Annotated in this window: 55 protein-coding genes and 1 tRNA gene (1 of these 56 running past the window's edge); 27 read left to right on the forward strand and 29 right to left on the reverse strand. The window is 68.5% G+C overall.

Annotated elements, in window-relative coordinates; all coding sequences use genetic code 11:
- From ON29_RS27695 to ON29_RS27715, 5 genes are all read left to right on the forward strand, one after another.
- On the forward strand, positions 1-1,649 hold the 3' portion of the coding sequence (locus tag ON29_RS27695; RefSeq protein WP_040870773.1) for a LuxR C-terminal-related transcriptional regulator. 943 nt of this gene lie to the left of the window's left edge; the window shows 1,649 of its 2,592 coding nt (coding positions 944-2,592); the start codon falls outside the window, past its left edge; its stop codon occupies positions 1,647-1,649.
- Positions 1,650-1,694: 45 nt separating this feature from the next.
- Entirely contained in the window at positions 1,695-2,798 is a 1,104-nt protein-coding gene (locus ON29_RS27700; RefSeq protein ID WP_040870774.1) for a hypothetical protein, read from the forward strand.
- Positions 2,799-2,958: 160 nt separating this feature from the next.
- Complete coding sequence (locus tag ON29_RS27705; RefSeq protein WP_040870775.1) at positions 2,959-4,317, forward strand: S1 family peptidase; 1,359 nt, start codon at positions 2,959-2,961, stop codon at positions 4,315-4,317.
- Positions 4,318-4,493: 176 nt separating this feature from the next.
- Positions 4,494-5,756 carry a S1 family peptidase gene (locus ON29_RS27710; protein WP_245549130.1) on the forward strand — a complete coding sequence of 421 codons (1,263 nt, stop codon included), beginning with the start codon at positions 4,494-4,496 and terminating at the stop codon, positions 5,754-5,756.
- Between the two features lie 138 nt (positions 5,757-5,894).
- The gene (locus ON29_RS27715) at positions 5,895-6,782 is read left to right on the forward strand and encodes an NRDE family protein (RefSeq protein WP_040870777.1); all 888 of its coding nucleotides are present in this window, start codon (positions 5,895-5,897) and stop codon (positions 6,780-6,782) included.
- A 70-nt stretch (positions 6,783-6,852) separates the two neighbouring features.
- On the opposite strand, the gene ON29_RS27720 is transcribed toward ON29_RS27715, so the two are convergent.
- Positions 6,853-7,560, reverse strand: a complete 708-nt coding sequence (locus ON29_RS27720) for a DUF8020 domain-containing protein (protein WP_040870779.1) — start codon at positions 7,558-7,560, stop codon at positions 6,853-6,855.
- A 460-nt stretch (positions 7,561-8,020) separates the two neighbouring features.
- Between ON29_RS27720 and ON29_RS27725 the strand changes: the two genes are divergently transcribed.
- The 3 genes from ON29_RS27725 (at position 8,021) to ON29_RS27735 (ending at position 11,932) form a co-directional block, all read left to right on the forward strand.
- Positions 8,021-11,164, forward strand: a complete 3,144-nt coding sequence (locus ON29_RS27725; RefSeq protein ID WP_040870780.1) for a (Fe-S)-binding protein — start codon at positions 8,021-8,023, stop codon at positions 11,162-11,164.
- A 157-nt stretch (positions 11,165-11,321) separates the two neighbouring features.
- Positions 11,322-11,522, forward strand: a complete 201-nt coding sequence (locus tag ON29_RS36140) for a type II toxin-antitoxin system VapB family antitoxin (RefSeq protein WP_051175636.1) — start codon at positions 11,322-11,324, stop codon at positions 11,520-11,522.
- A complete protein-coding gene (locus ON29_RS27735; protein WP_174371865.1) occupies positions 11,513-11,932 on the forward strand; it encodes a PIN domain-containing protein in 420 nt (139 codons plus the stop codon). Before ON29_RS36140 ends, ON29_RS27735 begins: the two co-directional genes overlap by 10 nt.
- A 99-nt stretch (positions 11,933-12,031) precedes the next feature.
- Here ON29_RS27735 and ON29_RS27740 read toward each other — a convergent pair whose 3' ends face one another.
- From ON29_RS27740 to ON29_RS27755, 4 genes are all read right to left on the reverse strand, one after another.
- Entirely contained in the window at positions 12,032-13,180 is a 1,149-nt protein-coding gene (locus ON29_RS27740) for an acyl-CoA dehydrogenase family protein (protein WP_040870783.1), read from the reverse strand.
- On the reverse strand, positions 13,180-14,409 hold the full coding sequence (locus ON29_RS27745) for an acyl-CoA dehydrogenase family protein (protein ID WP_040870784.1): 1,230 nt from the start codon (positions 14,407-14,409) through the stop codon (positions 13,180-13,182). Before ON29_RS27745 ends, ON29_RS27740 begins: the two co-directional genes overlap by 1 nt.
- Before the next feature lie 195 nt (positions 14,410-14,604).
- Complete coding sequence (locus tag ON29_RS35460) at positions 14,605-14,811, reverse strand: hypothetical protein (protein WP_040870911.1); 207 nt, start codon at positions 14,809-14,811, stop codon at positions 14,605-14,607.
- Between the two features lie 330 nt (positions 14,812-15,141).
- Positions 15,142-15,678 carry a YdcF family protein gene (locus ON29_RS27755; RefSeq protein ID WP_040870913.1) on the reverse strand — a complete coding sequence of 179 codons (537 nt, stop codon included), beginning with the start codon at positions 15,676-15,678 and terminating at the stop codon, positions 15,142-15,144.
- A gap of 145 nt (positions 15,679-15,823) precedes the next feature.
- Between ON29_RS27755 and ON29_RS27760 the strand changes: the two genes are divergently transcribed.
- On the forward strand, positions 15,824-17,146 hold the full coding sequence (locus ON29_RS27760; protein WP_040870785.1) for a UDP-glucose dehydrogenase family protein: 1,323 nt from the start codon (positions 15,824-15,826) through the stop codon (positions 17,144-17,146).
- A gap of 150 nt (positions 17,147-17,296) precedes the next feature.
- On the forward strand, positions 17,297-18,604 hold the full coding sequence (locus ON29_RS27765) for a DUF7159 family protein (RefSeq protein WP_063825381.1): 1,308 nt from the start codon (positions 17,297-17,299) through the stop codon (positions 18,602-18,604).
- Between the two features lie 70 nt (positions 18,605-18,674).
- On the opposite strand, the gene ON29_RS27770 is transcribed toward ON29_RS27765, so the two are convergent.
- The 3 genes from ON29_RS27770 to ON29_RS27780 form a co-directional block, all read right to left on the reverse strand.
- Positions 18,675-19,955 (reverse strand): YibE/F family protein, encoded by a 1,281-nt coding sequence (locus ON29_RS27770; protein ID WP_040870788.1) that lies wholly within the window; start codon positions 19,953-19,955, stop codon positions 18,675-18,677.
- Between the two features lie 391 nt (positions 19,956-20,346).
- A complete protein-coding gene (locus tag ON29_RS27775; RefSeq protein ID WP_040870789.1) occupies positions 20,347-21,600 on the reverse strand; it encodes a pyridoxal phosphate-dependent aminotransferase in 1,254 nt (417 codons plus the stop codon).
- A gap of 100 nt (positions 21,601-21,700) precedes the next feature.
- On the reverse strand, positions 21,701-23,041 hold the full coding sequence (locus tag ON29_RS27780; RefSeq protein ID WP_083864097.1) for an NsdA family TPR-like regulatory protein: 1,341 nt from the start codon (positions 23,039-23,041) through the stop codon (positions 21,701-21,703).
- 230 nt (positions 23,042-23,271) lie between these two features.
- On the opposite strand from ON29_RS27780, the gene ON29_RS27785 reads away from it, so the two are divergent.
- Positions 23,272-23,721, forward strand: coding sequence for a hypothetical protein (locus ON29_RS27785; protein ID WP_040870793.1), 450 nt, complete (start codon positions 23,272-23,274; stop codon positions 23,719-23,721).
- Positions 23,722-23,798: 77 nt separating this feature from the next.
- Here ON29_RS27785 and dcd read toward each other — a convergent pair whose 3' ends face one another.
- On the reverse strand, positions 23,799-24,398 hold the full coding sequence (gene dcd, locus ON29_RS27790; protein WP_040870794.1) for a dCTP deaminase: 600 nt from the start codon (positions 24,396-24,398) through the stop codon (positions 23,799-23,801).
- 112 nt (positions 24,399-24,510) lie between these two features.
- Here dcd and ON29_RS27795 point away from each other — a divergent pair, with 112 nt between their 5' ends.
- The 4 genes from ON29_RS27795 (at position 24,511) to ON29_RS27810 (ending at position 26,906) form a co-directional block, all read left to right on the forward strand.
- The gene (locus tag ON29_RS27795) at positions 24,511-25,284 is read left to right on the forward strand and encodes an SDR family NAD(P)-dependent oxidoreductase (protein ID WP_040870795.1); all 774 of its coding nucleotides are present in this window, start codon (positions 24,511-24,513) and stop codon (positions 25,282-25,284) included.
- Between the two features lie 321 nt (positions 25,285-25,605).
- Positions 25,606-26,325, forward strand: a complete 720-nt coding sequence (locus ON29_RS27800) for a phosphatase PAP2 family protein (protein ID WP_157172918.1) — start codon at positions 25,606-25,608, stop codon at positions 26,323-26,325.
- Between the two features lie 66 nt (positions 26,326-26,391).
- Positions 26,392-26,465, forward strand: a tRNA-Gly gene (locus tag ON29_RS27805).
- A 165-nt stretch (positions 26,466-26,630) separates the two neighbouring features.
- The gene (locus tag ON29_RS27810; protein WP_157172919.1) at positions 26,631-26,906 is read left to right on the forward strand and encodes a hypothetical protein; all 276 of its coding nucleotides are present in this window, start codon (positions 26,631-26,633) and stop codon (positions 26,904-26,906) included.
- A gap of 335 nt (positions 26,907-27,241) precedes the next feature.
- Here the strand turns inward: ON29_RS27810 and ON29_RS27815 are convergent, their stop codons facing one another.
- Positions 27,242-28,351, reverse strand: a complete 1,110-nt coding sequence (locus ON29_RS27815) for a methyltransferase (RefSeq protein ID WP_040870798.1) — start codon at positions 28,349-28,351, stop codon at positions 27,242-27,244.
- Positions 28,352-28,691: 340 nt separating this feature from the next.
- Between ON29_RS27815 and ON29_RS35080 the strand changes: the two genes are divergently transcribed.
- Together ON29_RS35080 and ON29_RS27820 are read left to right on the forward strand one after the other, a co-directional pair.
- Positions 28,692-28,958, forward strand: coding sequence for a toxin HicA (locus ON29_RS35080; RefSeq protein ID WP_217999307.1), 267 nt, complete (start codon positions 28,692-28,694; stop codon positions 28,956-28,958).
- Entirely contained in the window at positions 28,958-29,308 is a 351-nt protein-coding gene (locus ON29_RS27820; RefSeq protein WP_051175638.1) for a type II toxin-antitoxin system HicB family antitoxin, read from the forward strand. The genes ON29_RS35080 and ON29_RS27820 overlap by 1 nt, the downstream gene beginning before the upstream one ends.
- A gap of 16 nt (positions 29,309-29,324) precedes the next feature.
- Here the strand turns inward: ON29_RS27820 and ON29_RS27825 are convergent, their stop codons facing one another.
- The 5 genes from ON29_RS27825 to ON29_RS27845 all read right to left on the reverse strand — a co-directional run bounded on the left by ON29_RS27825 (position 29,325) and on the right by ON29_RS27845 (position 34,212).
- Positions 29,325-29,840 (reverse strand): flavin reductase family protein, encoded by a 516-nt coding sequence (locus tag ON29_RS27825; RefSeq protein WP_040870800.1) that lies wholly within the window; start codon positions 29,838-29,840, stop codon positions 29,325-29,327.
- Positions 29,833-30,348 carry an NADPH-dependent FMN reductase gene (locus ON29_RS27830; RefSeq protein WP_040870802.1) on the reverse strand — a complete coding sequence of 172 codons (516 nt, stop codon included), beginning with the start codon at positions 30,346-30,348 and terminating at the stop codon, positions 29,833-29,835. Before ON29_RS27830 ends, ON29_RS27825 begins: the two co-directional genes overlap by 8 nt.
- Positions 30,349-30,359: 11 nt before the next feature.
- Complete coding sequence (locus ON29_RS27835; RefSeq protein ID WP_040870804.1) at positions 30,360-31,577, reverse strand: SfnB family sulfur acquisition oxidoreductase; 1,218 nt, start codon at positions 31,575-31,577, stop codon at positions 30,360-30,362.
- Complete coding sequence (gene sfnG, locus ON29_RS27840) at positions 31,577-32,692, reverse strand: dimethylsulfone monooxygenase SfnG (protein ID WP_040870805.1); 1,116 nt, start codon at positions 32,690-32,692, stop codon at positions 31,577-31,579. The genes ON29_RS27835 and sfnG overlap by 1 nt, the downstream gene beginning before the upstream one ends.
- Positions 32,693-32,820: 128 nt before the next feature.
- The gene (locus ON29_RS27845) at positions 32,821-34,212 is read right to left on the reverse strand and encodes a styrene monooxygenase/indole monooxygenase family protein (RefSeq protein ID WP_040870806.1); all 1,392 of its coding nucleotides are present in this window, start codon (positions 34,210-34,212) and stop codon (positions 32,821-32,823) included.
- A 98-nt stretch (positions 34,213-34,310) separates the two neighbouring features.
- Between ON29_RS27845 and msrC the strand changes: the two genes are divergently transcribed.
- Positions 34,311-34,793 carry a free L-methionine (R)-S-oxide reductase MsrC gene (msrC, locus tag ON29_RS27850; protein WP_040870807.1) on the forward strand — a complete coding sequence of 161 codons (483 nt, stop codon included), beginning with the start codon at positions 34,311-34,313 and terminating at the stop codon, positions 34,791-34,793.
- A gap of 53 nt (positions 34,794-34,846) precedes the next feature.
- Here the strand turns inward: msrC and ON29_RS27855 are convergent, their stop codons facing one another.
- The 5 genes from ON29_RS27855 to ON29_RS27875 form a co-directional block, all read right to left on the reverse strand.
- Positions 34,847-36,280 carry an LLM class flavin-dependent oxidoreductase gene (locus tag ON29_RS27855; RefSeq protein WP_040870917.1) on the reverse strand — a complete coding sequence of 478 codons (1,434 nt, stop codon included), beginning with the start codon at positions 36,278-36,280 and terminating at the stop codon, positions 34,847-34,849.
- A complete protein-coding gene (locus ON29_RS27860) occupies positions 36,277-37,494 on the reverse strand; it encodes an acyl-CoA dehydrogenase family protein (RefSeq protein WP_040870919.1) in 1,218 nt (405 codons plus the stop codon). The genes ON29_RS27855 and ON29_RS27860 overlap by 4 nt, the downstream gene beginning before the upstream one ends.
- 282 nt (positions 37,495-37,776) lie before the next feature.
- Entirely contained in the window at positions 37,777-38,538 is a 762-nt protein-coding gene (locus ON29_RS27865; protein ID WP_040870808.1) for an ABC transporter permease, read from the reverse strand.
- A gap of 9 nt (positions 38,539-38,547) precedes the next feature.
- Positions 38,548-39,357, reverse strand: a complete 810-nt coding sequence (locus ON29_RS27870; protein WP_040870809.1) for an ABC transporter ATP-binding protein — start codon at positions 39,355-39,357, stop codon at positions 38,548-38,550.
- 9 nt (positions 39,358-39,366) lie between these two features.
- On the reverse strand, positions 39,367-39,723 hold the full coding sequence (locus tag ON29_RS27875; protein WP_040870810.1) for a DUF1048 domain-containing protein: 357 nt from the start codon (positions 39,721-39,723) through the stop codon (positions 39,367-39,369).
- 177 nt (positions 39,724-39,900) lie between these two features.
- Between ON29_RS27875 and ON29_RS27880 the strand changes: the two genes are divergently transcribed.
- Entirely contained in the window at positions 39,901-40,203 is a 303-nt protein-coding gene (locus ON29_RS27880) for a DUF1905 domain-containing protein (RefSeq protein ID WP_040870811.1), read from the forward strand.
- Positions 40,204-40,234: 31 nt separating this feature from the next.
- On the opposite strand, the gene ON29_RS27885 is transcribed toward ON29_RS27880, so the two are convergent.
- The 4 genes from ON29_RS27885 to ON29_RS27900 form a co-directional block, all read right to left on the reverse strand.
- A complete protein-coding gene (locus ON29_RS27885; RefSeq protein WP_040870812.1) occupies positions 40,235-40,846 on the reverse strand; it encodes a hypothetical protein in 612 nt (203 codons plus the stop codon).
- Between the two features lie 121 nt (positions 40,847-40,967).
- Positions 40,968-41,297, reverse strand: coding sequence for a hypothetical protein (locus ON29_RS27890; RefSeq protein ID WP_245549138.1), 330 nt, complete (start codon positions 41,295-41,297; stop codon positions 40,968-40,970).
- Positions 41,298-41,437: 140 nt separating this feature from the next.
- Positions 41,438-41,734, reverse strand: a complete 297-nt coding sequence (locus ON29_RS27895; RefSeq protein WP_040870817.1) for a hypothetical protein — start codon at positions 41,732-41,734, stop codon at positions 41,438-41,440.
- Entirely contained in the window at positions 41,721-41,945 is a 225-nt protein-coding gene (locus ON29_RS27900; protein WP_040870818.1) for a hypothetical protein, read from the reverse strand. Before ON29_RS27900 ends, ON29_RS27895 begins: the two co-directional genes overlap by 14 nt.
- A 98-nt stretch (positions 41,946-42,043) precedes the next feature.
- On the opposite strand from ON29_RS27900, the gene ON29_RS27905 reads away from it, so the two are divergent.
- Positions 42,044-42,835 (forward strand): alpha/beta fold hydrolase, encoded by a 792-nt coding sequence (locus tag ON29_RS27905; protein ID WP_040870820.1) that lies wholly within the window; start codon positions 42,044-42,046, stop codon positions 42,833-42,835.
- On the opposite strand, the gene ON29_RS27910 is transcribed toward ON29_RS27905, so the two are convergent.
- From ON29_RS27910 to ON29_RS27920, 3 genes are read right to left on the reverse strand one after another with little or no spacing between them, the layout of a single operon-like run.
- Positions 42,819-43,508: a TetR/AcrR family transcriptional regulator gene (locus ON29_RS27910; protein ID WP_040870822.1), complete on the reverse strand. Its 690-nt coding sequence runs from the start codon at positions 43,506-43,508 to the stop codon at positions 42,819-42,821. The genes ON29_RS27905 and ON29_RS27910 overlap by 17 nt on opposite strands.
- Entirely contained in the window at positions 43,493-44,257 is a 765-nt protein-coding gene (locus ON29_RS27915; RefSeq protein ID WP_040870824.1) for a crotonase/enoyl-CoA hydratase family protein, read from the reverse strand. The genes ON29_RS27910 and ON29_RS27915 overlap by 16 nt, the downstream gene beginning before the upstream one ends.
- Positions 44,254-45,783, reverse strand: coding sequence for a TLP1 C-terminal extension domain-containing protein (locus tag ON29_RS27920; protein WP_040870825.1), 1,530 nt, complete (start codon positions 45,781-45,783; stop codon positions 44,254-44,256). The genes ON29_RS27915 and ON29_RS27920 overlap by 4 nt, the downstream gene beginning before the upstream one ends.
- Before the next feature lie 130 nt (positions 45,784-45,913).
- Between ON29_RS27920 and ON29_RS27925 the strand changes: the two genes are divergently transcribed.
- The 4 genes from ON29_RS27925 (at position 45,914) to ON29_RS27940 (ending at position 49,946) form a co-directional block, all read left to right on the forward strand.
- A complete protein-coding gene (locus ON29_RS27925) occupies positions 45,914-46,645 on the forward strand; it encodes a crotonase/enoyl-CoA hydratase family protein (protein WP_083864113.1) in 732 nt (243 codons plus the stop codon).
- Positions 46,646-46,811: 166 nt separating this feature from the next.
- Entirely contained in the window at positions 46,812-47,918 is a 1,107-nt protein-coding gene (locus ON29_RS27930) for a glycoside hydrolase family 183 protein (protein WP_040870921.1), read from the forward strand.
- Positions 47,919-48,013: 95 nt separating this feature from the next.
- A complete protein-coding gene (locus tag ON29_RS27935; protein WP_040870828.1) occupies positions 48,014-49,222 on the forward strand; it encodes an erythromycin esterase family protein in 1,209 nt (402 codons plus the stop codon).
- Positions 49,223-49,271: 49 nt separating this feature from the next.
- Positions 49,272-49,946, forward strand: coding sequence for a class I SAM-dependent methyltransferase (locus ON29_RS27940; protein ID WP_040870829.1), 675 nt, complete (start codon positions 49,272-49,274; stop codon positions 49,944-49,946).
- 4 nt (positions 49,947-49,950) lie between these two features.
- On the opposite strand, the gene ON29_RS27945 is transcribed toward ON29_RS27940, so the two are convergent.
- Positions 49,951-50,550 carry an alpha/beta hydrolase family protein gene (locus ON29_RS27945; protein WP_444543624.1) on the reverse strand — a complete coding sequence of 200 codons (600 nt, stop codon included), beginning with the start codon at positions 50,548-50,550 and terminating at the stop codon, positions 49,951-49,953.
- A gap of 493 nt (positions 50,551-51,043) precedes the next feature.
- Between ON29_RS27945 and ON29_RS27950 the strand changes: the two genes are divergently transcribed.
- The 3 genes from ON29_RS27950 to ON29_RS27960 all read left to right on the forward strand — a co-directional run bounded on the left by ON29_RS27950 (position 51,044) and on the right by ON29_RS27960 (position 54,943).
- Entirely contained in the window at positions 51,044-52,879 is a 1,836-nt protein-coding gene (locus ON29_RS27950; RefSeq protein WP_040870830.1) for an acyl-CoA dehydrogenase, read from the forward strand.
- A 188-nt stretch (positions 52,880-53,067) separates the two neighbouring features.
- Entirely contained in the window at positions 53,068-53,820 is a 753-nt protein-coding gene (locus ON29_RS27955; protein WP_040870924.1) for a helix-turn-helix domain-containing protein, read from the forward strand.
- Positions 53,821-53,857: 37 nt separating this feature from the next.
- Positions 53,858-54,943: a glycoside hydrolase family 183 protein gene (locus ON29_RS27960; protein ID WP_040870831.1), complete on the forward strand. Its 1,086-nt coding sequence runs from the start codon at positions 53,858-53,860 to the stop codon at positions 54,941-54,943.
- Positions 54,944-55,014: 71 nt separating this feature from the next.
- Here ON29_RS27960 and ON29_RS27965 read toward each other — a convergent pair whose 3' ends face one another.
- Positions 55,015-56,685 (reverse strand): VanW family protein, encoded by a 1,671-nt coding sequence (locus ON29_RS27965; RefSeq protein WP_245549140.1) that lies wholly within the window; start codon positions 56,683-56,685, stop codon positions 55,015-55,017.
- Positions 56,686-56,877: the final 192 nt, after the last annotated feature.

Genomic DNA, 56,877 nt, shown 5'->3' on the forward strand with positions numbered 1-56,877 from the left:
ACCGCACCGCGCTGCAACTGGCCGAGTCCGGCGTCCGGGACCCTCGTCTGGCCGACTTCCTCGTCGCCGCAGCGGAGCAGGCGGGCCGCGACGCGGTTCGCTACTACGCCGCCGCCGCGGCCGCCGGAGCCGAGCTCGATCTGATCGCGCTGCGCTGGGCCGAGGCCGCGGCACGGACCGGTGACGGCGACACGGCCATGCGGCTGGCCGAGCCGATGCTGGCGCGCTCGGGCAGCACCGGCACGGAACTGGCGACGGCGGTACGGATCTGCGCGGCGGTGCTCACCCGACGCGGCCTGGTCGGTCGCGCGGCGCAGCTGTACACCTGGCTCGGCGGGCACCGGGTCGGCCCGGACTGGGCGGTCGGCGCCACGGTGTTGTGCCTGGCGGGCGACGTGCCGGGCGCCAGGGAGATGTCCTCCTCGGCGACGGAGTGGCCGCCCACCGAGGCGGGCGTGCACGCGCGGCTGATCGCGACCGCGCTCGCGGACACCATCGAACCGGGCAACAACACCGCGGCGGCGGTATCGGCGCTGGTGCAAGCCGCGCACTCGGACGCGGGCGTGGACCGCTTCCTGCCGTGCACGGCGGCCTCCATCGCCACGCTGCTCTCGCTGGGCACCGGCGAGCCCCGCCGCGCCCAGGACGCCTTGCGGCGGGCCACCGCGAGCGGGTTGCGCTGCCATCAGCTCGACGTGCTCGCGGCTTGGACGGCGATGCTCGGCGGCGACGAGCGCGCCGCCGCGGCCACCGTGGCCGCGCTCGACCACGACCGGCTCGATCTGCGCGACCGGCTGCTGGCGCACGGCGTCGCGGTCGGCCTCGCCCGGCGCAGCGGCGATCACACCGCGCTGGCGCGCGCATGGCAGGAGGCGTATCCGCTGTTCGACGACGTGCAGGCCGACCTGCTCGCGCTGCTGCCGATCGGCGAACTGTGGCTGGCCGCCATCCGGATGCGCGACGAGCGCCGCATCACGCCCCTGGTGGACGCGGCGCTCGCGCTGCTGCACCGCTTGAACGATCCGCCCGCGTGGTCCAACGCCTTCCACTGGTACGGCGTGCAGGCCGCGATCGCGCACGAGAGCCCCGAGGCGCTGTTGCCGCACGCGCGAGCGCTGAAGGCCGCGGCCGAGGCGGGTGACCGGCACGCCGCCGTGCTCGCCGACGCGGGCCGCACCTGGGTGCTCGTGCTACGCGGCCAGGTCGCCACCGCACCGGTCCACGCGGCGGTCGCCGCACTCACCGAGATCGGCATGACCTGGGACGGCGCCCGGCTGGCCAGCGAGGCGGCGCTCGCGGCGCCCGACTCCGCGACGGCCACCGCGCTGCTGAAACTGGCCCGCACGGTCCGTGCCGACGCCCGTCCGCAGGAGCCGCAGCCCCGGCCGCAGGTCCCGGCCGCCGCCGACGGCGAGGCCACGCCGCCGCCCACGCCGCCGCAGGCCACGATCCTCAGCGAACGGGAACGCGAAGTGGCGGAACTGGTTCTGCTCGGACTCACCTATCGCGAGATCGGTGCGCGCCTGTACATTTCGGCGAAGACGGTCGAGCACCACGTAGCGCGCATCCGACGCCGGGTCGGTGCCCGTTCCCGTTCGGAGCTATTGTCGATGCTCCGCGCCATGGGACACGGTTCGCTTCTGGTGTGACCGGGCGCGGTTCATCAGCGGGAACGCCGAAGCAAGGTAGGTGAGATGGCCACTGGGGTGGGCCTGCGCGTCGCCGAGGACGAGTGCACGGCTGTCATCGTCACCGACGGTGACGAGGAGCCGCGGTACATCGTCCGCGAGTCGATCCTGCACATGTCCGAGGACGGTGACGCCGCGCTGGGCGGTCCCCCGCCTACCGGATCCCATTCGATCACAGGTTTCGTGTCCGCGATGGGCGACCCCGCGGGCATCCGGGTCGACGACGGCGAGGCCTATCGCGCCGAAGATCTCTTCGCCACCGCGATGTTCTGCCTGATCAACCTGGCCGCCGAGCATCTCAGCGGTCCGGCCGAGTTCTACGCGACCTATCCGCCGGACTGGCCCGCCGAATACGTGCGCTCCCTGCGCGACGCGCTGGACTACCTGGGTCTGCGCTCGGTGCTGCTGGTCAGCGAGGGTGAGCTGCCCAGTGCCGAGACCGGAGCAGGCGGTACGTCGTTCGCCTACGACGCGGCCAGAGGGGCGCTGGCGGCCGTGCTCGCCACCCCCGCGGGCGCCACTCCGCCGGACCCGTCCACCGCGGAGAACTCGACGGTGGACACCATCGTCATCCCCGCGGTGCCCGCCGCCGACGCGCAGCCGCAGGCGTACTCGGCGGCCATCCCGATCTCAGAGCCGGTCGCGACCGCCGAACCGGAACCGGCCGAGAAGCAGTCGCGGCCAACGGTTCCCGCTAAGAATCCGAGGCGTACGCCGCTGCTGATCGCGGGCGCCGCCGTGATCGGTCTCGTGCTCGGCGGCATCGTGATGGCCATGCTGTTCCGCGACGGGGAGGAGACACCGGTGCCGCCGCTGCCGGACGCCAAGTCCGAGCCGACGTCGGTGCGTCCGGCCCCGCCTCCGCCGCCGGTCGTCACCACCACGACGTCCACCACCGAGCCCGAGCCGCCGGTGGTGATCACCGAGACCACGACGCCGGAGCCCACGACCACGACGCCGCCGCCCACCACCGAGCCACCGAGCACGACGCCCACCACGACCACGCGGACCTCGACCACGCGGACCACGACGACCACGACCAACCCGTTCGGGCAGCAGCTGCCGCAGATCCCCACCATCCCCGGCATGGGAATACCGAGTAGTCGGTGATTAGTAGCGTCCTAGTCGGGTTTGTGGCTTAGAGTGTTGCGCTGACCGGGTTGTCGGATGAATTTCCGCATCGGTCGGTTGCTGGACGAAGACTGTGCGCCAATGGATTCTGCCGTGGCCACGGATTTAGCTGGCACGTGCGTGCCGACGAAGGGACTTCATGCGCAAGTTGGTGGCGCGTCGCGCCGCGGTCAAAGCTGTCGCCATCGCATCGACCGTTCTTTTGGCTCCCTTGTTCGGCACGACTACCGCCTCGGCGGTTCCAGAAGCCCCCGCGCAGCTCGCCGCGGACAACCTCCCCCCGGAATTGGTGCAGGCCATCGCCCGGGATCTGCAGATGACGCCGACGGAGTACCTGGACCGCGCCGCGCGCGCCCAGCAGCTGCGTGACTACGCGCGCGATTTCCGTTCGGAGCGGCCGGATTCCTTCGCGGGCGCCTGGATCGGCGCCGACGGCAAGCCCGTCATGGCGGTCACCTCGCTGGACGCCGCGAAGATCGTCGCGGCCGACGGCTATCAGACCCGGCTCGCCCCCGTCTCGGCGGACAGCCTGGAGGGCTCGCTGGTACAGCTCAACCAGTGGATCACCGGCCTACCGCGGGAGATCTCGCAGGCGATCAACTCCGTAGCGATCGACTTCTTGAACAGCCAGCTGGTGCTCAGCGTCGCCAACACCCCCGCGGGCCACATGCTCAACCTGCCCACCCTGCTGGCGAACATCAAGGTCATCCTGTCGCCGAACGGCGGAGGCCCGGTCGAGCGCAGGCCGATGGGCGGTGACACCTACATCAGCGCGCCCGGTTCGCTCGCCGACTCGTCGCTGCGCGCCGTCGACGTGTGCTCGTTCGGGTTCAACAGCATCGACGCGTCCGGCAACGCGCTGAACATCAGTGCGGGCCACTGTGATCCGAACTTGGGCAAGGGCAATCAGGAGGCGGGCGTCTACCTGCCGAACGTCCGGGACATCCCGGCCAGCCCCGAGCTGGGCACCTTCGTGCGCGCCTCGCTGGGCGGGCAGTCCGCGCTGGACTACTCGGTGATCAAGCTGAACGAGCGCGCGGTGCGGGCGGGCATGGACCAGCCCTCGGTGCGCGGCGCCAACGGCACCACGCTGGCGATCACCGGCACCGCCGACCCGATCACCGGCGCGCCGGTCTGCAAGTCCGGTCAGTCATCCACCTTCACCTGCGGTTTCGTCGTGGCCGATCGGGTGGAGACCCAGCTCTTCACCGCCGAGGGCGAGAGCAAGACCGTGCGCGGGTTCGCCAGCTCGGCCTGCACCCTCGGCGGCGACAGCGGCGGCGCGATCGTGTCCGGCACGCTGGCGCTGGGCATCACCAGCGGTTCCAACGCCGCCGACGCGCCGAACTGCAACGAGGCCAATGTCGCTCTGGCGCAGTACGGCGGCACCGCTTCGCTCGGCATCCCGATCCGGGCGATCCTGGCCGATGTCGACGCCTCCTCGGGCGGCGGTATCGGCAGCGGGATCGCGGTGCGCACACGGCCGAATGCGGGCTGAGCGCGCGCCCGAATTATGTGGCAATGCACATATCCCCGGTCGACGGGCTATGGGGGGAGTCGAGAACCTCGAGATGAGTAGGCATACCGCGCCAAACCCCATATAGTCTGCTCATGCTCCTGCCACGTATAGGACCTCCACGCTCGACTGCGCGACAGACCGTAATCCGAAAGACAGTGATCGCCGCCTCGGCGGCGATACTGCTGTTCGGACCCACTGCGGCGGTAGCGACGGCTCAGCCGGACCAGGCTCCCGGCCTCCCCGCCGAACTGATCGCCGCGGTGACTCGCGATCTGAAGATCTCGCCCGACGAGTACCTGCACCGCGCGGAGCTGGCGCAGCAGGTGGCCGCGTTCGCCACCACCGCCCAGCGGCAGTACCCGGCCGTGTTCGCCGGCTCCTGGCTGGACGACGCGGGCAAGGCGGTCGTGGCACTGGCCCAGGGTCCCGGCGCCGACGATGCGAAGAAGGCGGCCGAGTCGGCCGGTTTCGAGGTCCGCAACGTCGCCAAGAGCGAAGCGGCCCTGCGTGGCGAGAAGAGCGCGTTCGAGCGCTGGCTGGAGGGCCAGCCCGAGGCGGTGCGGTCGCTGGTGCGCGGCGCGGTGGTCGACACCGTGAACAACACGATCGCGGTGCGTGTCGACCAGGCGGGCCTGCCGATGCCGAACTTCATCGACCCGGCGCGCGTCATCGTGATGGCCCCGCCCGTGGCGGGCGAGCAGGGCACCCTGCAGGCCGGTGAGATCGCCGGAGACGCGCGCGGCGCACTCGCGGGCGGCGACGGCTTCGCCTCGGTCGCCGGACGCAGCTCGCTGCGCTGCTCGCTCGGCTTCAACGGCACCGACCGCAACGGCAACACGGTGAACATCACCGCGGGCCACTGCAACCCCGACATCCCGTCCGCGGGCAGCGGCAACGCCGCGGGCGTGTACGAGATGAACGGCGACCGCCTCGGCGGTCAGCTCGGCGTCTTCCAGAAGTCGGTGCTCGGCGAGCAGGACTACTCGATCATCCGGGTCAACGACCAGGCCAAGGACCGGTTCGCCAACAACGGCGTCCGTGCGCCCGGCGCGGCTCCGATCGCCGTCGACGGCGTGGCGACTCCGGTCGTCGGCGCCCCGGTGTGCAAGTCCGGTGCGCGCACCGGCTTCAGCTGCGGCGTCGTCAACGCCGTCGACCAGACCGTGCAGGTCGGCGACCGGGAGCTCACCCAGAGCTTCTCGGCCAACATCTGCGCGCTGCCCGGCGACAGCGGCGGCCCGATCGTCACCGGCCGCCTGGCGCTCGGCATCTCCAGCGCGTCGTCGGTGGCGGACTACCCGATCTGCGAGATCCCGAATCTGATCGGCGCTCTGACCGGCAACGTGCCGCAGCTGTTCGCACAGCCGGTGCACGTGGTGCTCTCGGACAACCCGGGGCTGCGCGTACGCACCAACTGACCGCAGGACCGCGAAAAGGCCGGCAGCTGTTGAGCTGTCGGCCTTTTCGCCGTCTCAGGGTCCTTCCACTGCCCTTGCGCGGCCTCCCGGGCGGGAAACGCCGCATGGAGTGCGGTGGTGGTCCGGCATTCTGGTCGCATGTGTTTGGTGTTGATCGGCTGGCGCGCGCATCCGGATTACCGGTTGATCGTGGCCGCCAACCGGGACGAGTTCTACACTCGGCCGACCGAGTCCATGCGCTGGTGGCCGGAGGCGCCCGGCCTGCTCGCCGGACGCGACACCGGAGCCCCCGGCCGCGCCGAGGGCGAACCTCCCGGCACCTGGCTCGGCTTGAGCACCCAGCCGCACGGCAACAACCGCTTCGCGACCGTCACGAACGTGCGCGATCCCGCCGATCAACGCCTCGATGCCCGCTCCCGCGGCGCGCTGCTGATGGATTTCCTGCGCGGCGCCGCCGACCGCGGTACGGCCGGGGAGTTCCCCGGGCCGGAGAAATACGTCCTCGACGTCGCCGCCGCTCCCGACGACTACAACGGCTACAACTTGGTCGTGTCCGACCTGCGCACGCTGTGGTGGCATTCCAATCGCAGCGCCGCGGAACCGAGCGAACTCGCTCCGGGCTTCCACGGGCTCTCCAACGGCACGTTCGTCACGTCCGGGGGTCCGAGTCCGGGGGAAGAGGATCTGAGCGCCCCACAGCCCATCTGGCCCAAAGTCCGGGCGGGCCTGACCGGGCTGCGCGAGATCGTGCGAACCGATCCCGGCGCGGTGGACCGCTACTTCGAGGTGCTGGCCGACCGGACCGAAGCCCCCGACGAGCGGTTGCCGCGGACCGGGGTCCCGCACGAGCTGGAGCGGGCGCTCTCGGCGAGATTCGTCGCGCACACCGTGCACGGCACCAGAGCGAGCACGGTGCTGGTGGTCGGCGAGGACGGGACGTTCGAAATGGTCGAGCGCTCGTTCGGCAGGATGGGCGAGGACCTGGGCGAGGTCGTCGTCCGCGGCCTGCTCGATCTCACCGGCTGAAACGAGCGGCGGCCCGCCCTCCGAGGAGAGCGGGCCGCCGTGATCCGACGATCGGGGTGGGACCGAAGGCTTAGTTCGGCTTGTCCGCCCACTTCGTGGTGCCCTCCGGCGCCTGCAGCGTGTTGATCAGGTCGATCCCCGCGACAGCCAGCATGGGGCCACCGACCGCCACGGTGCCGAGGATGCCGCCGATGCCCGCGCCCGCGATCGCGGCCGGGATGCAGCCGACGCCGAGGAACGGCAGGCCGAGGATGCAGCCGATCACCGCACCGCCGATGACACCGATCGCGGTGCCGAGGAAGCCGCCGACCGCGGTCGCGATGCCGAACTGGCTGGCGAACTCGTTCTGCGCGCGCTGGTTCTCGATCGGCGAGGCGATCGGCTGCGCGACGACGTTGACGGCGTTGGCCGGCTTGTCCTTGGGCACGGCGACACTCTGGTCAGGCGTCAGCTCCAAGACGGTGTTGTCGTCCTTCACCACCGGCTTCACCGGAACGACGGTGTCGGCGACCTTGAAGGCGATCGGCAGCGTGAGGACCGCGTTGCCCTGCGAGTCCTTGACCCGGTAGACGTCGTCTTCCTTGACGTCCTCGGAGGATTTCGCCAGCTCGAAAGTTCCCCCCTTGAGCGTCGTCACGACGGTCTTCTCCACAAGCTTGACCGAGTACCGGATGGGGTCGGCGGCGGCCGGGTCGGCATCGGCATGGGCGGTCCCCAACCCGATGGTCATCGCACCGATGACCATCGCGGCCGCCGCGGTGGTTCTGCGGAATTTCATTCAGTTTCCAATCCATCATCAGGTCGTACGTCACCACTGGTCTTCAACACGCGAGAGCTCTATCCAGCACATCCGGGTGTCGGCTCCGGATCCTCCCCGAGCGGTGCGAAGACGGTCGCAGTGATCAGAACGTCGTGAGCCTAATAGAAGGCCGCGTTTTAAGCGAGATCCCTTATCAGCCATGGGGACTAAGCCAATCCTTACCGACTGGCCGGGATGCTTCGACGTTTACGGTGGTGAACAACCGGCCAGCAGGCGGATCGGTGCGAATTACTGTGACATTGATCACAGGTAAATAATGGGTCAAGCCCCAGCATATGGGGCTATAGCCGAAAAGCCGATCGTACGATGGACATGGTTGTTACTGGCGGGTAACTTACTGCCAGTTAGGATACGAGCGAACCGAGGCGGTAGCGGAAACCAACCGCAACTCGGGGTGCCTCTAAAGAAAGGTCGCGACATGAATGCCCTGACAGTGACGCTGGGCACGATTGGGGCGGCGCTCAGCCTCCTGTGTTGGGCGTCGTTCATCGGCGGCGTCCGCAATATCGCGCGCGCCATCATGATCGGACAGCCCGCTCCGGATCGTTGGCGGCCCTTCTTCCCGCGCTTCAAGCAGATGATCGTGGAGTTCCTCGCGCATACGCGCATGAACAAATTCCGCACCGTCGGCTGGGCGCACTGGCTGGTGATGATCGGCTTCATCGGCGGCACCATGCTGTGGTTCGAGGCGTACGGGCAGACCTTCGACCCGGCGTTCCACTGGCCGATCATCGGCGATCTGGCGATCTACCACCTGTGGGACGAGATCCTCGGCATCGGCACCGTGGTCGGCATCCTGACGCTGATCACCCTGCGCCAGCTCAATCACCCCCGGCTGCCCGAGCGGCTCTCCCGCTTCAGCGGTTCCAAGTTCGCCCCGGCCTACGTCATCGAGGCGATCGTGCTGCTCGAGGGCCTTGGCATGATCTTCGTGAAGGCGGGCAAGATCGCCGCCTACGGCCACTCGGACCCGGCCACCGACTTCTTCACCATGCAGGTGGCGAAGCTGCTGCCCGCGAACACCACGATGGTGGCGCTGTTCGCCTTCGTGAAGCTGATGTCCGGCATGGCGTTCCTGTACTTCGTCGGCCGCAACGTCACCTGGGGCGTGGCCTGGCACCGCTTCTCGGCCTTCCCGAACATCTACTTCAAGCGGGAAGAGGACGGCGGCGTCGCGCTGGGCCCGGCCAAGCCGATGATGTCGAAGGGCAAGCCGGTCGACATGGAGACCGCGGACCCGGATACCGACACCTTCGGGGCGGGCCGGATCGAGGACTTCTCCTGGAAGGGCTGGCTGGACTTCACCACCTGCACCGAGTGCGGTCGCTGCCAGTCGCAGTGCCCCGCGTGGAACACCGGCAAGCCGCTGTCGCCGAAGCTGCTGATCATGTCGCTGCGCGACCACGGTTACGCGAAGGCCCCCTACCTGCTGGCCGGCGGCCGCAAGGACATGGGCGGCGACGAGGTCGGCCTGGTCGACGCCGAGGGCAACCCGGACGAGGCAAAGCTGGCCAAGATCTCCGAGGCCGCCAAGGCCGAGGCCGAGCGGCCGCTGGTCGGCGGCGCGGACGTGAACGGCATCATCGATCCCGAGGTGCTGTGGAGCTGCACCACCTGCGGCGCGTGCGTGGAGCAGTGCCCGGTGGACATCGAGCACGTCGACCACATCATCGACATGCGCCGCTACCAGGTGCTGATCGAGTCGGAGTTCCCGTCCGAGCTCGCCGGCCTGTTCAAGAACCTGGAGAACAAGGGCAACCCCTGGGGCCAGAACGCCAAGGACCGGCTCAACTGGATCAACGAGCTCGATTTCCAGATCCCGGTCTTCGGTCAGGACGCCGACAGCTTCGACGGCTACGACTACCTGTTCTGGGTCGGCTGCGCGGGCGCCTACGAGGACCGCGCCAAGAAGACCACCAAGGCGGTCGCCGAGTTGCTGGCCACCGCGGGCGTGAAGTTCATGGTGCTCGGCGCGGAGGAGACCTGCACCGGTGACTCCGCTCGTCGCGCGGGCAACGAGTTCCTGTTCCAGCAGCTGGCCCAGCAGAACATCGAGCTGCTGAACTCGGTGTTCGAGGGCGTCGAGGATCGCAAGAAGAAGATCGTCGTCACCTGTGCGCACTGCTTCAACGCGCTGAACAACGAGTACCCGCAGGTCGGCGGCAGCTACGAGGTCGTGCACCACACCCAGCTGCTCAACCGCCTGGTGCGGCAGAAGCAGCTGATCCCGGTGGCGTCGGTGTCGCAGAACGTCACCTACCACGACCCCTGCTACCTCGGCAGGCACAACAAGATCTACAACGCGCCGCGTGAGCTGATGGCCGCGGCCGGTTCGAACCTGGTCGAGATGCCCCGCCACGGCGAGCGGTCCATGTGCTGTGGCGCCGGTGGCGCGCGGATGTGGATGGAAGAGCAACTCGGCAAGCGCGTCAACATCGACCGGGTCGACGAGGCGCTGACCACCTCGCCCGCGAAGATCGCGACCGGCTGCCCGTTCTGCCGCGTGATGCTCACCGACGGCGTCACCGCGCGCCAGGAGAAGGGCGAAGGCGAAGGCGTCGAGGTGGTGGACGTCGCGCAGCTGATGCTGGACGCCATCGAGCGCGTCGAGCCCGCGGTGCTGACCGAGAACCTGACCGTCATCCAGGAACCCAAGGCGCCCGAAGCGGAACCCGAGCCGGAGCCCGAACCCGCCCCGGCCGCCGAAGCCCCCGCACCGGCCGAGGCCGCGCCCGCCGGCGGCGGTCTGGCGATGAAGGGCCCCGCGAAAGCACCCGGCGGCGGTGGTCTGGCCATGAAGGGCCCGGCCAAGGCACCCGGCGGCCTCGGAATGAAGGGCGCGGCGAAAGCGCCCGGCGCGAAGGCTGCGGCCGCGGAACCGGCGGAGACCGAGGCCACCTCGGCGCCCGCCGCTCCGGCCAAGGGTCTCGCCATGAAGGGTCCGGCGAAAGCGCCCGGTGGTCTGGGGATGAAGGGCGGAGCCAAGGCGCCCGGCGCCAAGGCTGCCGCGGCCCCCGCCGCCGAATCCGCGCCCGCGGCCGAGGCAGCCGAGACCGAGGCTCCCGCGGCCGAGCCGGTCAAGGGGCTGGGTATGAAGGGCGCCGCCAAGGCGCCCGGTGGTGGTCTCGCGATGAAGGGTGCGGCCAAGGCGCCGGGCGCCAAGGCGTCCGCTGCACCGGCGGCCGAGGCAGCGCCCGAAACCGCCGCCGAACCGGCTGAAGCCGAGTCGGCCGAAACCGGGCCCGCCGAGACCAAGCCCACGGTGCCCGCCAAGGGTCTGGCCATGAAGTCCGGCTTCAAGCGGCCCGGCGCCAAGGCCCCCGGTAAGCCTGCCGCGGCTTCCGCGGCGTCGGCCCCGGCGGACGCGGCTCCCGCCGAACCGGCTTCGACGGAGCAGGCTCCCGCCGCGGAGACTCCTGCGGCGCAGGACGAACCGGCTGCCGAGCCGGAGCAATCCAACGGCGTGAGCGGCAACGGCGCATCCGAAGCCGCGCCGCCCGCCGCCAAGCCCGGCGGTCTCGGTTTCAAGGCCGGTGCGAAGGCGCCGGGCCGGAAGAACTGAGCCTGAGAACAACTCGACAACGACTCGGCCGGGTCCAGAAATGGACCCGGCCGAGTCGTGTCGCCGACGACCGGTTGCGCCCCGGCATCCGGTCGGTATCTTGATCGGCCGATGTCAGATATCATGTTTAGTGAGATTTTGATATCAGGAGGTGACGATGTCACGCACACTGATCGACATCGATGACGAGGCTCTTTCGCTCGCTGCCGAAGAACTGGGGACGAAAACCAAGGTCGCCACTGTCAATGCCGCATTGCGTGAAGTCGCCAACCGACGTGCGGTCTGGAAGATGCTCCAGCAGCTTCGCGGCAGCGAGACGGATCTCTCAGCCGAGGCGATGAAAGGAGCTTGGCACTGAGAACGCTGTTCATGTTGGCGGATAAATCGGCTTTGGAGTGGGTCCTACGCGACGCGGTCGCGGCCACCGACTTCGCCGAAGTGACCAGCGCGCCTGGCGCACTTGTGGCGGGTTGTCATCTCACCGCTCTCGAGATCGGCTACGCGGCCCGATCTCATGCCGACTACATCGCCAAGATCGCCGGTCAGAAGGCGTTGGTCTGGCTTCCGGTCACAGAAGAAGCGATGGACCGGGCCTTGGAGGTCCAGGGTCTTCTCGCTGCCCGCGGCGCCCATCGCCTGCCGATCCCCGATCTGATCCTTTCGGCCACCGCCGAGGTGCACGGGGCAACTGTCCTGCATGTCGACAGTGATTATCAGACGATCGCGAACATCACCGGTCAGCCGCATCGGCGACTCGAGACGAGCTGACCTGGTCACCGGCCAGTGCGGCCGCAGCGGGAAGGCAGCTGAGTACGCGCCGAGGCCGGTGCCGGGCCGAGCGAAGTGGCGGCCCGGCCCGGCGACGAACTACGGCCGAGTGAGCGCGGCGTATCGGGCGAGATGTTCGTCGGTGGAGCCGAATTCGTGCTCGACCACGGTGAGCCGCTTGAAGTAGTGGCCGATGGCCAGCTCTTCGGTCATGCCCATCGCACCGTGCAGTTGCACCGCGTTCTGTCCGATGAAACGCGCCGCCCTGGCGACGGTGACCTTCGCCGCCGAGACGGCGCGTGCGCGGTCGTCGGCGGGCGCCCGCAGCGAGTGGACGGCCAGATGTACTGCCGCCACGGCTTGTTCGAGTTCGATGTACATATCGACCATGCGGTGCTGCAACGCCTGGAAACTGCCGATCGGCTGACCGAACTGCTCGCGCTGTTTGGCGTAGTCGATGGTGTCGGCGAGCACCTTGCGCATGCAGCCGACCGCCTCGGCGCAGATCGCCGCGGTGGCCTCCGCGATGGTCGGCTCGATGACGGTCCAGCCGTCCGACTCCGTGCCCAGCAACGCGTCGGCGGGCAGGCGCAGGCCGGTGAACACGAGATCGGACGCGGTCCGGTCGTCGATGGTGCGGTAGGAATGCACCTCCACTCCGGCCGGTGGATCGGACGCGTCGAATTCGAGCCGGAACAGCGAGATGCCCGCCTTGTCGCGCCGTTCACCGGAGGTGCGCGCGGTGATCAGCAGATCGGTGGCCAGCGGGGCGCCGGTCACCACGGTCTTCGCGCCGTCGAGCATCCAGGCGTCGCCGTCGCGGCGGGCTGTGGTCGATACGTCGTGCAGCGCGTGCCCCGACGTCGGTTCCAGCGCGGCGAACGCGATGAGCGCGTCACCGGACACGATCCGGCGCAGCACGGCGTCGGCCTGCTCCCCGCCGGACCGCTCGAGCAGTCCGGCGCCGATCACGACGGTGTCCACGAACGGCTCGACCACCAGTGCCCGGCCGAGCTCCTCGGCGATCACCATGAGTTCGACGGGGCCGCCGCCGGTGCCGTCCACCCGCTCGGGCAGCGTCGCGCCGAGAATGCCCAGTTCGTCGGCGAATCCGCGCCAGACGGCGGGCTGCCAGCCCGACTCCGATTTCGCCGCGGCGCGGCTCTTCTCCAAGTCGTAGCGGGCGCCGAGGTATCCGGCGATCGCGGAGCGGAGCATTTCCTGCTCGTCGGTAAGCGTGAAGTCCATCAGAGCCCCAATGCTGCTTTGGCGAGGATGTTTCGCTGAATCTCGTTGCTGCCCGCGTAGATCGAGCCCGCTCGGTCGTTGAAGTACTTCAGCGGCGCGACGGCCTGCCAGTCCGCGCCGCTGTGGTAGCCGTCGGCAGGCGGCGTGAACTGGGCGATCGGCCCGCCCGGCTGGGTGGCGTGCGGCTGGTAGACGCGACCGCGCGGTCCCGCGGCTTCCAGCGCCAGCTCGGTGAGCTTCTGGCTGAGTTCGGTGCCGAGGATCTTGAGTATGGAGGACGCGGGCCCCGGATTCTTGCCTTGCGCCATCGCGGAGAGCGTGCGGTATTCGAGGACTTCGAGCACCTCGGTGCGGATTCGCAGGTCCGCCAGCTTCGCCGCGAACGCGCGGTCGTCGATCAGCGGGTTGCCGTCCGGGCCGGGCTGCTGCGCGGCATTGACGGCGATGTCCTGGGCCATGACCTGGAGCCACGGCGCCGCCGCTCCGCCGCGCTCGTGCACCAGCAGATACTTCGCGACGGTCCACCCGTCATCGATCCGGCCGAGCACATTGGTCTTGGGCACCCGCACGTTGTCGAAGAAGACCTGGTTCTGCACCTGCTCACCCGAGGTCATCACCAACGGCCGGATCTCGATGCCCGGCGCGGTCATGTCGATCAGCAGGAATGTGATGCCCTGCTGCTTCTTACCCGTGCGTGAGGTGCGCACCAGGCAGAAGATCCAATTCGCCTCTGTAGCGTGGGTGGTCCAGATCTTGCTGCCGGTGCACACGAAATCCTCGCCGTCGTCGACGGCGGCCATGGACAGCGCGGCCAGGTCGGATCCGGCCTCGGGCTCGGAGTAGCCCTGGCAGAAGAAGACCTCGCCGGTGAGGATGCGCGGCAGGTAGAACGCCTTCTGCTCCTCGGTGCCGAACGCGATGATCGCGGGCGCCACCATCCTGATGCCCATCGGCGACAGCGCGGGCGCGCCGGCCAGCGCCGATTCCCGCTGGAAGATGTAGTGCTGGGTCAGGCTCCAGTCGCATCCGCCGTGTTCCACCGGCCAGGCGGGCGCCGCCCAGCCGCGCTCATGGAGGATGTGCTGCCATTCCATGCTCGCCTCGTGGTCGGGATACACGCTCGTCGCCAAGCGCCCGGCCCGCCGCAATTCCGGCGTCAGCTTCGCGGCGAGGAATTCCCGCACCTCGTCCCGAAACGCCAGATCCCCCGCTGACCAGTCGTAATCCATCTGCCCTCCCAGAGGGTGTGCACCGTTGCTTCCGTGGCGAATATCCCGCCACCACGAGACAGAATGTACGGCCGCTTCTCTCAGCGAGTCAAACTGACGTCACACGCCCGCAGATTCCCGGCGCAGGCGTGCCGACCGCCGCCGGCAGCCGGGCCCGCATCACGGACCCGGCTACCGATGGGCACACCTGGAGCATCAGCCGCAGGAACTCGGTTCACCGATCTTGACCACCGACAACACCGCCTCGCCTTCGCCGATCAACGATCCCGGCGCGGGCGCCTGCGCCACCACGATCCAGTTCCGGTCCATTACCTGCATGCGCCCCTTCCCGGTCGCGTCCTTGGATCGGGAGAAGAAGACACCGGCCGCCTGGATCGTGTCCTGCGCATCCTGCAAGTTCATGCACACGACGTTCGGCATAGGGGCACGGGAAACAGCCGGTTGCGAGGCCTGCGCAGGAGGAGGCATCGATGCCGCGGGAGCGGCAGGCGCCGCCGGGGCAGGCACCGTTGCAGTGGATGTCGACGAGGCGATCACAGCGCTTCGACCGGCCGGAGTCGCGGAGGTTCGTTGCGACGTCGAGTGGTCCTTGCCGTTATCTCCGACAGCACTGCCGATCGCGCCCAGGGCCAGCAGGCCGCCTAGGACGGCCGCCACCCATACCCACAGCGGCGTCCGCTTCTTCCATGGCTGCTGCCCGGTAGATCGGCGGTGGCGGGCAGGGTCAAGCGGTCAACAGTCCTCGAAGAAGGCTTTCGCGAAGCCCACGGATTGGTAGGCGTAGTCGTAAGCCCAACGGGGGAGGGAGAGGTCGGGTTCGGGGTCGGCGAAGAGGAGTTCTCCGTCCCAGCACCTCCGCAGGATGTAGCGGGCGCGGGAGATGTGCGGAGTAAAGGTGACGACGATGACTCGGCGCCAGTTGTTGGCGCGGGCGAGGCGGGCCAATTCACGGCCCTCGCCGCGAGTGGTGCGCGGCGACGGGTCGAAGCACAGGACCTCGAAGCTGTAGCCGCCGTGGCAGATCCGGTTCAGCACGGCGCTGTTCTCGTAGGGATCGGAGAACAGCACGCGCGGCGCGTACCCCTCGCGCGCCAGGCGCAGGCCCAACTGTTCACGGCCGTCGTGCGCCCCGCCCAAGACGAGAACGGCATCCGCCGGAGCGGGCGGGTCGGTGCGCGGACGCACGTACACCGGCCACAGCGCGACCGTCGCGACGACCACCGCCAGACCGGCGCCGAGCACGGTCCAGGCCCATCGATGACGTCGCACCACGCCGATGCTAGCGAAGCCACGACGACCGTTGCGCCAGGTCAGGGCACCCGCTCCGGCGCCGTCGCCGCATGTACATCTGCTGTTGCCCCGACCCTTGCCTCGCTGACGTGGCGTGGCCACCGGCGGGGCTTACCAATCGATCATGCGATGCACAGTCTTCGGAACCGGGTATCTCGGGGCCACGCACGCGGCGTGCATGGCCGAACTCGGGCACGACGTCATCGGAGTGGACGTGGACCCGGGCAAGGTCGCGAAGCTGTCCGACGGAGTGGTGCCGTTCTACGAACCGGGCCTGGAGGGTGTGCTGCGCCGCAACCTCGATGCGGGCCGCCTGCGGTTCACCACCTCCTACGCCGAGGCGGCGGCGCACGCGGAGGTGCACTTCCTCGGCGTGGGCACCCCGCAGAAGAAGGGTGAGTACGCTGCCGACCTGAAGTACGTGCACGCGGTGGTGGACACGCTCGCCCCGCTGCTGGAGCGCCCCTCGGTGATCATCGGCAAGTCCACGGTCCCGGTCGGCACGGCGGCCGCGCTCGGATCACGCGCCCGGGCACTGAGTTCCGCCGACATCGAGGTGGCGTGGAATCCGGAGTTCCTCCGGGAAGGCTTCGCGGTCAAGGACACCTTGCGGCCGGACCGGCTGGTTCTCGGCGTCGACCGGGAACGCGCCGCCGCCGGATGGGTGGAGGACCTGGTACGCGAGATATACGCCGACCTGATCACCGCCGAGGTGCCGTTCTTGCTGACCGACCTGGCCACAGCGGAATTGGTGAAGGTTTCGGCGAACGCCTTCCTGGCGACGAAGATTTCGTTCATCAACGCGGTGTCGGAGGTGTGCGAAGCGACCGGCGCCGACGTGACGATGCTGGCCGACGCGCTCGGCTACGACGCGCGCATCGGCCGCCGATTCCTCAACGCGGGCCTCGGCTTCGGCGGCGGGTGTCTGCCGAAGGACATCCGCGCGTTCATGGCCCGCTCCGGTGAGCTCGGCGCCGATCACGCCGTCGCCTTCCTGCGCGAGGTGGACAACATCAATATGCGCCGCCGTACCAAGGTGGTCGACATGGCCGCCCGTGCCTGCGGCGGCTCGCTGCTCGGGGCCAACGTCGCGGTGCTCGGCGCGGCTTTCAAACCGGAATCCGACGACGTGCGCGACTCCCCCGCGCTGAATGTGGCCGGCATGATCCAGCTGCACGGGGCGGTGGTGACCGTCTACGACCCCAAGGCGCTGGAGAATTCGCGGCGCGTGTTCCCCACCCTGAACTACGCGACCTCGGTCGCCGAGGCGTGCGAACGCGCCGACGTGGTGCTCGTGCTCACCGAGTGGGACGAATTCACCGCCCTGCGCCCGCGGGATCTGGAGGGCGTGGTGCGCGCCCGCTCGATCATCGACGGCCGGAACTGTCTCAATCGTGCCACCTGGAGAGCAGCCGGATGGGTGTACGCGGGACTCGGCACACCGTAGAGTTGCGGGGCGAGGCGGGCTACTGCCAGACAGATGACCAGTCCGCCCTAAGCACAGCTGATCGCCGGCGGTAGGGTCCGTCCAGCGGGCCTCCGCCGACGGACGGCGCAGGCTCGCATGTCGTGCAGTGTGAAACGAGATGGGCAGCTGATGAGTTCGGTACTGGGAGTTTCGGTGGGGGCCGGCGCTGTCCGTATGGCGCGACCACACGCCGACAACCCACACGGACATGTCTCCCCACATTCCTTCGATCTGCAGACCATTGCGGTTGTCGACCAGAGCGTGGAAGAGCTGGCTGCCGAAGCCATCGGCGTCACCCTGGAAGCCACGCCGGGGATCGGCGCCACCGCGATCGCCTACCGCAGTGAGCAGCACGCCCGCGCCATTCGCGCGGCCATGGCGCGTCAGCAGCTGACCAATTACGAACTCGTGCCGGAGATCGCGGCGGCACTCGAGTTCGCGCAGGCCACCGGCGATATCCGGGGCATCTCCTCGCTGGTCGTCTACGACCTGGGCAGCTCGGGCCTGACGGTGAGCGTGGTCGACACCCACTCCCGCGAGGTGCGCCACAGCGAGCGCACCAGCGACATCAGCGGTGACTATCTCGACTCGTTGATTCGGGAGCAGCAGATCGCCTCCGGGCGGATCGCGCATCCGCCGAACGCCGCGGGCCTGGCCGCCCTGGACGCGCTGTGCCGGGAGGCGAAGGAGCAGCTGACCAGCAACACCGCGGTGGCGCTGCCGAGCGAGCAGGGGCTGGTCCTGCTCGCGCAGGAGAACTTCGAATCGTTGATCATGCTGGCGATCGAGTCATCGGCGCGGATGGCACGCGACGTGATCGTGCGCTCGGACCGCCCCGTGCACGGTGTGCTGGCCATCGGCGGTTGCGCCCGGATCCCGTTGGTGGCCAAGGTGCTCGAACGCTGGATGGGCGTGCCCGTCATCGTGCCGGACAGCCCGGAGACCGTGATGGCCCGCGGCGCCGCGCTGCTGGCCAGACCGGTGCGCAAGGAGACTCCCGCCGCGAGCGCCGCGCTGGACGACGAGCTGTCGCCCGCCTGGTTGGCCGCCCCCGCCCAGCGGGGCAGACGCGAGATCAGCGGGGCCGTACTGACGGTCAGCGCGCTGGCCGTGGTCGCCGCGATCGGCCTCGGCCTCGGCTACGGACCGCAGGTGCTGGAACGGGATTCGCACACCAGCGAGGGCTCGCCGTCGTTATCGCCGACCACCGCACCGCGCACGACCAGCTTGGATCCACAGATCGCCGTCGCGCCGGGTACCACGGAGTCGCCCGCCCACGAGTCGGTCGCCGCGCCGCCGCCGAACCGGCGCCAGACCACCAGCGAGGCGCCGCCGACGCCCGGCCCGAACACCATCGTGGTGCCCGGCCTTCCGCCGATCGTGGTCCCCACGATCCCGCCGGAGGTCTTCCCCTTCCCTCCCCCACCGCCACGCTGAGCGAGCGATCGCGCGACCGAGGGCACCGTGAAATCAGACACTGACGTGCCGGACGCGGGGGCGGTGACGTTCAGGCCCTGGCGTGCCGGGCTCGGCGCGGACGCGGGGGCGGTGTGGGCTCTTTGGCCTTGAACGGCCGGGCCAGCAGCACCGCGATGCCCGTGGTCAACGGCACCGACAACGCCAGCGCGATACCGCCGACCGCCGAGCGCGCGATCTCGATGGCCACCGCGTCACCGGTCAGCACGTCGCGGATCGACCGTCCCGCCACGCTGAACAGCAGCAGCAGCGGCAGCGCCCCACCGGCGTAGGCCAGCACCAGCGTGTAGACGGTGCTGGCGATGTGGTCGCGCCCCACGCGCATGGCGGCGGCGAAAACCTCGCGCCGGGAGGCCGATTCGTCGAGGGCGGCCAGCTCGAACGCGGCCGACGCCTGCGTGATCGTCACGTCGTTGAGCACACCGAGCGAACCGATGATGAACCCGGCCAGCAGCAGGCCGGTGATGCTGACGTGCTCGATGTAGGTCGCGACGTTCGTGTTCTGTTCCTCGGAAAGCCCGGTCAGATGGGTGATCTCGATGGTGAGCCAGGACAGCGCGGCGGCGAGCAGCATCGAGGTCAGCGTGCCCAGCAGCGCCGAACTGGTGCGCAGGTTCACCCCGTGGGCCAGATACAGCACCGCGTAGAGGATCAGGGAGCCCGCGACCAACGCGACGGGGATCGCGGGTTTGCCGTCGAGCAAGGCGGGCAGCAGGAACATCACCAGCACCGCGAAGGCGAACACCAGGCCCAAGAGCGCACGGACGCCGCGCCAGCGCGCTACCGCGATGATCACCACCACGAAAACCACGACGATCAGCGTGAGCGGCATCCCGCGTGAGTAGTCCTCGAACGAGTACAGCGGCGTGCCGCTCGGATCGGTCTGGCGGACCAATCGCAGTTCGTCGCCCGCGTGCAGGTCGGGTTGCCCTGGGCCCGGGGCGATCTCCAGCAACGTGCGGTTGCCCTTGTGCGGCCCGGACTCGATCGAGATCAGGCTGCGCTGGCAGGTGTAGGCGGTGCTGCGCGGTGGCTCGGGCTTCTCGACGAACACCTTGCCCAGCGACGGGCTGCCGCACGGACCGACATCTTGCAGCACCACGGTGCCCGCCTCGGTCTGCACCGCGCCGCCGCCCGCGTTCTGCATCGGCAGCGGGATGTCGATGTGCTGCTTGCTCGGCCACAGCACGATCGCGGCGATGACGACGACGACCCCGATCACGGTCAGTAACCCGACGACCACGCGCGCCGCGGTCGCGCCGATCGCGATCGGCCCCGAATGATCGTGGTGATGGTGGTGGTGGTCGCTCACCGCGCTCCTACCTGTCAGATGTGGTTCTGCCCGGAGCGAGCCTAAAGGATTTCATTTTCAAGACCGTCGCGGCGTCGCCGAACACAGTGGATACACGGCCAGAGCGATCCGATCGAAAAAGAAAGGGATTTTAGAGGGGGCGGCGGAGAGCAGGGGGATGTCTCCGCCGCCCGCAGGGCAGGCGGCCCAGGGGGGTAGGCGGCCTAACCCGAGGCCGGATGTGCCCAGGGGGGGTAGGCAATCCGACCAGGCACTCAGAGTGCCGAGAACCACTGTACACAAAAGTACTTCTTTTGCGCTAGTTAGTCGCCAAACCCGACATGTATCCGTACATCGAGTTTGTTTACCGGCTGGAAGCCGGGCGATTATATGGTTCGCAGCCAACTTCTCACTACTGGCGATAGCTGGCGAGGAAGTTGCCGAAGCGTTCGATCGCGACCGCGAGATCCCGGGCCCATGGCAGCGTGACGATCCGCAAATGGTCGTGATCGGGCCAGTTGAAGCCGGTGCCCTGAACCATCAGGATCTTCTCCTGCAGTAGCAGATCCAGGATCAGCTTGGAGTCGTCGTAGATCTCGTAGACGTTCGGATCCAGCTTCGGGAACGCGTAGAGCGCGCCCTTCGGCTTCACACACGACACGCCGGGGATCATGTTCAACCGCTCCCAGGCGACGTCGCGCTGTTCGAGCAGCCTGCCGCCGGGCAGGATCAGATCCTCGATGCTCTGATGACCGCCGAGCGCGACCTGAATCGCATGCTGCGCGGGCACATTCGGGCACAACCGCGAAGAGGCGAGCAGGTCGATGCCCTCCAGGAAACCGGCCGCGTGCTCCTTCGGGCCGGTGATCGCCAGCCAGCCCGAGCGGTAGCCCGCGACCCGGTAGGCCTTGGACAGCCCGTTGAAGGTCAGGCACAGCAGGTCCGGCGCCATGGTGGCCAGCGAGATGTGCTTGGCGTCGTCGTAGAGGATCTTGTCGTAGATCTCGTCGGCGAGCAGCAACAGCTGATGCTTGCGCGCGAGGTCGGCGAGCTGCTGGAGCACCTCGGCGGAGTACACCGCGCCGGTGGGGTTGTTCGGGTTGATCACCAGCAGCGCCTTGGTGCGGTCGGTGATCTTCGATTCGATGTCCGCGATATCGGGCTGCCAGCCGTTGGCCTCGTCACACAGGTAGTGCACGGGCGTGCCGCCGGCCAGGCTGGTCATGGCGGTCCACAGCGGGTAGTCCGGGGCCGGGATCAGCACCTCGTCGCCGTTGTCCAGCAGGGCCTGCATGGTGATGGTGATCAGCTCGGAGACGCCGTTGCCGAGGTAGACGCCGTCCACGTCGAGTTCGGGGAAGCCGGGCACGAGTTCGTAGCGGGTCACGATCGCGCGCCGCGCCGACAGGATGCCCTTGGACTCGGAGTAACCCTGGGCGTACGGGAGCGCCGCGATGATGTCGCGCATGATCACGTCCGGCGCCTCGAACCCGAACGGGGCGGGGTTGCCGATATTGAGCTTGAGGATGCGATGGCCCTCCGCCTCCAGCCGTGCCGCGTGCGCGTGTACCGGTCCACGGATCTCGTAGACGACGTTCTGGAGCTTCGTGGACTGCTCCAGAACACGCGGGGGGCGGTGCGGATGATGAGGACTCACCCGTCCCATGGTGCCATCCGTCGCAACCGGATAAACCGTCACTCCGAGCTGGTCCCCGGGCTCCGTGCCCGCGACGGCGTCCCGGGCACAGCGAAGTGTGACACGTCACTCACTGGGCCGGGCCGCCCGGCGGGATGCCCTTCGCCGCGGTGGAGCCGCAGAATTCCTCGATCCGCTCGTCCAACCGGCGCGCCTCGACCGAGTCGCGGAAGGCCGGGGCCGCGATCCCCCTGCGCATATCGGTCAGCCGCTCCTCGAGCTGCGCGATGCGCTTGTCCTCGTCGAGCCCCAGCACCGGTTGCAGCGCCTCGGCCGCACCGTCCAGGCTGCCGTTGATCAGGTGGGCGGCCGCGCAGTCGACCCTGGCCAGGGCTTCCGCGCCGTAGGAGCGCTGTTCGGACGGCCCGTTCGAGTACAGCTCGATGGCTCGCTGCGTGGCGCCGAGCGCGCGTTCCGCCTGACCGAGGTGGATATAGGTGGCGCCGGCGTAGTAATTGGCCTTGGCGTCGTTGAACCCGAAGACCCCGCCGACTTCGTCGTGCAAGGTGTCGGTCGCGGCGATCTCGCGGGCGTCGTCGGCCGCCCGGACGCAGCGATCGGTGTCCGCGGCGCTGCCCAGCGCCGACCAGATGCGTGCCTCGATGTTGAGCAGGCGCACCTGCGCGGTCGCCGACTCGGCGAACTCCTGCCCGCTCTGGGCGAGCTGAACCGCCCGGCGGGGGCGCTGCGACCAATACTCGATCAGCGCGTGCATGCCGCGGGTCCAGGCGCGAAGCCCGTTGTGCCCGCACAGCTCCGCGTAGGCCCAGGCGGCACGGACCTGCTCCCCGGCCGCGTCGTAATAGCCCAGGTCGGTGCTCGCGTTGGCGAGCAGACCCGAGAGCGTGCCCGCCAAGAGATACAGATGACCGGTATCGGCGGGCCGCTGATGGCCTTCCAGCAATCGGTACACCCGGCGGCGCACCCGCACCATGTCCACCATCATCGGCACCGGCGGAATACGCACGTAGTCGTTCGCGATGCGCACCACATCCGCGTCGAGCTGTTCCAATGTGCTCGCACCGACATTGGTGCTCTCGGCCTTGCCGGCGTGCTCGCTGGCCTCGTGGGCAGCCGCCATGATCAGATCCCTCTCCGAAATCGCTGCTAACGCAACACCTCTCATCGCACCGGCGTCTATGAGAGCCAAAAGGTCCGCGTCACTCGAATAATCAACGCGCGCCGAGGCGTCGGCGCGCGCATCGAATCCCGGCGGGACGGCTCGATCGCTCGAGGGCTGATCGATCAAAGCCGCGAACCGGGCTCGCACCACCTCGTCGGACCTTGCCAGTGAGGTATCCAGAGCGGCTTGGTTGATCGGTCGTGGATGAACCCGGACGCCCCCGGCTTCCCACTTCGACACCAAGCGTTCGTGCACACCCAGATGGGCGGCGAATTCCCTGATGCTCATCCGCTTGGCATCGCGAAGGGCGCGGGCCTCTTTGCCTGACCAATGCCTGACCACGGTGCCATCCCTTCCGAACGAACCCCTTCCAGAGTACGAGCGCTTTGTGAGCGCGGCCACAGCTGAAATGTGACCGGTATCAAAGGCAGCGGAAGGGCAGCGGTAAGCGGGCTGACGGGCGATACCCAATCACGCTGCGGGCCGCCAACATTGAGTCGGAAGGCAAGGAGTTCGCCGTGAATGTCGAGAAACTCAGGACCGTGGACGATTGGGTGGCGTTCTATCGGCACGAGTTCGGGTTGCCGGTCACCGAGCGTGGCGGTTTCGCCATGCTGCCGGTCACCGGTCGCGTCTGCGTAGTCCACCTGCCGACCGCGCGTGCCGAAAAGGTCCGCGCCGCACTGGAACAGCAGGGAACGAGGGGTCCCATGTTGGCCAGGCAGATCCGATGGAGTTTCCTCGCCGAGCCCGACAGTCGACCGGGACCACAGGTGCTCGAGGTGCTCAATCGGCTGGATATCGGCCTGCCCGCCGTGGGCAGCGCCGTGATGTTGCCGACCGGTCTCGGTCGCTGGACCCGGGAAGGGTGCTTCTGGGTCAGCCCGCCGAGCCGCGGTGACGCGCTTCCACCGCTGTCCGTCATCCTCACTACGGCGCTCGCGGTGGGAGCGGGCGGCGGGGACTGATCACCTCCGCGATCAGATCCCCGCTGCCGTCCGCCGGGTCCGCTTCTCCCCCACAGTCGACGAAGCGGACCCGGCGGTCAGCGTGTTTCGGCGGCGTCGATCGCGGCGGCCGGAATCGGGAAGTTGAGATAGGACCGCGACGGAGTCGGCCCGCGCTGGCCCTGATACTTCGAACCCGCCACGGCGCTGCCGTACGGATGCTCCGCCGGGCTGGTCAGCCTGAGCAGGCACAACTGGCCGATCTTCATACCGGGCCACAGCGTGATCGGCAGATTGGCCACGTTGGACAGCTCCAGCGTGATGTGCCCGCTGAACCCGGGATCGATGAAGCCCGCGGTCGAGTGGGTCAGCAGGCCCAATCGGCCCAGGCTGGACTTGCCTTCCAACCGTCCGGCCAGATCGTCCGGCAGCGTGCACACCTCGAGGGTGGAGCCGAGCACGAACTCGCCGGGGTGCAACACGAACGGTTCACCGTCGGTCGGCTCGACCAGACTGGTGAGTTCGTCCTGCTGCTTCGCGGGATCGATGTGGGTATAGCGAGTGTTGTTGAACACCCGGAACATGCGGTCCAGGCGCACGTCGATGCTCGACGGCTGGATCAGGTTCTCCAGCAGCGGCTCGACCCCGAGACGCCCAGCGGCGATCTCCGCACGGATGTCACGATCGGAAAGCAGCACGCGACGAGCGTAGCGCCTGCTCGCCGGGGCCCCTCAGCGGCACAGTGATATAGAGAGAGCGATATCCTCGCATTCATTCGGGCGGCGCCGCCCGCGATCGGAGAGATGAACCATGACCGAGGGCTCGCTGTTCGACCTGACCGGCCACGTCGCCGTCGTCACCGGAGGCAACTCCGGCATCGGTCTCGGCTTCGCCCGTGGGCTCGCACGGGCCGGAGCCGGCGTCTGCGTGATCGGCCGCAACGCCGAGCGCAACGAGGCCGCCGCCGCCGAATTGAGCGCCTTCGGCGGCCGCGTGCTGGCGCTGAGCTGCGACGTGAGCGAGGAGCAGCAGGTGATCGACACCTTCGGGCGCGCGGCCGCCGAACTCGGCCGCATCGACTCCTGCTTCGTGAACGCCGGTGTCAGTCAGGGTTTCATCCCGTTCGTGGAGACCGATCTCGCGGAATTCCGCCGGGTCACCTCCCTCAACCTCGACGCCGCGTTCGTGACGCTGCGCGAAGCGGCGAAGGTCATGCTCGCCCAGGGTGAGGGCGGCAGCCTGGTCGCCACCGCGAGCCTCGCCGCCCAGCAGGGTGTTCCGCGCGGGCAGTCTTACGCGGCAAGCAAGGCGGGGCTGATCGCCATGGTCAACTCGATCGCGGTGGAGCTGGCCAAGCACGGCATCCGCGCGAACTCGGTGCTGCCCGGCTGGGTCGAGACGCCGATGACCGAGGGTGCCTTCGCCTGGGACCGTTTCCGCGAACGCGTCCACCCGAGGATCCCGGTTCGCCGCTGGGGCCTGCCGAGCGATTTCGAATCCGTCGCCGTCTACCTCGCCAGCCCCGCCAGCGCGTACCAGACCGGCGACACGCTCTTGATCGACGGCGGCTACAGCAAGTTCTGAAGTCGTCCGTGCAGCACTGCGGGGCTTGTTCCGCCAACCCGCCTTGCGCGGAGAGGCTGATGGCGCTTGTCCGCGCAGCCGACCGTGTCGCCCCGGTTGACGGAGACCATGTGCTCGCGCACCGAGAGGGAACCGAGGGCACTCGCCTTCGCCGGGATTCTCTCGACGACCAGCTCGATTCCCTGCCATCCGCTCGCACAACCGTCGCCGACGGCGACGGCGGGGCTTCCGCCTTCCCCCGGTTTTGGCAGACTGACAGGCGCCATTCGTGCCGGAAGCGGACGGGTTACCTACCAGCGTCCGGCATGGCAACGTGGAGTGGTGACCTCCCCTCGCATTCGTACCGCCATCGGAGTGCTCACCGCGCTGCTGGTGGTGTGCGCCGCGGCTCTTACGGCGGGTGTGGTCGGAGGCGGCGGCCCCGGCAAGGTCGATCGCGGCATCGCCGACTGGGCGATCGCGCACCGCAGCGACGCCCTCACCCCGGTCGCGGTGGTCGTCAGCGTGCTGGGCGGCACGCTCGCCATGACGGCCCTGGCCACCGTGACCTGCCTGGCGCTGTCCTGGCGGCGGCGGTGGACGTCGGCGGCGCTCGTCGCGACCACCGGGCTCGGCGGTGGGTTGCTGGTGCGCGGCGGCAAACGGCTGACCGACCGCGACCGCCCGCCCGTCGAGGAACACCTGATCAACGTGTCCAACCAGGCCTATCCATCCGGGCACAGCCTGGGCTCGTTCGTCGTGGTCGGCATCGTTCTGGTGGTCGCGCTACCCGGCATACACGGACCCGCCCTCCGCGCGTGCACAGCGATCGCCGCCGCCTTGTTCGTCGCAGCGGTCGGCCTGTCCCGCATCTACCTCGGCGTCCACTGGACCACCGACGTGCTCGGCGGCTGGTGCTTCGGCGCCCTCTGGCTCATCCTTTGCTTGACTGTCTACCGGTACTCGGTGTCCGGCGAGCCAGGCCCGACCCCGTCGCCGGACGGCTATCCCAGCGAAAATCCCGATAAGGCCGAGTCCACTTCCGGCCGTCGAGCGAAATAGCTTGACCGGCCTTTTCCCACCCCGCACGAAGCTTCTGCTACAGTCTCGATTGGCACATCTGCCTCTGCCGATGTAGTTCAATGGTAGAACTTCTGCTTCCCAAGCAGACAGCGCGGGTTCGATTCCCGTCATCGGCTCCACGCGAAGCCCGCCCTGGTCAGGGCGGGTTTTGTTTTGCGACCAGCACAACAGCAGGGCGCTGTACCCAATGCACCTCGCGGTGGCGCGCAGCTGAATCGGCCCAGGTCAGGCGGGTGCGGATCTGTTGCCGGACATGGTCGCTCGTGGATCCGTACACTCACGGCGTGGTTCCCACCAAGCGCCCATTCCCGCTGCTGCAACCCACATCGACGTCCGATCCTTCGGCCATTCGCTCCAACGATTGGACCGCGCTCCGGCCGCACCTAGGAATCGGCTACATCAACCGCCCCCGGAATGCTGCGGCGCTGATCGCCGACGTGGCCGCGCTGCGAGACCTACCGCCGGTCAGCGTGCACCTGAACAAGGTCGACCTCGTCGAGTTGCGCCGCGACGGCCGCCGGTATCGCTGGACCGACCGCGCCGTCCTACCCCTCGGCTGAGGGCTTAACCTTCCGGTGCCGAGAACTCTCGCGCGGACGACGACCACTCCTGCTGCCCGTAGTCGAGGCAGCGCTCATACTCACCGGCTGATCCGGGTGGGGCCGCTCCGTGTCCGGGCTCCGGTTGCGCCCGCCTCCGAATCGAGCATCGGGCGCATTCTGTGGCACAGGATCGATACGCCAACGACACTCGACGACAACTGCTTCACTGCGCGCCGATGCGGGGAAGTCATGAAATCCGTTGCGAGTGTTGCGGCCTTCGCCGCTGCGCGCGTAGGGGCAGTGAGTGGCACTGGCGAGGCGAATCGCGAGACGACCTCTCCGTCATGTGCCGCTCAACGCGGCACCAGGCGGTAGAGGGTGGTTGTTTCGGCGGCTCGGGCGGTGGCGAGGGGGGAGGTCGGGTCGTTGGCTCGGCTGTGGGTGGGCCGGGTGTCCAGGCGGGCCGCTGTTCGGAGGTTGGCGGTGGTGATGAGGGTGGGTAGTTCGTCGCGGGCGCGCAGGCCGAGGTGTTCGGGGAGGTCGGAGAGGATCAGCCAGCCTTCGCCGCCTGGGTTCAGGTGGGCGGGGAGGCCGGAGAGGAAGGCGTGCAGCATGGACGAGTTCTCGTCGTAGACACCGCTTTCCAGGGCGGAGGTGGGCGTGCCGGGGAGCCACGGTGGATTGCACACCACGAGATCGGCCTTGCCATCCGGGAAGAGAGCGGGGCCTTGTACAGCGACGGAGGACAGGCCCAGCCGGTCGAGGTTGGCGCGGGCGCAGGTGAGTGCGCGAACGCTGTTGTCGGTGGCGATTATTCTGCCGCATCCACGCCGAGCCAGGATCGCGGCGAGCACCCCGGTGCCCGTGCCGAGATCGAAGGCGGTCTCGGCGCGTGCGGGCAGGGGCGCGGTGGCGACGAGGTCGACGTACTCGCCCCGTACCGGGGAGAACACGCCGTAGTGCGGATGGATATGGTCGCCGAGGGCGGGCACGTACACGCCCTTCTCGCGCCATTGCGCCGCGCCGAGCACGCCGAGTAGCTCGGTGAGCGCGACCACCGTGCGCCCCTGCGGCAGGCCGTACGCCTCGGTGCACGCGCGCCGCACCTCGGGTGCGCGGCGCAACGCCAGGGAATAGTCGTCTTCCAGCAGCACGAGCAACTTGCCGAGCACTTCCGCGCGCCGACGACGCGACGCGCGATACCGGCCGAACGCTTCGGCCGAATCGTCGCCCGGCTGAACCTTCCGGTCCACCCGTCGGCCCATCGCACGCAGCAGTTGCCGCGCATTGTGGAAATCACCGCGCCACAGCAGGCCGGTCCCTGCTCGCGCCAGTCGACAAGCCGCGGCGGCGGTCGTCCGGTCGTCCGCCACCACGACCGGATCGGGTGGCGGCGCGCCGTTCGCCGAATGCCAGCGGGCGGTCGAGTAGATATCGTCTTCGGTCCAGGAAACGGTGGACACCGCGAACTCCTCGTGATCGAACGTGCATGGGCACGACGAGCACTTCGCCGCAGGGTCGCGAACACAGCTGTGCGGCTACCGCACAGGAATCACCTGGATCGGCTAGACCCGCGCCGAAGTGCGCGAGGAATCACCGAGAACCATGCCGAGCGTCACGACCGAACCCTTCCATGAGAGACGCCCGAGTCTGTCACAGCGCTCTCCGAGAAGCCGAATCCAAGGCCCTCGGACCGCCCGTGCGCATGTACAACCGGCGGACATGGCAGCCGCGGTATACGACCGCAGAGACCTTGCAAGTCACCCTTGCGAGGAGTGGTACTACAAGTAGTACCATTGGTCAGTGGGTAAACAGGAGAAGCTCCTGGCAAAGATGCGGGAATCACAAACGAACGTGAGCTACCAGGACCTTTACAACGTCTGCTGCGATCACTTCGGCCTCCCACGCCAGGAAGGCAGCAGTCATGCGGTGTTCAAGATGCCTTGGGCGGGTGACCCACGCGTGAATATTCAAAAGGGACGTGACGGTAATGCCAAGTCCTACCAAGTCAGGCAAGTGCTCGCAGCGATAGACAAGCTGCAGGAGATACAAGCAAAGGAGGATGCCTGATGTCCGACCTGCACCACCTACCGGACCATACGCACTACACGTACCGCGTCCTCTGGTCGCCCGAGGACCAGGAGTACGTCGGTCTGTGCGCCGAGTTTTCCTCGCTGTCGTGGCTGGCCCCGACGCAAGACGAGGCCCTTCAGGGCATCAGCGAACTCGTCCGCGACACCATCAAGGACATGGCGGTCAACAACGAGATCGTGCCGCGACCGCTCTCGGAGCGCAGCTACAGCGGAAAATTCATGGTGCGTGTTTCCACCGAACTGCACGCCAGGCTGGTACGGGAAGCCACCGAGATGAACGTTTCACTCAACCAACTGGTCAACCAGCGACTTGCGTCGCGCGGTTAGTCGGATCGCAGGACCGTCAGGCCGCCCCGTTGGCCGTTTCCGCGCGCAACCGGCGGAACTTGCTGCCGTGGAAAACCAGAGGGTCGACGTCGGTGCGGCTGGCGATGCGGTGGATACGCAGGATGACGACGGCATGGTCGCCTGCCGGGACATGCGCTTCCTGGACGCCCTCGATCCAGGCGGACGCGCCGTCGATGAACACGGCGTCGCCCGAACCGCGATGCAGCCGGATGTCGCGGAAGCGGTCGCCGTCGCGGGTGCCGAGCGAGCGGGCGGCGGCCTGCTGGTCGGTGCCGAGCAGGCTGAGGCCGAGGTGACTCGCGGCGGCGAGCTTGGGCCAGGTGGCCGAGGAGTTCTGCACGCAGAACGAGACCAGAGGCGGGTCCAGCGAGACGGGAACGAACGTGCTCACCGCCAGACCGTGCGGGGTTCCGTCGATTTCGGCGCACACCGCGACGACACCGCTGGGGAAATTGGCGAACGCGCGACGCAGGCCGGCTCCGTCGGCGGGAAATTCGAACAGGTCATGCATGATTCGCAGCCTTCGAGCTGTGGGCCAGTGCCTGGGCGACCGAACGCCACCGACCACTGTACCGGTCGATGACGCCGTCCTCGGCGAATGTGCGATCGGACAGGTAGAGCCCGGGCAGTGCGGTGGTGGCCCCGATTTCGACGAGCACGGGCTTGAGCAACAGGTCGGGTGCGAGGGCGTGGGCCGGTCCCGCGCCGAGCATCACCGGCACCGCGAGCACGCCTTCCAGGCCGGTTCCGCCCTCGAACTGTTCGAGGAACAGCTTCAGCAGCCCGGTATAGGTCGCCTTGAAGGTGGGACTGGCGAAGACCACGAGTTCCGAGCCGGCCACGGTGCGCACCGCCTCCGCCACGGCCGGGTCACCCCAGCCGAGCAGGCCGGGTCCGAACTCGACCAGGTCGATCACGGTGGGTTCCACCTCCGGCCGCAGCCCCTTCGCGACCAGGGTGGCCGCGGTGAGCGTGCGTGAGGCGGGTTTCGGATTTCCGACGACGACAGTGACTGTCATTCCGTCTCCTTTCAGATCACACCGTGCAGCGGCGGCGCGGCATCGTGCAGCAGGGCCCTGCCGATGTGCTGGTACTTCCAGCGCACCGGATCGTGCAGGGTGTGCGTGCGCGCGTTGCGCCAGAAGTGGTGCAAGTTCAGATCCGCTGCGGCGCTGCGCGTTCCCGCGACTTCGAACAGCGCGGCGGACACGTCGTTGGCCGCGCGGTCGGCGAGCACTTTGGCGGTCGCCACGGCCAGCGACGCCCGGGCGACGCCGTCGACACCCTGATCGGTCCTGGTGGCCGCGTCCACGGCCCATCCGGCCGACGAGAGCGTCGCCTCGGCGGCGGTGACCGCGACCGACAGCTCACCGAAGCGCTGGATCAACAGCGGGTCGTCCACCGCGTTCGCCACCCCTGCCTCGAACCACGGGCGGCTTCTCGTGCGCACGAACTCCGTGGCGGCGCCGAGCGCACCCCGCGCGATGCCGGTGTCGATGGCGGCGTGCAGCAGCTGCGCGAACGCTCCGTAGCCGGTGGGTGCGCGTACCGCGCCGGAGCGGGGGACCACCTGGTCGCGGTCGACGAGCACCTCCTCGAAGGACACCGTTCCGCTGCCGGTGGTGCGCTGCCCGAGCCCGTTCCAGTCGTCCACCACGCGCACACCGGGGGTGTTCGCGGGCAGGTAGGCGATGTATTCCCCGGGCTCGAGGTCCGCGCGTCCCTCGGGATCGTCCAGCCGGGTCAGCACCGCGAACAGGTCGGCGAACAGCGATCCGGTGCAGTAGTACTTCACGCCGTCCACGCGGAATCGGTCACCGGCGGGCCGCAACGTGGTCGCGATATCGGCGACGGTCGCGCCGCCGCGCTCGGACTGCGCGTTGGCGATGCGCCCGCCGTCGAGCACCCGGCCGAAGTATCGCTCCTGCTGCTGCGGCGTGCCCGCGAGCCGGAGCAGGTTCACATACACGAAGTGGCTGTGCGGGATCTGCGCGATGTTCGGGTCGGCGGTGGCGAGAATTCGCGTCACTTCCGCGACCGCGCTCGGCGGCAGATCCGCGCCACCGTAGGCCGCGGGCACGGTGATCGCGAGCAAGCCACTGGCCGCCAGCCGATCGACCTCCGCGTACGGCAGCAGGCGATCCCGGTCGCGTTCCGCGGCGCCCGGCGCGAAGTCCGCCGCCAGCCGCTGCGCGACCGCGAACGCCTGTGCCGCCGACAGGATGCGATCGGCGGCGACCGCGGTCATCAGTTCACCGCCGCGACAGGCCGCTGCGCGGCTTCCAGCTCGCGCACCAGCGGGAGCACCTTCGCGCCGAAGTACTCGATCTCCTCCTGGAAGTGCAGGAAGCCGCCGAGGACCAGGTCGACACCGAGCTGCTTGTAGGCGACGATCCGCTCGGCCACCTGCTCCGGCGTACCGATCAGCTGGGTGCGGAAACCGTCGTTGTACTGCACCAGGTCTTCGAACGTCGAGTCGGCCCACATGCCCTTGCGATCCTTGGTGGACGCGCCGGCCTGCTGCACCGCGTCCCGGAAACCCTCCACCGCGGGCTTGTTCGCCTTCGCGACGATCTCGCGCAGGGTATCGCGGGCCTCCTTTTCGGTATCGCGGGCGATGATGAAGCCGTTGAGCCCGAATTTCACCTCGCGATCGTGGGCACGTGCGACGGCACGCAGGTCGTCGAGCTGTTCGGTGACGCCGTCGAAGTCCTTGCCGTTGGAGAAGTACCAGTCGGCGTGGCGTCCGCCGTTGCGCCGGGCGGCGGTCGAGTTACCGCCTTGGAACAGTTCGGGATTGGGGCGCTCGGAGGTGTTCAACGGCTTGGGCTTCAGGGTGAAGTCCCGGATGCGGTAGAAGTCGCCGCCGTAGTTCACGTTGTCCTCGGTCCAGATCTTGCGGATCACCTCGAGGAATTCCGCGCTGCGCCGGTAGCGCTCGTCGTGCTCGAGCCACGGCTCGCCGAGCGCGGTGAATTCTCCGGCGAACCAGCCGGAGACGACGTTGATGGCGAACCGGCCGTTGGACAAGTGATCGGCGGTGGCGCCGAACTTGGCGAGCACCGCCGGGTGCCACAGCCCGGGATGCACGGCCGCGATGACCTTCAGCCGTTCGGTGGCGCCGAGCAGCGCGAGACTGAACGAGGTCGATTCGTGCTGGTATTCGGCGCCGTAGGAGGCGGTGTAGCGCACCTGGGACAGCGCGTAGTCGAAGCCGTTGTTCTCCGCGGTCCGCGCGAGCTTCTTGTTGTACTCGAAATCCCAGCCGGTGCGCTGTTCGATGTCACTGGTGACCAATCCCCCGCTGACGTTGGGCACCCAGTAGGCGAACCGGATCTGCTCGGCGATCTGCTCCGTGGTCATAGCTGCTCCATGGTTTTCGGGGGGAAGCCGTCGGATCGGAGGCCGGACGCCACGCATGCGTCCGGCGCTCCTCTCACTCCAGCACCGGCCCCCGGTCGGGACGAGGTTTTGAATCTGTGCGATTCGGATCAGGCGTCGGCGAGCGCGGCCGAGTAGCTCGACCTGCTGAACGTGCCCGCGGGCGCGAACCGGCCCAGCAGCGCGGCGGCGTCCTCGCCGGTGACCCGCGTGATGAACTCGGCGGCCGCTTCCGGCGAGTCGACCGGCAGGAACGGCTGCGGACGATGCAGCAGGCCGACCAGCGCCGATGCGAACGCCGGTGCCACGGCCGCCGCGGCGAAGAACGCGTTGCCGATCTCGCCCAGCTCGGGATCGCTGAGGAACAGCCTGGTCACCTTGTTGGCCGCGTCACCACGGGCGGCCAGGAACGCCGCGTACTGCCGCTCGATCCACGCCTCGTCGAACGGTCCGTCGTGCACGGCGGCCGCCGCGACCAGCCGCTGAGCCTGGATCAGGCCGCTCTGCGCGCCCTGTCCGGCGATCGGGTCGTAGGCGATGGCGGTGTCACCGAGCGCGGCGACCACGTGCCCGCCCGCCGTGCGCCCCACACCCGACCGCACCACCGGGCGCACAGCGCCTTTCAGCCACGAGTGCGGGTCCTCGGGGATGGTCGTGGTGGCCAGCACCTCCGGCAGATCCCAGTCGATGTAGTCGCGGTAGAGGTCTTGCACGATGCGGTGCGCCGACTCGGCGGAGTCCGCGGCGGCGAAACGCTTCTCCCAGTCGCTGCCGGGACGCGCCCAGCCGAGGAACGCCCAGCTCGGCCCCGCGTCCTTGTGCAGATAGGGGCCCCACCACCCTTCACCCTGGTCGGCGAGGATGGAGAAGCCGCTGTGCGCGCCGCCCGCGACGCTGCGATGGGCGAAAACGTTCTCGTCGTGGCCGATTCCGGTCACGGTGACGGTGAGCAGCGAGCGCTGCGGCGCGTCGTAGGGGGTGCGCCGCGCGTCGACGGGGAACAGGTCCGACAGTCCCCCACGTCCGGTCGCGACCAACGTGAGGTCGTTGGCGGCGGCGATGCCGTCGAGCGTCTCCGGCGTCACCTGCTCGACCACGAACCGGCCGCCGCGCTCCAGGAACGCGGTGAGCCGCTCGTCGGCCTTGAGCCTGGTGTCCACCGCCACGCCGACGTATCCGTCGAAATGACCGTCGAATTGGATCAATTCGGGACGATCGGGTCCGGGTCCGGCGATGCGCACACTCAGGCCGGTGTGCCGGGGCGCCCGCGCGGTGTAGCTGTCCAATCCCAGCGCGGCCTCGGCCTGCTGGGTCTCACCGAATTCGAGCGCGGTGCCGGTGGCGGGCACATCGTCACGCAAGGAGCGCTGATCGCGCTCGCTGTAGATGGTGACGTCGAAACCGGCGTCGAGAAGTCCTAGCGCCGCAGTGACGCCGGTCTGTCCGGCGCCGATAACCGCGGCCGAACGAGTGGAACGGGAAACGGATTGCTGCGATGTCATGCAGGGATGATGCGATGCCCGCCGGGTGCGGGCAGAGTGTTGCGATCACCGAGAATGAATGGGCAGACAGCGAATTCCGAGCGCGTACCATTCGGGCCATGTCGTTCGTCGCCGCCGATCTGACCGGAGACCGCCCGGAGCAGTACCGACAGCTCGCCGCGCAGGCCGAGGCGCTGGTCGCGGGCGAGACCGACCGCATCGCGAACGCCGCCAATCTCTCCGCGCTGGTATTCCGCGCGCTACCCGATGTGAATTGGGTGGGTTTCTATTTCTACGACGGGCGGGAATTGGTGGTCGGCCCGTTTCAGGGCAAGCCCGCATGCGTGCGCATCGCGCTCGGAAAAGGCGTGTGCGGCACCGCGGCCGAATCCAGGACCACCCAACTCGTGCCGGATGTGCACGCGTTCGACGGCCATATCGCCTGTGATGCCGATACGCGTTCGGAAATCGTCGTGCCGCTGGTCCGGGGCGGGGATCTGATCGGGGTTTTCGATCTCGACAGTCCGCGGCCGGGCCGATTCGATGACATCGATCGGGCGGGGCTGGAGGCGGTAGCCGGGATATTCCTCGCCGCTGTCTGATCGCGTCGCCGGGCAGCGCCGGACCGGGAGGCTTCCGGCGCCGTCCGACTACGTCACGAGTGCGTCTCGGCCGTTGCCCCCGCTCGCGAAACCTCGTCCGGCAAAGCGGTCGAGCCTGCGCCACCCAACCGGTAGCTCGCGCCGCGGTGTTCCGCGGGCAACCGGTCACCCGCGCCGAACAGCGCATTGCGCAGGGTGCCCGGCACGTATTCCTCGGTGTAGGCGCCTCGCGCGGTCAACGCCGGAACGACATGCCGCACAATGTCTTCGAACGAGCCCGGGGTGATCGCGTAGGCCAGGTTGAACCCGTCCAGATCGGTCTCGGCGGCCCACTCCTGGAGCAGATCGGCGACCGTCTCCCCGGAGCCGACGAACACCGGGCCCATGCCGCCGATCCCGGCCCACTTGCCGATATCGCGGACGGTCCACTCCCGGCCGTCGTCGTCGAACTCCTGGAACGCCGCGACCGCCGACTGGATCGCGTTGCTCTCCACCTGGCCGATCGGGTCGTCGAGGTCGTAGCGGGACAGGTCGATGCCCATCCAGCCGGACATGAACACCAAACCGCCTTCGACACTCGCGTAGGACAGGTACTCCTCGTGCTTGCGCCGTGCCGCCTCGTCGGTCGCGTCGGTGATGATCGTCGCGAGGGCGTAGACGCGCGCCGCGTCCCGGGCCCGGCCTGCCGCTTCCAGCGCGTCCCTGATCCGGGCGACCGTCTGCGCGAGCACCCGTTTCGATGGACCGGCGATGAAGATGGCTTCCGCGTTCTCCGCCGCGAACCGCACGCCGCGCGGCGAGGCTCCCGCCTGGTAGATCACCGGCGTCCGTTGCGGCGACGGCTCCGAGAGATGGATGCCCGGCACGGTGTAGTGCGTGCCGCGATGACCGATGTGGTGCACCTTGGCCGGGTCGACGTAGACGCCCGCGGTCGCGTCGCGGACCACCGCGTCGTCCTCCCACGAGCCTTCCCACAGCTTGTACAGCACCTCGAGGTACTCGTCGGCCTGGTTGTAGCGCTCGTCGTGATCGAGCTGGTCGGCGGCGCCGAAGTTGCGTGCCGCCGAGGGCAGATAGCCGGTCACCACATTCCAGCCGAGCCTGCCGTCGGTGAGATGGTCGAGCGTCGACAACCGCCGCGCGAACGGGTACGGGTGCTCGAAGCCGGTGCCGGTGGTGATGCCGAACCCGAGATGCTCGGTCACCGCTGCCATGGCGGAGACCAGCAGCAGCGGGTCGGCCACCGGGATCTGCGCGCCTTGGCGCAACGCGGCGATGTCGTTGCCGCCGTAGACGTCATAGGTGCCCAGCACGTCGGCGATGAAGATACCGTCGAAACGGCCGCGTTCCAGCAGCTTCGCCAGCTCGGTCCAGTAGCCCAGCTCTTTGTAGCGGTGCGACTGGTCGTCGGGATGCCGCCACAGCCCGGGTGACTGATGGGCGACACAGTTCATGTCGAAAGCGTTGAACCGGATGCGGCGGGTCACTGCGCCGCTCCCCCGGTGCGCTCCCCCGCGCTCCACGCGAACGGCAGGTCGGCGCCATTGAGCAGATGATCGCCAATGGCCCGCGCCTTCTGGATCGCGGGGTTGTGCACCGAGATGGTGCGGGCGTTGCGCCAGTGCCGATCCAACCGCAGCCGTTCGGCGACCACCGAAGCACCGCCCACTTCGAACAGCAGCGACGTGGCGGGCAGCACCAGGTCGATGACGGCCAGCTGAGCCCGGGCCGCGGCGAGTTCGGCCGCCACCAGGGCGCTCTCGTCCTTCGCGCCGCCCGCGAGCACCGCGTCGAGCACGTCGGCGACGGCGAGCACACTGGCTTCGGCGGCGAACGCGGCCGCCGAGAGGCGCCCGATCACCTGCTGCACCAGCGGGTCGTGCCTGGGCAGGTCGGCGGTGGAGTGCGTGTAGCCGCGGGTGCGCGCCGCGACCCACTCCCGGATGTCGCGCTCGGCGCGCTTGGCGATGCCCGCGAGCACCGAGAGCTGGACCAGTTGCAGATAGGAGGTCGCGTAGGTCGGGCCGGGCGCGCCGTAGCCGGGACCGAGAATTCGATCCTCGGTCACCACCACGTCGGTGAATTCGGTGGTGCCGCTGGCCGTCAGCCGCTGGCCGAAGCCGTCCCAGTCGTCGTGCTGACGCACTCCCTCGGCGTGCGCGTCCACCAGGACGCCGACGCGCTCACCGTCGCGATCGGCGGCGGCCAGGATGTAGTCCGCGTACAGCGAGCCCGTGCTGTAGTACTTCACACCGTTGAGCAACCACCGTCCGCCGTCTTCGGTGAGTGTGGTGCGGTAGCGGTCCACCGCGCCGACGCCCGGTTCGGTGATCGCGTTGCCCACCAGCGTGCCCTCGGCCACCGCACGCAACCAACGTTCCCGCTCGGGCCCCTGGTCGGCCAGCAGTTGGTCCTCGACGAACGAGAAGTGCACCCGCAGCGCCTGCGGCAGGTTCGATTCGGCGGCGGCGAGTTCGATGAGCAACCGGAACAGCTGCCGGACGGTGACGCCGTATCCGCCGGACTCGACCGGAACGCGCAGCGCGCCGAATTTCGCCGCACGCAGCTCGCCGACCTCGTCGTAGGGCAGGGTGCGATCGATTTCTCGCGCTACGGCGCCCTGGGCGATCCGGTCGAATATCGGGCCGAAGATCGCATCCAGTTCGGAGTCGGTAGTGGATTTCGCCTCGGTGGTCGTCATCAGCTCACGATCGCGCACCACGGCCGGGTGCTCACGGGTTGCGCGCAGCGCGATCGAAATGCGGACCCGTGTCCGTCGGTCGAGCTACCGAGCGGGTGGCTGCGGGCCCGGCATCCTGCACACCCGAACAAGCGGTTGGGCACCGGCATTGAGTGTGCTCATCGCCCTGACCCTCCTCCAGGCCGCAGCGGAGCCGGGGCCGGACGGCCCCGGATCGTCGGACCGGCCCGGCAGCCCATCCAGGGGGCCGAGCCGGCTCACGACAGGCTCGGCCGATGCCGCTCAGGAAATCTTGCGGCGGTAGGCGTGCATGGCGAAGAGGTAGGCGACGATGAGGATGCCGACGCACCAGGCGAGGGCGATCCAGATGTCGGTGCCGACGGGCTGCTGCGTGAACAGGTTACGAATGGCGTCGATGATGGAGGTCACCGGCTGGTGTTCGGCGAAGGCTCGCAGCGGGCCGGGCATGGTGTCGGTGGGTACGAAGGCCGAGCTGATGAAGGGCAGGAAGATCAGCGGGTAGGAGAAGGCACTCGCGCCGTCCGGGGTCTTCGCGGACAGACCGGGGATGACCGCGATCCAGGTCAGCGCGAGGGTGAACAGGATCAGGATGCCCGCGACCGCGAGCCAGGCCGATATTCCGGCCCCTGAGCGGAAGCCCATGAGCAGGGCGACGAGCACGACCACCACAAGCGAGATCACGTTGGCGACCAGCGAGGTCAGCACGTGCGCCCACAGGACCGACGACCGGGCGATGGGCATGGATTGGAATCGCTCGAAGATGCCGCTCTTCATATCCAGGAAGAGCCGGAACGCGGTGTAGGAGATGCCCGAAGCGATGGTGATGAGCAGGATGCCGGGCAGCAGGTACTGCACGTAGGAGTCCGACCCCGAGTCGATCGCGCCGCCGAAGACGTAGACGAACAGCAGCATGAATGCGATCGGCATGATCGTGGTCGTGATGATGGTGTCCACGCTGCGCGTGATGTGGCGCAGGGATCGGCCGAGCAGCAGCGTGGTGTCGGCGAAGAAATGCGTGGTCATCGTTGTTCCTTACTTCGTCCGTACCGCGCTGCGGTCACTGTCTGGAGCGCCCTCGTCGCCTTCGTCGCCGACCAGGGCGAAGAAGACGTCTTCCAGGCTCGGCTTCTTCTCGACGTATTCCACCTCGGCCGGCGGGAGGAGCTGCTCGAGTTCGGCCAGGGTGCCGTTGACGATGATCCGGCCCTTGTGCAGGATCGCGATCCGATCGGCGAGTTGTTCGGCCTCGTCCAGATATTGCGTCGTGAGCAGCACTGTCGTGCCGTGCTCGGCGAGTTCCTGCACCGCCCGCCACACCTCGACGCGCGCCTGAGGGTCGAGCCCGGTGGTCGGCTCGTCGAGGAAGATGACCGGCGGGTTCCCGATGAGACTCATGGCGATGTCCAGGCGGCGGCGCATGCCGCCGGAGTACGTCGACACCTTCCGTGTGGCCGCGTCGGTCAGCGAGAAACGCTCGAGCAGGTCGTCGGCCACCGTTTCCGCGTTCTTCAGGTGCCGCAGCTTGGCGATGAGCACGAGATTCTCCCGCCCGCTGAGGATTTCGTCGACGGCGGCGAACTGCCCTGTGAGGCTGATGGATTCCCGCACGTCGCCCGGTTGCGTGGCGACGTCGAAGCCGTTGACCCTGGCTGTCCCCGCGTCGGCTCTCAGCAGCGTGGACAGGATTTTCACGACAGTGGTCTTGCCTGCTCCGTTCGAGCCGAGCAGGGCGAAGATGCTGCCCCGCTCGACTTCGAAATCGACGCCGCGCAGCACCTCCAGTTTGTCGTAGGACTTCTCCAGACCTCGCACATGGATCGCCGGAGCTTGCTGTGTCGTCATCGAACGCCCCTACTTTCCTTCTCCGGCGGCGCGCTCGATGGCGCTGTTCAACCGTGCCCGTTCCCGGTTGATCCACGAATCTTCCTGGTAGTTCCGTGCGAACGTCTCGATGAACGCAACGGGGTCCGCCCCGACGACCTCGCGTATCGGGGATCCGTCGGCCGCGCTCCGCTCGAACAGCTCGGCGAGGTCCTCGAACATGGAAACGCCGCCTCCCGATCCGGTGTACATCAGGTACCGCTCGAAACCATCGACCGCTGTGCGATAACCGGCGGGAAGCTGCCCCGCCCGCGTCTTGTACTGCCGCCACCGCCGCTTGTCGCCGATGTCGCCGACCAACTTCGAGGTGAGATCGGAGATGCCCATGGCATCTGCCTCCTTCGTCGAGGGGCGGTTCGAGCCGCCCATAGATATAAGTAGATGTATACGTACACGTGCTGGCCTAACTATAAGTAGACATATACGTACATGCAAGTCCGGGAAGTAGGAACTCCCACGCGGTCGATGCGAGGCCCTGTCGGTGCCCGCCGTTACAGTCGCGGCGTGGCTGGTTCGCGGTACTCGTTCACGGCGGAAGTATGGGAATTTCCGGGCGATGCCGCCTGGCATTTCGTGTCGCTGCCCGAGGACGTGGCCGATGAGATCGAGGAGCGCTACGCGCATCGCTCCGGCGGGTTCGGCGCGGTGCGAGTGCACGTGGTCGTCGGCGGCACCCGGTGGTCTACTTCGCTGTTCCCGGACAAGTCGCGGGCGACCTATGTCCTGCCCATGAAGAAAGCGGTGCGCGTCGCGGAGGGACTGGAGGCGGGGTCGGCCGCGCACATCGAACTGACGGTCGCGCTGTAGGACACGAACCGCGGTGCGGCGACCCGAGGGTTCAGTACCCGAGCCCTCCCCCAGCGGCATTGCGCTTGCTCGCACTTCGCTTGACGGCCACCACCACGATCACGAGCACGCCGAGCACCATGCCACCGAAACCGACGGCGAGCGCGCCGAGCAGCGTGCCGACGAAGGAAGAGCCGAGGCCTTGGCCGATGGCAACCGTCACTTCGGAACTACCGGCCGTGGTCACCCGATAACCGCCCGGCTCGGCAGCCTCGAAGGAGAATCCGGCCCGCCCCTCATGGCTGCCGAAGGAATAGATGACGTTCGCGTCGTACTTCCGCAGCTCCACATGCTTACCGCGCGGGTCGAGCACCCGCAGATCGACTGTGCCGGAGGCGCCCTCGGACGACGCCCCCGCGTACTCGAAGTACACGGTGTACCCGCCGGACTCCGCGAGGTTCACCACGCCCGAGCCGGGCACCCCGACCCGCTGGAAGTCATCGATGCGTCCCGAGGTCTGCAGGAATCCGAAAGCACCGAGGGCGATCCCGCCGATGACGCCGAGGGCGATCAGCGCGCCACCCAGCGCGAACCAGCGACCGGACGGGGTGATGACCGGCGATCCCAGCGAATTCGGCGACGTCGGAAAAGGCGGCTGTGACACGGTCGGCCCCTCGGCTTCTGGTCGACACCCGCGTCGACGTAGCGACAGCGTACGGTCTGCCCTACCGCATCGCTACGCGAAGCATCCGCCCACCGTGACAACGGTCTCCGACCGCCGATGATCAGCGCGGTTGGGCCGCCGACATGCACTCGCTCGCGATGCGACCGCTGGCGGCGCGCGCCTTGTCCGCGTCCTCCTTGCTCATCCCCAGCGTTTCCTGGTCGGGAGCCTTGGTGTCGTACTCGTCGCTGATCATGATTCGCAGTCCGCCCTGCGAAATCCCCTGATCGACGAACACCTTCGCGGCGCAATCGGCCAGCTGCTTGTTCTTGAGGCCCTTGTCCTGCAACGACTTGGACAGATCGGCCTGCGTCACCGTGGGCGCCGCCGTGTCCTTGTCGCTGCCGCATGCCGCGAGCACCGGCAGCGCGATCAGCGCCGCGGCGATCATGCAGATCCGCACCTGACTCCTCTTCCTCGACTGACCACTGTCGGTGGCGTGGCCACCATAATGCCGTGCGGCGTCCAGCGGTAGTCGTCTGCACGGCCAACACGGGATACGGTGCCGTTCAACGTGCTACGTGCGAGATCTCAGAGGTCCATCGCCGCGCGCAACGCGGTGTCGAGCCGCTCCAGGGTGTCGCTGTCCACCGCATCCACCCGCTCGGCCAGCCAACCGCGGAAGATCCGCCCGATGTTCCCGGCATGCACCCAGCCGTGTTCCTTGACCGGAACCGCGAGGATGTCCTGCGGATCGTCCTCGATGACCTCGGCGGCGATCAGCCAGGGACGCGGCGATTCGTTGATGCCGTCACTGCTGATGAGCACGACCGTTCGGCGGCGCGGCGAACCATGCGGGTTGTAGATCCACAGTTCACCCCGACGCACGCATCTCCTCCTCCGCGGCCGCCAGCTCGGCCGCGTCCGCGGCGGCCTCGGCGGTCACATCCGATACCGGACCGACACCGGTGCGCACGGCCTCCCGTCGCGCGGCCTTCGAAATCCAAGCCGACGGCGACATTCCCGCCCGGGCGGCCGCCTGTTCCGCGAATGACCAGGCGGCTTCGTCCAGCGAAAGGGTGACCTTACGCGTTGCCATACCAATTATCGTACCCCCACCGGCGGGGCGCGGACCAGCCCTGATGGTCGCCCGCGACATCCCATCTGATGACAGGTGACTGCTGTTAGTGTTGGCGCATGACGACCTTGCACCATCATCGCGTCGGCGCGGGCGAACCACTCGTGCTGGTACACGGCGTCGGGAGCCGGTGGCAGGTGTGGGAGCCGATCATCGACACACTGGCCGCGTCGTACGAGGTCATCGCGGTCGACCTGCCCGGCTTCGGTGGATCGACGCACCCGCTCGCGCACACCACGGTGCCCAACCTGACCGAGGCGCTCGCCGAGTTCCTCGCCGCGCAGGGGATCGATCGCCCGCACCTCGCCGGCAATTCGATGGGCGGGCTGATCACACTGGAACTGGGCGCACGCGGGCTGGCTCGGTCGGTGACCGCCTATTCGCCGATCGGGTTCTGGGACACCGCGGGCCGGGTGTGGTGCCAGCAGTCGCTGGGCAAGTCACGGGCACTCGCGCGCAGGCTGCGTCCCGCACTGCCGTCCGTGATGAGCACCGCCGCGGGCCGCACCGTGTTCCTCTCGCTGGTCTTCGGCAAGCCATGGGCGCTGGATGCGAAGGTGGCGCTGGAGACCGCCCTCGGCGCCGCGGACTCGGCCGGATTCGACGAGGCGCTCGCCTCGTTCACCGACGTCCGGCTGCCCGAAATCGGCACGCTCGCCGACATTCCGGTGACGATCGCCTGGGGCAGCCGCGACATCCTGCTCACCTACGCGACGCAGAGCCGCAAGGCGCGCAGCGTGCTGCCGAACGCCGAGCACGTCACGCTGCACGGCAGTGGGCACACGCCGTTCTTCGACGACCCGGCCGGCTGCGCACAGGTCCTGCTCGAGACGATCACCCGCGTGCGGTAGGCGCCCGGCCGGTTCGGTCCGCGGGCGGATCCAGCAACGTGTCCGCGGCCGCCGTGCCGAGCAGGACGCGCACGGCGTTCCCCCATCGGTGCCGGAGCAGCCGGTTGCGGGACAGGTCGCCGGTGAGCAGCACGCGCAAGGCCTGGCCGGTCATGATCTCGATGGTGAACTCGGTGATCGTCGGAACCCGGGGATCGTCCGGGAATTCGCGCCGGAAGCTGTCGCGGATGCTGGTGTGCATCAGTTCGAACAGCTGGACCTCCAGCGGCAGGAACGCCGCTCGCAGTTCCGGATCGGTCCGCGCGCCGACCCACATCTCCAGCGCCGCCCAGAACGACGGGCCGCTGAGCATCCGCATGGTCAGCTCGACGGCCGTCTCCAGCCGGTCCGCGCCATCCGGAATAGCCTCGAATTCGCTTGTCAGCTGGTCGAATCGACGTCGCGCCACGTGCTCCACGGCACCGGCGAGCAGGTCGGCCCGGGTGGGGAAGTAATGCTGCAACGTCCCCCGCGGCACATCCGCCCGTTTCTGCACCTCGAGCGTGGTGGTGCCCGCGTAACCGACCTCGACTAGGCTCTCCACCGCCGCGTCCAGCAGCCGCGTGCGCATGCGCTCCCTGCGCTGCGCCTGCGGCTGCCGGACGTGTCCCGCGCCCGTCAGCGGCCCTGCCACCGCGGCTCGCGCTTCTGCGCGAACGCCAGCGCCCCCTCGGCGGCGTCCTTGGACAACAGTGCGGGCAGGGCGATCTCGCCCTGCTTCGCGAACGCCTCGGCGACCGTCCAATCCGGCGACTCGTCGATGATGCGCTTGCTCGCGGCCACCGCGAGCGGAGCGGCGGCGGCGATCTCGGCCGCGAGCTCGAGCGCGACCGACAGCGCCGCCCCCGGCTCGGTGACCCGATTGACCAAGCCGAGCTGGTGGAGCCGCTCGGCGCCGATACGGCCGCCGGTGAGCGCGAGTTCGGCGGCGGTGCTGCGCGGCAGCCGCTGGGTCAGGCGAAGCACGCCACCGCCCGCGGCCACCAGACCGCGCTTGACCTCGGGGATGCCGAACTGCGCGTCGCGCGCGGCGACGATGAGATCGCCCGCGAGCGCCAGCTCGAAACCACCCGCCAGCGCGAAACCTTCGACCGCGGAGATCATCGGCTTGGCCGGGGGCCTCGCCGTGATGCCGAGCGGGCCGCGGCGTTGCGTCATCGGCATCTCGCCTTTCGACGCGGCGACGAGATCCATTCCGGCGCTGAAGGTTGCGCCCGCACCGGTGAGCACGAGCACGCGCGCGGCGTCGTCGGCTTCGAACTCGTCGACGGCGGCCTCGATGGCCTGCGCGGCGGCCAGGTTGATCGCGTTGCGTGCTTCGGGACGGTTGACCGTCAGCACGGTGATCGCGTCGCGCCGCTCGATAAGGACGGGATCCGTCATCGGGCGCTCCTCTCGGTGAGCAGGGTGCAGGTGTCCGCGGCGATCTCGGCGTCCGCGCCGAGCGGATCGCCCGCGGTGAACGCCGCGAGGGTGTCGGCATCCGACGCCCGGACCAGTATGCGGGTCCCCTCGGGTGTCAGTGCGCTCACCACAACGGCTTCCGGCTCGTCGGCGCGGTCCGGTGCCGGGCCCTTGCGATAGGCGACGGTATACGCCTCGACCGAGGCGGGACCGGTGTACCCGGGCGCCGGTTCGCGCCGCGCCGCGGGCACCTCGGCCTCGATCGCACGGAACAGCCGCTCGGGCGGCTTGGCCGAATACACGCCGACGCCGTGCTTGGTGCTGTACCAGCCGAGTGCCGTCGCCAGGCCGTAGGCGCCCGGGTCCGCGCGCAGCATGCCGGACAGCGTCGCGATCGAATGCGTCGTGTAGTTGTTGCCCGGCCCGCCCGCGAAGGTGAGACCGCCGGTGACCGACAGCGGCCGGGACGGATCGTCGATCGGCAGGCCGAGTTCCTCGGCGGCGATCTGCACCGCGACCGGGAAACAGGAGTAGAGGTCGATGTGCGCGACATCGTCTATCCCGATCCCCGCGGCGCCCAGCGCCGCTTTCCCCGCCGCGGCGATGGCGGGTGACCGGGACATGTCCGCGCGCTCGGAGACGAACCACTCGTCGGTCGCGGTGGCGCCCGCGTGCGGGAACACCCACCGGTCCCGGGGCACACCGGCGGCGTCGGCCGCCGCCGCGCTGCACAGGATGAGCCCGGCGCCCAGATCGACGGTGAGGTTCGCGATCATCAGCTTGGGGTACGGCGTCGACACCATCCGGTTGTCGGGCGCGGGTGTCACGAGGCCGGCGGCGGTACGCACGGTCGGCTGCCACGCGTACGGATTGCGCGCCGCGATCTCCGACAGCCGCGACCACAGTGCGCCGATCCGCTCGCGGTGCGCGACTTCACTCGACCCGAGGCGGTGGCGTAGCGCCGTCTCCATGAGCGCGTAGAAGTACACCGGACCCCACAGGCCCGCGGCGGTTTCCATGTCCGAGTTCGGCCCGCGATCGGAGCCGATGACCTCGTCGGGACCCACGTCCTCCGGCTGCTCCGGCCAGTCCACCGCCGTGCCGGTGCGGGTGGCCGTGTTCCCGGAGTACACCGCTTCGGACCCGGTGAGCAACGCGACGTCCGAGCGGCCGTCGGCGATGGCCTGCGCGACCGTGTTGAGCAGCCGCTGCGGTGCGTCGCCGCCGAAACGCACCGACTGCACGGTCCGCCTCGGAGCGGCGCCGAGAGCGGCGGCGACGAGCGCGCCCAGATCGCCGTAGGGGCGGCTGACCGGGGCGACGGCGGCGATCAAGTCGGCCGAGCGCAGCAGACGGTCACCGACGCCGCTGTCGGCGCCCGCGCGGCGCAGGGACTCCGCGGCGAGTTCGACCGGTCCGGGCAGACCCGGCTCACCCGGTCGGTGTACGACCTGCCCGGCGCCGACGAGCACCGGCGTCCTCGGGTCCATTCCGGCTGGCAGCATGCGTCCTCCGCTCCATTACCGTCAACATTGACGGTAATTCGAGTTCGATTAGAACAGAGCCCGAGCGCGCGGGCAACAGCGCGGGCGGCAATAACTGACCGGTGAGTAAGATCGGAGGATGGGCAGCAACATCGCAGTGCGGTTCGACGACCACCGCGCGTACGTCACGCTCGACCGGCCGGACAAGCACAACGGCCTGACCATAGACATGCTTCGCGAGCTGGTTGCCAGCGCGAAGCTGGTGGCCCGTCGCAGCGAGGTGCGGGCGGTCATCCTGTCCGGGAACGGCCCCAGCTTCAGCAGCGGCCTGGACATCGCGGCGGCGACTAGCGATCCTCTAGCAATCATCCGGAACTTCGTTCCGCTGCCCTGGCGGGGCACCAACGCCTTCCAAGAGGCGTGCTGGGCTTGGCGCCGCCTGCCCGTGCCGGTGATCGCCGCGGTGCACGGGCGCTGCTTCGGCGGCGGACTCCAGCTCGCGCTCGCCGCGGACGTCCGTTTCGCCACCCCCGACGCCGAGTTCTCCGTCATGGAGACCAAGCACGGCCTGGTCCCGGACATGACCGGGGCGGCAACACTGTCCAGGCTGATCGGCATCGACAAAGCCCTCCTGCTCACGATGACCGCGGACACCGTGGATGCCGCCTACGCCGCGAAGATCGGTTTGGTCACCGAGCTGACCGCGGACCCGGTCGCGGAGGCCGGGAAACTGGCCGACCGGATCGCGACTCGGTCACCGCATGCGGTCGCCTCCGCCAAGCGGCTGTTCGATAAGTCGTGGCAAGCATCCCCCCGGCGAACCTTTGCCATCGAGCGCGCGGCCCAACTGCCACTGATTCTCCGCAAAGCCCTCGATAGATAGCTGTAAATTCGCCAGAAGCCTCCGGCCGACTGGTTCCGCTGCTACCATTTGCACGATTTGCCAGCCAGTCGACTAGTGGTGCGCGGCACGCTGCGAAGGGTCTGTGTATCGCGGGACGTCCATGGTTCGCACCGCTCTCGGGAAGAAACCGGAGGGCTCACAGACAGTGATCAAGACCGCATCCTTCCTACTCTCGGCGCTGGCGGGTGTCTCGGCCCTGCTCTTCACGGCGACCACCCCCGCCATCGCCAACCCGAACGCCATCAATCCGATTCCGGTACTCAACGGCACGACCGGATTGCCGAACCTGCTCGGCCGCACCAAAGCGGTGTTTCAGGTGACCGGCATGGCCAGCCCGAACAACACCCAGACCTATAACGTCCTCGGCACCGATCTCGGCATCATGTGGGACAACGGGCACGGCGAAATGCTCACCGCGTTCGGCGACACCGCCGGCGTCGGCTTCCCGAATCTGCTCGCGGGCAGCATGTGGGCCTGGCGCAGCAATATCCTGCTGCGCAGCCACACCACGAATCCGGCCGACGGCATCTTCTTCGACAGCGCGGTACGCGACATATTCGGCCAGGCGCGCGATCTGATCCCGAGCCCGAAGATCCCGTTCCTGGAGATCAGCCGGATTCCCACCGCGGGCATCTCGGTCAACGGCGTGCAGTACATGAGCCTGATGTCGGTGCGGACCTGGGACGACGTCGGTCAGTGGAGCACCAATTTCTCCGGCCTCGCCACCTCCGGGGACAACGGCGAGAACTGGGCCGAACTGCCGGAAACACGGCGCAACAACGAGGGCGGAAACGCCAACTTCCAGATGAACGCCTTCCTCGCCGACGGCGGATACATCTACGAATACGGCACCCGATCCGGGCGCAACCACACCGCTCACGTCGCGCGCGTACACGCGCAGGACATCGGGAACCTCGCCGAATACGAATATTGGGACGGCGGCGCCTGGCGAAAGAACGACGTGGACGCCGCCGCGCCGATCATGTGGGGCGTCGGCGAACTCTCGGTGATGTACAACTCCTATCTCGGGCAGTACATCTCGCTCACCACCGACCAATTCAACTCCGTGGTGATGCGGCGCGCGCCCGCCCCGGCCGGCCCGTGGAGCGATCCCGAAGTGCTGATCGATACCCGCGAATTGCCCACCGCCTACGCACCCGCGATCTTCCCGTACCAGACCGGGCGCGATCTGTACTTCCTGACGACGGTGCACAGCCAGTACAACGTCGTGCTGATGCGCACGACGCTGTAGCTCGCGGACCGGCGATCCGGTGCGAGGCTTGACCTCAATAATGGTTCATGTACGAGGCTGCTTCGCGTTGGATCGTTCACCTTCCGGGAGGCATCATGCTCAGCACCACCGTCGACGTCCGCGCTTGGCTGCGCGGCAACGCCGTCGCGATCGATAGTTCCGACCCCAGCTCCTCCGGTTCGGATCTCGACGCTCTGATCGCTCGGCTCGGCGCCGCCACGGTGGTGGGTCTGGGCGAGTCCACGCGGTTCTCCCGGCAGACCTTCGGTGTGCGTGAGCGGTTGTTCCGCGGACTGGTCGAACGGCATGGCTTCCGCGCGTTGGCGATTCAGGACAGCGCGCGTTCCGGTGCCCGCTGGGACCGGTTCGTCACCGCGGGCGAGAGCGATCCGGAAACGGTGCTCGCCGGCGCCTGGCGCCCGTGGCGAACCGAGGAATCGGTGGCCACACTGCGCTGGATCCGCGCATGGAACCTGGCGCATCCGGAAGACCCGGTGCGGATCTTCGGCGTCGAACCGCCCCGCGCCGAGTCGAGCGACTACGACGCGGTGCTCGACTACGTGCGCCGTGCGGCTCCCGACCGGTTCGCCGCGATCGACGCGCACCTCGCGCCGATCCGCACCGCCCATCAGGTCGATGAGCACGTTCAGCGCCACCAGGGCATCCACCCGGGCCGCCCGTTCGCCGAGCACGCCGAAGACGCCCTCGCGCTGCTGGCCGAGTTGCCGGAAACGAGTGAGCGCGCCACCGCACTCGCCCATGCCCGTCTGATCCTCGACTTCCACCGGTCCAGCGTCGCGAGTCAAGGGTTCGCCCGTGACGAACGGCCCTCGGCCGAGACGGTGCTGCACCGGCAGCGCTCGACCGGCGCCAAGATCGTCTACTGGGACGGGCTCGCGCACACGACCAGCCTTCCGATCGTCTACGACACGGCCGAATTCCGCGGTGCCGGAAGTCATTTGCGTGATCACCTGGGCAATGGATACGTGTCCGTCGGCATCGGGTTCCATCACGGCGACCTCGGTATGGCCGTGGCGCCCGCCCCGTCGCCGGACCTGGTCGATGCCGCACTGGGTGAGGTAGAGCTGCCCGCCTTCTACCTGGACCTGGGCGCAGCGGCGCCGGAACCGGTGCGTGACTGGCTGACCGGCCCGGCGAAACTGCGCACCATCAGCGGCGTCTACGACCCGGCCGCCGACGCCACCGCGAACATCCGGCTCTCCTCGCTCGCCGCCGCGTTCGACGTGCTGATCCACGTGCGCGAGACCACGCCGGTGCATTGGCTCTCGCAGGTATCGGACTGACTCGAGCAACCCTCGGGGGCACGGGCCGCGCGATCAATAGACTCGGAATATGGATGCGGCCGACTGGGATGAGCGCTACGCGCAAACGGAATTGGTCTGGGGCGCACCGCCGAACAACACCGTGGTGGAACACGTCTACGGGTTGGAACGCCGTGCGCCACTCCAGGCCGCCACACCCGAGGGGGAGGCGCCGGAGTTCCCCCGCGCCCTCGATCTGGCGTGCGGTGAGGGCCGCAACGCCCTCTGGCTCGCCACGCACGGCTGGCAGGTGCATGCCGTCGACTACTCCCAGGTGGGCATCGACAAAGGCCGCACCGTGGCCTCGCGCCTGTCCCGCTCGGTGCGCCACCGCATCAGCTGGCAGTGCGCCGACGTCACCGACCTGGACGAGGCGGAGATCACCGGGCCGTTCGAGCTGGTCTTGATGGTCTTCCTGCACTTGCCCGCCGAGCAGCGCGGCGCGCTGGTCCGCAAGGCGGCCGGACTGCTGGCTCCGGAAGGCACCCTGCTCGTGCTCGGCCACGACACCACCAACATCACCGACGGCTGCGGTGGTCCGCAGGACCCTTCCATCCTGTTCACGCCCGACGACATCGTCGCCGACCTCGGTCCCATGGCGGCGGCAGGGCGAATTCGGGTGCGCATCGCCGACCGCGTCTACCGGCCGACCGAAACCGGCGACGCCATCGACGCCCTGGTCGTCGCCACCCGGCCGGCCGACTAAAGGTTCAGGACCAGCGCTCCAGCCAGGGGGTCACAGTCTCGGCGATCAGGTCGAAGCCCGCGCGGAAGGCGTGCGGCTGGCCCGGGATGACGCGGACTTCGGCGGCGTCGGCGGGATCGGGTATGCCGAACGGATCGTTGGCGCCGTTGACGACCACCACTTCGATGTCACCCGGCGCGAGCAGCTCGTCCCGGCGCGAGTTCTCCGGTTTGCCCGGCGGATGCAACGGGAACGACAGCGCGAGCACGCCGCGGGCCCGCGCCGCGACCGCCGTCCTACAGGCGACCCGCGCCCCATTGCTCCGCCCACCTTGGATCAGCGGAATGCGTTTGCGACCACGCAACCGAGCGACGACCTCGAGCCACGCCTCGTCCTGCTTGACCGCCGACCCCGGCGCCCGCCGCCCAGCGACCCGATACGGCTGCACCACCCGCGCGACCCCACCCCCCAGCCGCAGCGCGGCATCCCGCACCGCGAGCAGATCCTTCGCCTCCACCCCACCGCCCGCGCCATGCGTGAGCAGCAGCAGGAACGCGGGCCTGCGCGGCTGTTCGAGCTCGACCTCGGCCGGCCCGGCACTCGTCTCGATCAGCATCGTGCTCATTCTGCCCCGCCGGTTCCTCGACACCGGGGAGGCCGCGGCGTCACTCCCCGGCCCGCGATAACGAGGCAGTACCCCCCCTCTCGACTCGACCCACCATGTGCGCACCGAGTCCCGAGATCTGATCCGCACGCGCCCGGCGCACCTCAACTCCCGGTTTCGAGCGAAGCGAGACCGAGCATGCGCCGTTCGCGGCCCGGCTCGCGTCCGAGTGGCCGCCGCGTAGGCGACGAAGGAGCAAGCGACGGTCGCTCGGACGCGAGCCAAGAAGGGGCCGCGAACACGCCGCGCGAAGGCGCGGCAAATCAAACACTGTAAAACTCGTCACATTGCCTGCTCAGCTCTTTGCGCATTCATTACCGGCCGGTAATATGGCACATAAGTTACCCGCGAGTAGCATGCGGAAAACCGGCACGACTACCCCGGTGGAGCGAACAACGGGCGGGAACGGCAACCATACCGACCGCACCAACTCAACGGAGAGTGAGTACTGACAATGGGTCACTACAAGAGCAACGTCCGCGACCTGGAGTTCAACCTCTTCGAGGTCCTCGGCCTCGGGTCGATCCTGGACAGTGGCGCCTACGGCGATCTCGACACGGACACCGTGAAGGAGATGCTCAACGAGGTGCGGCGCCTCGCCGAGGGTCCGCTCGGTGAATCGTTCGCCGATGCCGACCGCAACCCGCCGGTCTTCGATCCCGCGACCCACACCGTCGCGCTGCCCGAGTCCTTCAAGAAGAGCTACCGCACCCTGCAGGACGGCGGCTGGGACCGGCTGGGCATCGCCGAGGAGCTGGGCGGCCTGCCGATCCCGCGCGCGGCCTACTGGGCCGTCGCCGAGCTGATCCTGGGCGCGCAGCCCGCCGCCTTCATGTACGCCGCGGGCCCCGGCTTCGCGAACATCTTCTACAACAACGCCACCGAAGAGCAGAAGGGCTGGGCGAAGATCGCCGCCGAGCAGGGCTGGGGCGCCACCATGGTGCTGACCGAGCCCGATGCCGGTTCCGACGTCGGCGCGGGCCGGACCAAGGCGATCAAGCAGGAGGACGGCTCCTGGCACATCGAGGGCGTCAAGCGGTTCATCACCTCCGCCGACTCCGATGACCTGTTCCCGAACATCATGCACTTGGTGCTGGCCCGCCCCGAGGGCGCCGGACCGGGCACCAAGGGCCTGTCGCTGTTCTTCGTGCCGAAGTTCCACTTCGACCACGAGACCGGCGAGCTGGGCGAGCGCAACGGCGTCTTCGTCACCAATGTCGAGCACAAGATGGGCCTGAAGGTCTCGGCCACCTGTGAGGTCACCTTCGGTGGCCACGGCATCCCGGCCAAGGGCTGGCTGGTCGGCGAGGTGCACAACGGCATCGCGCAGATGTTCGATGTCATCGAGCACGCTCGGATGATGGTGGGCACCAAGGCCATCGCGACCCTGTCGACCGGTTACCTGAACGCGCGGGACTACGCCAAGGAGCGGGTCCAGGGCGCCGACCTGACCAAGATGACCGACAAGGCCGCGCCCCGCGTGTCCATCACCCACCACCCGGACGTCCGTCGTTCGCTGGCCACCCAGAAGGCGTACGCCGAGGGCCTGCGCGCGGTGTACCTCTACACCGCCGCCCACCAGAACGCCGATGTGGCCCAGCTGGTTTCCGGCGCCGACGCGGATCTGGCCGCGCGAGTCAACGACCTGCTGCTGCCGATCGTCAAGGGTGTCGGCTCGGAGCGGGCCTACCAGTACCTGACCGAGTCGCTGCAGACCCTCGGTGGTTCCGGCTTCCTGCAGGACTACCCGATCGAGCAGTACATCCGCGACGCGAAGATCGACTCGCTCTACGAAGGCACCACCGCCATCCAGGCGCAGGACTTCTTCTTCCGCAAGATCGCCCGCGACCGTGGCGTCGCACTGGCCCACGTGGCCGGTCAGGTGCAGAAGTTCATCGACGCCGAGGCGGGCAACGGCCGCCTGAAGGGCGAGCGCAAGCTGCTGGCCACCGCGCTGGAGGACGTGCAGGCCATGGCCGCCACGCTCACCGGCCACCTGATGGGCGCCCAGGAGCAGCCGAGCGAGCTGTACAAGGTCGGCCTCGGTTCGGTGCGCTTCCTGCTCTCCGTCGGCGACCTGCTGATCGGCTGGCAGCTGCTGCGTCAGGCCGAGGTCGCCATCGCGGCCCTCGACAACGGCGCGACCGGCGCGGACGAGGCGTTCTACAACGGCAAGATCGCGGTCGCGCAGTTCTTCGCCCGCAACGTCCTGCCGGAGCTGACCGCCACCCGCGCGGTGCTGTCCAACCTGGACAACGACATCATGGAGCTGGACGAAGCCGCGTTCTGACGCTCCGCGATACGGCACAACGGCCCGGAGATCATCTCCGGGCCGTTGTCGTCTAGATTTGTCGTTTCGTGACGTTCGATCACCGCTCGACGCCGATCCTCTCCGGTAGATTGCGTGCTCCCGGGGGGCAGCAGGAACCTCCCTCTTCACACGGTTCGACACGAGAATTGTCGGCAGAGGTGCCCGAGGTGACGCGCAACGCAACTGGCATCGGCGCTTATCTGCGCGAACGACGCCTCGCCGCGGGGCTCCCGGCCGCCCATCTCGCCCAGCGCGCCGGCCTTACCGAAGCGGTGCTGGAACAGGTCGAAACAGGCGCGGTGGCACCTGATCACGCCTTGCTCCAGCAGTTGTTCGACGCGCTCGAGGTGCCGATCTGGTACCGCAAGCACATCGTCGTGCTGACCTTGCCGAGCTTTTTCACGGCCGCCTACGGCCCCGGTCCCGACGCGCCGACTCCGGACGACCGTGCCGACCTGCACAGCCTCCCCGACCCGGCCTGCTACCAGCGGATGCCGACGCAGGATCTGGTGGAGGCCAACTCCGCCTACGAACGCGCCTTCCCGGGGGCGGTCGCCCGGGGAAACGTACTGGAGTGGATGTTCCTCGACGCGGCGGCTCGGCGGGTGATGGTGGAGTGGGCCGTGGAGGCGCACCTGCTCGTCGACGCCTTCCGCATTCTTTCCCCGCTCGCCCCGCGCGAGCGCGTGGAGCAGATCGCCGAACGCTGCCGCCGCTCCCCCGATTGGGACCGTATGTGGACCACCGAAGTGCGCGCCGCGGACATCCCCCGCCGCAGCTTGCAGGTGCGTGACCTAGCCACGCGCCGGATCCGCTCGATGAGCATGCGGGTCTACAGCCCCGAACTCCCGGAACGGCCGTGGTGGCTCTACCGGCTGGTGACGATCGGCCGAACGCGCGGAGCACACGCGTCGATGTAGGCGACAGCGGGGCGGCCGGCGGGCAGAATGACCAAGCATGACCCGATCGCTGTCCGCCCTCGCCCGAACCGGCGCGCTCGCCGCGATCCTCGCGCTGGCCGCGGCCGCGCCCGCCGGAGCCGACCCGAACAACGTCATCCCCATCCCGGCGCTCAACGGCATTCACGGCCTGCCCGAGCTGCCCGGGCCTACCGAAGCGGTTTACCAGGTCACGGGCATGGACAGCCCGAATCGCACGCAGAGCGTCAACGTGCTCGGCACCGACCTCGGCATCATGTGGGACGACGGCAACGGCCGGATGATCACCGCCTTCGGCGACAGCGCCGGCATCGGCGTACCCAACCTCCTCGCGGGCAGCATCTGGGCCTGGACCAGCAACGTGCTGTTCCGCAGCTCCACCCACGACCCGGCCGCGGGCATCGTCTTCGACGATGTGGTCCCGAACCCGTTGCCCAGCCCGAAGATTCCCGGCATCGAGATCAGCCTCATCCCCACGGCGGGCATCTCGGTGGGCGGAGTGCAGTACATGAGCATGATGTCGGTGCGCGAATGGGGTGATCACGGGAAGTGGCACACCAACTTCTCCACCCTGGCCTCCTCCGGTGACGGCGGCAGCACCTGGACGCAGCTCACCCACACGCGCCGCGCCAACGTCGACGGCCACGAGAACTTCCAGCAGAACGCCTTCCTGAAAGCGGGCGGCTACGTCTACCGCTACGGCACGCCCGCGGGACGCGACAATCCCGGATTCGTCTCCCGCGCGAAGGAATCCGATATCGCGAATATCGATGCCTACGAATACTGGGACGGCAAGGAGTGGAAGCCCACCGACGCCAAGACCGCGGCCCCGATCGTCGGTGGCGTCGCCGAACTGTCGGTGATGTGGAACGAATACCTGGGGCAGTACGTCATGTCGACCACCGATCCGGCCAACAACGTCGTCCTGCGCACCGCGCCCGCTCCCGAAGGGCCGTGGAGCGAACCCCGCGTCCTCATCGACGCCCGTTCCCTTCCCACCGCCTACGCACCCATGATCTTCCCTTACCAGACCGGCCGCGATCTCTACTTCCTGGTCACCCAGCACACCCAGTACAACGTTCTGCTGATGCGGACGCCGTTGTGAGGAAGCCGGAATCCGTCCTGTTCGAGGCGTGAGAGGACGGACTCGCTAATCGTGGCTGAGCGGCTGTTCGCTCACTCGCACTTCACCACCGGGATCGGGTCGTACTTCACCGTGCGGGTCTTGCGGGAGACTTCGCGGCCGGTTTTGCGGTCGGTGATGACGCGGGTGTCGGAGATGGTGAAGCCGGGGGCGCCTTCGGAAGCGATGCAGTCCTTGCCCTTGGGCAAGGTGACGGTGGTGGGTTCGGTCGGTTTGGTCTTCTCACCCGTGATGGATTCGACGTCGACCGTCTTGGTCCCCCACAGGCGGACGGTGATGTCGGAGTCGGTCGCGAACGTCTCGATGTAGATGCCGGTCTGGGTGTTGTTCCGGAATTTCAGGTCGATCGCGCCGTCGAAGACGGTGGCTTCGCGGGCGGCGGGGTAACGGGAGATGTAGTAGCTGTGCTCGGTGTGGCCCGCGTCCTCGAGACCGGCGAAATACGCCGCGTTGTAGAGCGTGGTGGCGAACTGGCTGATGCCGCCGCCGACCGCGGTGCTGGGACGGCCGTGGTCGATGATGCCGGATTCGACATATCCCTCGGCGGTACCGCGCGGGCCGGTGAAATCGTTGAGCGAGAACGTGTCTCCCGGCTTCACGATCGCGCCGTCGACCTTCCTGGCCACGGTGCGGATATTGACGCCGGAGGGACCGCTGAACCCGCTGGTGGTGAACGATCCGACGGTCTCGATCACGCCGAGGCCCTGCGCGGCCTCGGTGGTCAGTTTCGGTTCGATCCGCTCGTAGACCACCTGCGCGGTCCGCTCGCCCGGTGCGGTCAGCAGCGCGGTGAACTGTTCGAAAGTCTTCGGCCAGTTGATCTTGTCTCCGACCACGGCGGGAACGACCGACGGCTTGCCGCCGGACACCGCGAAAGTCGCGTCCTTCGGCTCGACTTCGGTGCTGGCCAGCTGCGGCGCGAGCAGACCGATCGCGGCGTCCTGATTCACCGAGACGGCGAGACCGCCCTGCCCGTCCGGCCCGAAGGCCAGGACGGACGCGATCTGCTGGGGGTCGAGCCGCCCCGCACCGCCTTTGCCCGCGAACGCGATCGGCGTCCGCACAGCGGGCTGAGCGATCTCGCGCAGGGCTTTGTCCACCGCCTCCGGACGCACCTGCAACGGCGCGGGGACAACGGGCAGGTCCACCGTAGTCCCGGTGATCCACCGGTCGGCCAATTCCGTACGCGCGGCGGCGATGTCGAGGACCCGGCCCGGAACGGGAGGCACCGCAACGGGTACGGCCTTGTCGAAGGTGATGGTGCCGTCGACCGAGGCCCGGTCGTACACCCGCAACTCGGTGAGCTGACGATCCAGCGCCGGTTCGTCGATCGCGCTGACGATCGACACCTCGCGCGTGGTGAAGACGGAGGCGAGCCGGGTGAACGGGTTGAGCGGCTGCGAGCCGATCCGCGACCAGGTGGCGTCCCAGTCCACGGCCAGCCCGGCGGCGCTCGGCACCATGCGGGTCTGCACGTCGCCGATGCGCAGCGGCAGCTCCCTGGCCGCCCTCGGGTCGAGTTCGGCGCGCAGGCGGGCGTCGGCGGCGGAGGTGTCCATGCCGCCCACGTCGACACCCGCGACGACGGTGCCGCGCGGTACCTCACCCGAGGAAAGCATCAGGTCGACCACGTAGCCGAGCCCCGCGACCGCCAATACGGCGCCGACCGCGATACCCACCCGGCGCACGAGCGCGCTGTCCAAGCGCTTCGGCGGCGGGGTGGAGATCGGACGCCGCGCGGACGCGCGACGGGGTGCCGGGGGCGCGGGCCTGCGCGGAGTAGCTTGTAGGGGCTGCGTGGGCTGCGCGTCGCCGCTCCATGCGACCGACCGGTCCGATTCCGGAGGTCGCTCCGCCCCGAGGAGCTGGCGCCATCCGACTTCGCCACCAGCATG

Source organism: Nocardia exalbida NBRC 100660, assembly GCF_000308575.1.
Classification (GTDB): domain Bacteria; phylum Actinomycetota; class Actinomycetes; order Mycobacteriales; family Mycobacteriaceae; genus Nocardia; species Nocardia exalbida.

Bases quoted from the DNA above. Each gene is read 5' to 3' on its own strand.
- ON29_RS27700 (WP_040870774.1), top strand. From the start codon at position 1,695: ATGGCCACTGGGGTGGGCCTGCGCGTCGCCGAGGACGAGTGCACGGCT.
- ON29_RS27705 (WP_040870775.1), top strand. From the start codon at position 2,959: ATGCGCAAGTTGGTGGCGCGTCGCGCCGCGGTCAAAGCTGTCGCCATC.
- ON29_RS27715 (WP_040870777.1), top strand. From the start codon at position 5,895: ATGTGTTTGGTGTTGATCGGCTGGCGCGCGCATCCGGATTACCGGTTG.
- ON29_RS27720 (WP_040870779.1), bottom strand. From the start codon at position 7,560: ATGAAATTCCGCAGAACCACCGCGGCGGCCGCGATGGTCATCGGTGCG.
- ON29_RS27725 (WP_040870780.1), top strand. From the start codon at position 8,021: ATGAATGCCCTGACAGTGACGCTGGGCACGATTGGGGCGGCGCTCAGC.
- ON29_RS36140 (WP_051175636.1), top strand. From the start codon at position 11,322: ATGTCACGCACACTGATCGACATCGATGACGAGGCTCTTTCGCTCGCT.
- ON29_RS27740 (WP_040870783.1), bottom strand. From the start codon at position 13,180: ATGGACTTCACGCTTACCGACGAGCAGGAAATGCTCCGCTCCGCGATC.
- ON29_RS27745 (WP_040870784.1), bottom strand. From the start codon at position 14,409: ATGGATTACGACTGGTCAGCGGGGGATCTGGCGTTTCGGGACGAGGTG.
- ON29_RS35460 (WP_040870911.1), bottom strand. From the start codon at position 14,811: ATGAACTTGCAGGATGCGCAGGACACGATCCAGGCGGCCGGTGTCTTC.
- ON29_RS27760 (WP_040870785.1), top strand. From the start codon at position 15,824: ATGCGATGCACAGTCTTCGGAACCGGGTATCTCGGGGCCACGCACGCG.
- ON29_RS27765 (WP_063825381.1), top strand. From the start codon at position 17,297: ATGAGTTCGGTACTGGGAGTTTCGGTGGGGGCCGGCGCTGTCCGTATG.
- ON29_RS27775 (WP_040870789.1), bottom strand. From the start codon at position 21,600: ATGGGACGGGTGAGTCCTCATCATCCGCACCGCCCCCCGCGTGTTCTG.
- ON29_RS27780 (WP_083864097.1), bottom strand. From the start codon at position 23,041: ATGAGCATCAGGGAATTCGCCGCCCATCTGGGTGTGCACGAACGCTTG.
- ON29_RS27795 (WP_040870795.1), top strand. From the start codon at position 24,511: ATGACCGAGGGCTCGCTGTTCGACCTGACCGGCCACGTCGCCGTCGTC.
- ON29_RS27820 (WP_051175638.1), top strand. From the start codon at position 28,958: ATGTCCGACCTGCACCACCTACCGGACCATACGCACTACACGTACCGC.
- ON29_RS27825 (WP_040870800.1), bottom strand. From the start codon at position 29,840: ATGCATGACCTGTTCGAATTTCCCGCCGACGGAGCCGGCCTGCGTCGC.
- ON29_RS27830 (WP_040870802.1), bottom strand. From the start codon at position 30,348: ATGACAGTCACTGTCGTCGTCGGAAATCCGAAACCCGCCTCACGCACG.
- ON29_RS27835 (WP_040870804.1), bottom strand. From the start codon at position 31,577: ATGACCGCGGTCGCCGCCGATCGCATCCTGTCGGCGGCACAGGCGTTC.
- sfnG (WP_040870805.1), bottom strand. From the start codon at position 32,692: ATGACCACGGAGCAGATCGCCGAGCAGATCCGGTTCGCCTACTGGGTG.
- ON29_RS27845 (WP_040870806.1), bottom strand. From the start codon at position 34,212: ATGACATCGCAGCAATCCGTTTCCCGTTCCACTCGTTCGGCCGCGGTT.
- msrC (WP_040870807.1), top strand. From the start codon at position 34,311: ATGTCGTTCGTCGCCGCCGATCTGACCGGAGACCGCCCGGAGCAGTAC.
- ON29_RS27860 (WP_040870919.1), bottom strand. From the start codon at position 37,494: ATGACGACCACCGAGGCGAAATCCACTACCGACTCCGAACTGGATGCG.
- ON29_RS27865 (WP_040870808.1), bottom strand. From the start codon at position 38,538: ATGACCACGCATTTCTTCGCCGACACCACGCTGCTGCTCGGCCGATCC.
- ON29_RS27870 (WP_040870809.1), bottom strand. From the start codon at position 39,357: ATGACGACACAGCAAGCTCCGGCGATCCATGTGCGAGGTCTGGAGAAG.
- ON29_RS27875 (WP_040870810.1), bottom strand. From the start codon at position 39,723: ATGGGCATCTCCGATCTCACCTCGAAGTTGGTCGGCGACATCGGCGAC.
- ON29_RS27890 (WP_245549138.1), bottom strand. From the start codon at position 41,297: ATGATCGCCGCGGCGCTGATCGCGCTGCCGGTGCTCGCGGCATGCGGC.
- ON29_RS27900 (WP_040870818.1), bottom strand. From the start codon at position 41,945: ATGGCAACGCGTAAGGTCACCCTTTCGCTGGACGAAGCCGCCTGGTCA.
- ON29_RS27905 (WP_040870820.1), top strand. From the start codon at position 42,044: ATGACGACCTTGCACCATCATCGCGTCGGCGCGGGCGAACCACTCGTG.
- ON29_RS27915 (WP_040870824.1), bottom strand. From the start codon at position 44,257: ATGACGGATCCCGTCCTTATCGAGCGGCGCGACGCGATCACCGTGCTG.
- ON29_RS27920 (WP_040870825.1), bottom strand. From the start codon at position 45,783: ATGCTGCCAGCCGGAATGGACCCGAGGACGCCGGTGCTCGTCGGCGCC.
- ON29_RS27935 (WP_040870828.1), top strand. From the start codon at position 48,014: ATGCTCAGCACCACCGTCGACGTCCGCGCTTGGCTGCGCGGCAACGCC.
- ON29_RS27940 (WP_040870829.1), top strand. From the start codon at position 49,272: ATGGATGCGGCCGACTGGGATGAGCGCTACGCGCAAACGGAATTGGTC.
- ON29_RS27945 (WP_444543624.1), bottom strand. From the start codon at position 50,550: ATGAGCACGATGCTGATCGAGACGAGTGCCGGGCCGGCCGAGGTCGAG.
- ON29_RS27950 (WP_040870830.1), top strand. From the start codon at position 51,044: ATGGGTCACTACAAGAGCAACGTCCGCGACCTGGAGTTCAACCTCTTC.
- ON29_RS27960 (WP_040870831.1), top strand. From the start codon at position 53,858: ATGACCCGATCGCTGTCCGCCCTCGCCCGAACCGGCGCGCTCGCCGCG.